This is a genomic window from Gilliamella sp. Gris3-2, from assembly GCF_001690345.1.
GTDB lineage: Bacteria > Pseudomonadota > Gammaproteobacteria > Enterobacterales > Orbaceae > Gilliamella > Gilliamella bombi.
This window is the reverse complement of sequence record NZ_LZHB01000028.1, coordinates 57,672-115,342: the sequence shown is the minus strand read 5'-3', so window position 1 is coordinate 115,342 and position 57,671 is coordinate 57,672. Positions and strand designations below refer to the sequence as shown.

The 57,671-nt window shown below is 34.3% G+C and carries 52 protein-coding genes and 1 pseudogene (2 of these 53 cut by a window edge); 28 read left to right on the top strand and 25 right to left on the bottom strand.

All coding sequences use genetic code 11. The annotated features are described in order from the left end of the window. Positions 1-522, top strand: the final stretch of a protein-coding gene (hemN, locus tag A9G32_RS05280; RefSeq protein ID WP_065589275.1) for an oxygen-independent coproporphyrinogen III oxidase. It extends 849 nt beyond the left edge of the window; the window shows 522 of its 1,371 coding nt (coding positions 850-1,371); the start codon falls outside the window, past its left edge; its stop codon occupies positions 520-522. A gap of 199 nt (positions 523-721) precedes the next feature. Then, complete coding sequence (locus A9G32_RS05275; RefSeq protein WP_065589276.1) at positions 722-1,531, top strand: hypothetical protein; 810 nt, start codon at positions 722-724, stop codon at positions 1,529-1,531. A 110-nt stretch (positions 1,532-1,641) separates the two neighbouring features. On the opposite strand, the gene rsmC is transcribed toward A9G32_RS05275, so the two are convergent. Then, positions 1,642-2,682 carry a 16S rRNA (guanine(1207)-N(2))-methyltransferase RsmC gene (gene rsmC / locus A9G32_RS05270; protein ID WP_065589277.1) on the bottom strand — a complete coding sequence of 347 codons (1,041 nt, stop codon included), beginning with the start codon at positions 2,680-2,682 and terminating at the stop codon, positions 1,642-1,644. 88 nt (positions 2,683-2,770) lie between these two features. Here rsmC and A9G32_RS05265 point away from each other — a divergent pair, with 88 nt between their 5' ends. The 6 genes from A9G32_RS05265 to cyaY all read left to right on the top strand — a co-directional run bounded on the left by A9G32_RS05265 (position 2,771) and on the right by cyaY (position 6,057). Next, on the top strand, positions 2,771-3,178 hold the full coding sequence (locus tag A9G32_RS05265) for a DNA polymerase III subunit psi (protein WP_081296758.1): 408 nt from the start codon (positions 2,771-2,773) through the stop codon (positions 3,176-3,178). After that, entirely contained in the window at positions 3,147-3,608 is a 462-nt protein-coding gene (rimI, locus tag A9G32_RS05260) for a ribosomal protein S18-alanine N-acetyltransferase (RefSeq protein ID WP_065589279.1), read from the top strand. The genes A9G32_RS05265 and rimI overlap by 32 nt, the downstream gene beginning before the upstream one ends. Before the next feature lie 35 nt (positions 3,609-3,643). Continuing rightward, positions 3,644-4,264, top strand: coding sequence for a thiamine diphosphokinase (locus tag A9G32_RS05255; RefSeq protein WP_065589280.1), 621 nt, complete (start codon positions 3,644-3,646; stop codon positions 4,262-4,264). Positions 4,265-4,353: 89 nt separating this feature from the next. Continuing rightward, entirely contained in the window at positions 4,354-5,133 is a 780-nt protein-coding gene (locus A9G32_RS05250; RefSeq protein ID WP_065589281.1) for a hypothetical protein, read from the top strand. After that, the gene (locus A9G32_RS05245) at positions 5,134-5,646 is read left to right on the top strand and encodes a surface-adhesin E family protein (protein WP_065589282.1); all 513 of its coding nucleotides are present in this window, start codon (positions 5,134-5,136) and stop codon (positions 5,644-5,646) included. A 99-nt stretch (positions 5,647-5,745) separates the two neighbouring features. Next, positions 5,746-6,057: an iron donor protein CyaY gene (gene cyaY / locus A9G32_RS05240; protein WP_034912502.1), complete on the top strand. Its 312-nt coding sequence runs from the start codon at positions 5,746-5,748 to the stop codon at positions 6,055-6,057. A 76-nt stretch (positions 6,058-6,133) separates the two neighbouring features. Here cyaY and uvrD read toward each other — a convergent pair whose 3' ends face one another. The 12 genes from uvrD to pmbA all read right to left on the bottom strand — a co-directional run bounded on the left by uvrD (position 6,134) and on the right by pmbA (position 21,465). Further along, entirely contained in the window at positions 6,134-8,314 is a 2,181-nt protein-coding gene (gene uvrD / locus A9G32_RS05235) for a DNA helicase II (RefSeq protein ID WP_141672654.1), read from the bottom strand. A 215-nt stretch (positions 8,315-8,529) separates the two neighbouring features. Further along, complete coding sequence (yigB, locus tag A9G32_RS05230; protein WP_034912504.1) at positions 8,530-9,243, bottom strand: 5-amino-6-(5-phospho-D-ribitylamino)uracil phosphatase YigB; 714 nt, start codon at positions 9,241-9,243, stop codon at positions 8,530-8,532. Between the two features lie 2 nt (positions 9,244-9,245). Then, on the bottom strand, positions 9,246-10,166 hold the full coding sequence (xerC, locus tag A9G32_RS05225) for a tyrosine recombinase XerC (RefSeq protein WP_335339988.1): 921 nt from the start codon (positions 10,164-10,166) through the stop codon (positions 9,246-9,248). A gap of 9 nt (positions 10,167-10,175) precedes the next feature. Then, positions 10,176-10,913: a DUF484 family protein gene (locus tag A9G32_RS05220; RefSeq protein ID WP_065589283.1), complete on the bottom strand. Its 738-nt coding sequence runs from the start codon at positions 10,911-10,913 to the stop codon at positions 10,176-10,178. Between the two features lie 159 nt (positions 10,914-11,072). Further along, positions 11,073-11,897 carry a diaminopimelate epimerase gene (dapF, locus tag A9G32_RS05215; RefSeq protein WP_065589284.1) on the bottom strand — a complete coding sequence of 275 codons (825 nt, stop codon included), beginning with the start codon at positions 11,895-11,897 and terminating at the stop codon, positions 11,073-11,075. A 121-nt stretch (positions 11,898-12,018) separates the two neighbouring features. Next, entirely contained in the window at positions 12,019-13,272 is a 1,254-nt protein-coding gene (lysA, locus tag A9G32_RS05210; RefSeq protein WP_065589285.1) for a diaminopimelate decarboxylase, read from the bottom strand. A gap of 21 nt (positions 13,273-13,293) precedes the next feature. Further along, positions 13,294-13,449, bottom strand: a complete 156-nt coding sequence (lptM, locus tag A9G32_RS12780) for an LPS translocon maturation chaperone LptM (protein ID WP_141672655.1) — start codon at positions 13,447-13,449, stop codon at positions 13,294-13,296. A 242-nt stretch (positions 13,450-13,691) separates the two neighbouring features. Beyond that, positions 13,692-15,785 carry an ATP-dependent DNA helicase RecG gene (gene recG / locus A9G32_RS05205; protein ID WP_065589286.1) on the bottom strand — a complete coding sequence of 698 codons (2,094 nt, stop codon included), beginning with the start codon at positions 15,783-15,785 and terminating at the stop codon, positions 13,692-13,694. A 5-nt stretch (positions 15,786-15,790) separates the two neighbouring features. Further along, on the bottom strand, positions 15,791-17,899 hold the full coding sequence (gene spoT, locus A9G32_RS05200) for a bifunctional GTP diphosphokinase/guanosine-3',5'-bis pyrophosphate 3'-pyrophosphohydrolase (protein ID WP_065589287.1): 2,109 nt from the start codon (positions 17,897-17,899) through the stop codon (positions 15,791-15,793). 18 nt (positions 17,900-17,917) lie between these two features. Next, positions 17,918-18,208, bottom strand: a complete 291-nt coding sequence (rpoZ, locus tag A9G32_RS05195; protein WP_034912518.1) for a DNA-directed RNA polymerase subunit omega — start codon at positions 18,206-18,208, stop codon at positions 17,918-17,920. Positions 18,209-18,361: 153 nt separating this feature from the next. Then, entirely contained in the window at positions 18,362-20,104 is a 1,743-nt protein-coding gene (locus tag A9G32_RS05190; protein ID WP_218055846.1) for a SulP family inorganic anion transporter, read from the bottom strand. Positions 20,105-20,112: 8 nt separating this feature from the next. Beyond that, complete coding sequence (gene pmbA / locus A9G32_RS05185) at positions 20,113-21,465, bottom strand: metalloprotease PmbA (RefSeq protein WP_065589288.1); 1,353 nt, start codon at positions 21,463-21,465, stop codon at positions 20,113-20,115. A 77-nt stretch (positions 21,466-21,542) separates the two neighbouring features. Here pmbA and yjgA point away from each other — a divergent pair, with 77 nt between their 5' ends. The 3 genes from yjgA (at position 21,543) to cspE (ending at position 23,267) form a co-directional block, all read left to right on the top strand. Then, on the top strand, positions 21,543-22,079 hold the full coding sequence (gene yjgA / locus A9G32_RS05180; RefSeq protein WP_065589289.1) for a ribosome biogenesis factor YjgA: 537 nt from the start codon (positions 21,543-21,545) through the stop codon (positions 22,077-22,079). Between the two features lie 64 nt (positions 22,080-22,143). Beyond that, positions 22,144-22,674: an inorganic diphosphatase gene (ppa, locus tag A9G32_RS05175; protein WP_065589290.1), complete on the top strand. Its 531-nt coding sequence runs from the start codon at positions 22,144-22,146 to the stop codon at positions 22,672-22,674. A gap of 383 nt (positions 22,675-23,057) precedes the next feature. After that, entirely contained in the window at positions 23,058-23,267 is a 210-nt protein-coding gene (cspE, locus tag A9G32_RS05170) for a transcription antiterminator/RNA stability regulator CspE (RefSeq protein WP_025315032.1), read from the top strand. A 145-nt stretch (positions 23,268-23,412) separates the two neighbouring features. Here cspE and gapA read toward each other — a convergent pair whose 3' ends face one another. After that, positions 23,413-24,411, bottom strand: coding sequence for a glyceraldehyde-3-phosphate dehydrogenase (gapA, locus tag A9G32_RS05165; protein ID WP_034912538.1), 999 nt, complete (start codon positions 24,409-24,411; stop codon positions 23,413-23,415). Positions 24,412-24,855: 444 nt separating this feature from the next. On the opposite strand from gapA, the pseudogene A9G32_RS12775 reads away from it, so the two are divergent. Further along, positions 24,856-25,927, top strand: a pseudogene (locus A9G32_RS12775) (IS3 family transposase). 191 nt (positions 25,928-26,118) lie between these two features. On the opposite strand, the gene A9G32_RS05150 reads toward A9G32_RS12775, so the two are convergent. After that, positions 26,119-27,069, bottom strand: a complete 951-nt coding sequence (locus tag A9G32_RS05150; RefSeq protein ID WP_065589292.1) for a hypothetical protein — start codon at positions 27,067-27,069, stop codon at positions 26,119-26,121. 1,024 nt (positions 27,070-28,093) lie between these two features. Here A9G32_RS05150 and A9G32_RS05145 point away from each other — a divergent pair. Continuing rightward, positions 28,094-30,415, top strand: a complete 2,322-nt coding sequence (locus tag A9G32_RS05145; protein WP_065589293.1) for a zinc/cadmium/mercury/lead-transporting ATPase — start codon at positions 28,094-28,096, stop codon at positions 30,413-30,415. A gap of 67 nt (positions 30,416-30,482) precedes the next feature. Here the strand turns inward: A9G32_RS05145 and birA are convergent, their stop codons facing one another. The 3 genes from birA to murB are packed head-to-tail and all read right to left on the bottom strand — an operon-like array spanning position 30,483 to position 33,622. Beyond that, the gene (birA, locus tag A9G32_RS05140; RefSeq protein ID WP_065589294.1) at positions 30,483-31,436 is read right to left on the bottom strand and encodes a bifunctional biotin--[acetyl-CoA-carboxylase] ligase/biotin operon repressor BirA; all 954 of its coding nucleotides are present in this window, start codon (positions 31,434-31,436) and stop codon (positions 30,483-30,485) included. Further along, positions 31,411-32,553: an MFS transporter gene (locus A9G32_RS05135; protein WP_065560337.1), complete on the bottom strand. Its 1,143-nt coding sequence runs from the start codon at positions 32,551-32,553 to the stop codon at positions 31,411-31,413. The genes birA and A9G32_RS05135 overlap by 26 nt, the downstream gene beginning before the upstream one ends. Positions 32,554-32,611: 58 nt before the next feature. Beyond that, the gene (murB, locus tag A9G32_RS05130; protein ID WP_065589295.1) at positions 32,612-33,622 is read right to left on the bottom strand and encodes a UDP-N-acetylmuramate dehydrogenase; all 1,011 of its coding nucleotides are present in this window, start codon (positions 33,620-33,622) and stop codon (positions 32,612-32,614) included. Positions 33,623-34,389: 767 nt separating this feature from the next. Here murB and A9G32_RS05125 point away from each other — a divergent pair. Together A9G32_RS05125 and ruvC are read left to right on the top strand one after the other, a co-directional pair. Beyond that, entirely contained in the window at positions 34,390-35,133 is a 744-nt protein-coding gene (locus tag A9G32_RS05125) for a YebC/PmpR family DNA-binding transcriptional regulator (RefSeq protein ID WP_034914149.1), read from the top strand. Continuing rightward, on the top strand, positions 35,133-35,621 hold the full coding sequence (ruvC, locus tag A9G32_RS05120; RefSeq protein ID WP_034914152.1) for a crossover junction endodeoxyribonuclease RuvC: 489 nt from the start codon (positions 35,133-35,135) through the stop codon (positions 35,619-35,621). The genes A9G32_RS05125 and ruvC overlap by 1 nt, the downstream gene beginning before the upstream one ends. 163 nt (positions 35,622-35,784) lie before the next feature. Here the strand turns inward: ruvC and A9G32_RS05115 are convergent, their stop codons facing one another. After that, positions 35,785-38,979 (bottom strand): efflux RND transporter permease subunit, encoded by a 3,195-nt coding sequence (locus tag A9G32_RS05115; RefSeq protein WP_065589296.1) that lies wholly within the window; start codon positions 38,977-38,979, stop codon positions 35,785-35,787. An 18-nt stretch (positions 38,980-38,997) separates the two neighbouring features. After that, a complete protein-coding gene (locus tag A9G32_RS05110; protein WP_065589297.1) occupies positions 38,998-40,206 on the bottom strand; it encodes an efflux RND transporter periplasmic adaptor subunit in 1,209 nt (402 codons plus the stop codon). Positions 40,207-40,615: 409 nt separating this feature from the next. Here A9G32_RS05110 and zipA point away from each other — a divergent pair, with 409 nt between their 5' ends. The 4 genes from zipA (at position 40,616) to A9G32_RS05090 (ending at position 44,515) form a co-directional block, all read left to right on the top strand. Further along, positions 40,616-41,530 carry a cell division protein ZipA gene (zipA, locus tag A9G32_RS05105; RefSeq protein ID WP_176701318.1) on the top strand — a complete coding sequence of 305 codons (915 nt, stop codon included), beginning with the start codon at positions 40,616-40,618 and terminating at the stop codon, positions 41,528-41,530. A gap of 119 nt (positions 41,531-41,649) precedes the next feature. Continuing rightward, on the top strand, positions 41,650-43,728 hold the full coding sequence (ligA, locus tag A9G32_RS05100) for an NAD-dependent DNA ligase LigA (protein ID WP_065589298.1): 2,079 nt from the start codon (positions 41,650-41,652) through the stop codon (positions 43,726-43,728). 70 nt (positions 43,729-43,798) lie between these two features. Then, positions 43,799-44,317, top strand: a complete 519-nt coding sequence (gene luxS, locus A9G32_RS05095) for an S-ribosylhomocysteine lyase (protein WP_065589299.1) — start codon at positions 43,799-43,801, stop codon at positions 44,315-44,317. A gap of 9 nt (positions 44,318-44,326) precedes the next feature. Further along, entirely contained in the window at positions 44,327-44,515 is a 189-nt protein-coding gene (locus A9G32_RS05090) for a 2-hydroxymuconate tautomerase (RefSeq protein WP_034914162.1), read from the top strand. A 181-nt stretch (positions 44,516-44,696) separates the two neighbouring features. Here the strand turns inward: A9G32_RS05090 and ribA are convergent, their stop codons facing one another. Next, on the bottom strand, positions 44,697-45,308 hold the full coding sequence (ribA, locus tag A9G32_RS05085) for a GTP cyclohydrolase II (protein ID WP_065589300.1): 612 nt from the start codon (positions 45,306-45,308) through the stop codon (positions 44,697-44,699). Between the two features lie 106 nt (positions 45,309-45,414). Between ribA and A9G32_RS05080 the strand changes: the two genes are divergently transcribed. The 6 genes from A9G32_RS05080 (at position 45,415) to A9G32_RS05055 (ending at position 51,119) form a co-directional block, all read left to right on the top strand. Further along, the gene (locus A9G32_RS05080) at positions 45,415-46,134 is read left to right on the top strand and encodes a phosphatase PAP2 family protein (RefSeq protein ID WP_065589301.1); all 720 of its coding nucleotides are present in this window, start codon (positions 45,415-45,417) and stop codon (positions 46,132-46,134) included. A gap of 162 nt (positions 46,135-46,296) precedes the next feature. Further along, positions 46,297-46,602 carry a LapA family protein gene (locus tag A9G32_RS05075; protein WP_034914045.1) on the top strand — a complete coding sequence of 102 codons (306 nt, stop codon included), beginning with the start codon at positions 46,297-46,299 and terminating at the stop codon, positions 46,600-46,602. Positions 46,603-46,614: 12 nt separating this feature from the next. After that, the gene (lapB, locus tag A9G32_RS05070; RefSeq protein ID WP_065589302.1) at positions 46,615-47,784 is read left to right on the top strand and encodes a lipopolysaccharide assembly protein LapB; all 1,170 of its coding nucleotides are present in this window, start codon (positions 46,615-46,617) and stop codon (positions 47,782-47,784) included. Positions 47,785-47,806: 22 nt separating this feature from the next. Beyond that, positions 47,807-48,592, top strand: a complete 786-nt coding sequence (locus tag A9G32_RS05065) for a YchF/TatD family DNA exonuclease (protein WP_065589303.1) — start codon at positions 47,807-47,809, stop codon at positions 48,590-48,592. Then, positions 48,582-49,694 (top strand): ribosomal protein uL16 3-hydroxylase, encoded by a 1,113-nt coding sequence (locus A9G32_RS05060; RefSeq protein WP_065589304.1) that lies wholly within the window; start codon positions 48,582-48,584, stop codon positions 49,692-49,694. The genes A9G32_RS05065 and A9G32_RS05060 overlap by 11 nt, the downstream gene beginning before the upstream one ends. A 183-nt stretch (positions 49,695-49,877) precedes the next feature. Then, positions 49,878-51,119, top strand: a complete 1,242-nt coding sequence (locus A9G32_RS05055; RefSeq protein ID WP_065589305.1) for an MFS transporter — start codon at positions 49,878-49,880, stop codon at positions 51,117-51,119. Positions 51,120-51,194: 75 nt separating this feature from the next. Here A9G32_RS05055 and A9G32_RS05050 read toward each other — a convergent pair whose 3' ends face one another. The 4 genes from A9G32_RS05050 to A9G32_RS05035 form a co-directional block, all read right to left on the bottom strand. Beyond that, a complete protein-coding gene (locus A9G32_RS05050) occupies positions 51,195-51,635 on the bottom strand; it encodes a hypothetical protein (protein ID WP_065589306.1) in 441 nt (146 codons plus the stop codon). 188 nt (positions 51,636-51,823) lie between these two features. After that, positions 51,824-52,357 (bottom strand): protein K, encoded by a 534-nt coding sequence (locus A9G32_RS05045; protein ID WP_141672656.1) that lies wholly within the window; start codon positions 52,355-52,357, stop codon positions 51,824-51,826. Positions 52,358-52,568: 211 nt separating this feature from the next. Then, positions 52,569-53,231, bottom strand: coding sequence for a hypothetical protein (locus tag A9G32_RS05040; protein ID WP_141672657.1), 663 nt, complete (start codon positions 53,229-53,231; stop codon positions 52,569-52,571). A 135-nt stretch (positions 53,232-53,366) separates the two neighbouring features. Then, positions 53,367-54,254 carry an SDR family oxidoreductase gene (locus tag A9G32_RS05035; RefSeq protein WP_065589309.1) on the bottom strand — a complete coding sequence of 296 codons (888 nt, stop codon included), beginning with the start codon at positions 54,252-54,254 and terminating at the stop codon, positions 53,367-53,369. 1,038 nt (positions 54,255-55,292) lie between these two features. Between A9G32_RS05035 and ilvG the strand changes: the two genes are divergently transcribed. The 3 genes from ilvG to A9G32_RS05020 all read left to right on the top strand — a co-directional run. After that, on the top strand, positions 55,293-56,969 hold the full coding sequence (gene ilvG / locus A9G32_RS05030) for an acetolactate synthase 2 catalytic subunit (RefSeq protein WP_065589310.1): 1,677 nt from the start codon (positions 55,293-55,295) through the stop codon (positions 56,967-56,969). Positions 56,970-56,972: 3 nt separating this feature from the next. Beyond that, positions 56,973-57,203: an acetolactate synthase 2 small subunit gene (gene ilvM / locus A9G32_RS05025; protein WP_065575606.1), complete on the top strand. Its 231-nt coding sequence runs from the start codon at positions 56,973-56,975 to the stop codon at positions 57,201-57,203. A gap of 167 nt (positions 57,204-57,370) precedes the next feature. Further along, positions 57,371-57,671: the 5' end (the start) of a branched-chain amino acid transaminase gene (locus A9G32_RS05020; protein WP_065589311.1), read on the top strand. 629 nt of this gene lie beyond the right edge of the window; 301 of the gene's 930 nt are visible here — the first part of the coding sequence; its start codon is at positions 57,371-57,373; its stop codon lies off the right edge, out of view.

Below are 57,671 nucleotides of genomic sequence, written 5' to 3'. Positions count from 1 at the left end.
ATCGGTATGGATCATTTTGCTAAGCCCTCTGATGAATTAGCTATTGCTCAACAAGAAAATAAATTGCATCGTAATTTTCAGGGGTATACAACTCAAGGCGATGCTGATTTACTTGGACTTGGTGTGTCGGCCATTAGTATGTTAGGTGATAGTTATGCGCAAAATCAGAAAGATCTAAAAATCTATCAAACTCAGGTTGAGCAAAAAGGACATGGATTATGGAAAGGATTCACCTTAAATCGTGACGATAAGATTCGTCGTGATGTGATAAAACAGCTTATCTGCCATTTTCATTTAGATAAAAATGTTATTGAACAACAATACCAAATTCAATTTGATGATTATTTTGCTGAAGATTTAAAATTACTGGCGCCATTGCAAAAAGATGGATTAGTGACAATCAATAACAATATAATCGAAGTCCAACCTAAAGGACATTTATTGATACGCAATATTTGTATGTGCTTTGATATTTATATGCGAAAAATGGCAAGGCAGCAGCAGTTTTCTAGGGTTATTTAATTTGAAGTCGTTTGTCAAATTGCTGTAAACAATATGAGTAATTCCTACAAAGTAAATATTATGTTAATATTTAGTCTAATTTAATAAAAAATAACAAATAAATTATTTGTTTTATTGTGATTAAAGGTTAGCTTTTAAATTCACAATTTTAGCCTTTAGACATGAAATTTTTATTTTTAATAAGGAGTATATTGATAAAATGGCATTGATGAATAAATTAGTAGAAGTATTTCCAACTCGCTCTTTAAAAGTCATGAAGTTAAAGCAAGAAAGCTCATTACATCAAATAAGAAGATTACTTGCAGCAATACTTCTCTTTGCGTTAGCTTTATTTATGGCCATAAGAAATTATCCTGGATTAATTGATGATTATAAAATATCACAGAATCCAGTTGTGGTTGACTATGATGTAGAAGGAACATGTCGTGCAAGACGTATTGTTGATAACTGTTCAGTAAAAATTACCACTGATACAGGACAAGTTATTAAGCGTGATTATACTTTCATTGGGGGGAAAAAAGGAAATTATCAAGTTGTAACTGTCGCTTCGGCCGATGATCCATCACTAGTAACAATCAATTTAGCTATTGATAATATGCGGACTGTATTTGTGGCTACTACTGGTCTTATTCTTTTGTTGTTGTTGGTTACATGGATGAGTTTAGGATGTTTCTTAAGAACACATAAAATGATAAAAGTTATCAAGGAAATTAACGGGCAAAAATTAACACCTGTTATTGTACCAGTTAAACTAGTCTCTTATGGTAAAATAATAACTGCCTTATATCGTGCAAGCAATGCACAAGGAATAAATGCTAAATATGCAGCCAATTTTAATAAAGACTCAAACGGTGGACCAATCATTATAGGTGATAAGATTAGAAATAAATGTAATGTGTTGGCCGTAGTTGGAGAAAGCAACTCTGTTCCTATTCTTCTTGACCAAGAATTTATGCGCTGTGATTTTACCTATAATGAAATGCAGGCATTAAAAGAAGCTCTCTCTTAATCCAGATATGATATCAAGAATAGTGAAATCAGTTTGTTTTTAAATATTTAAATTTTATACCTAGGGCGATAACATCGCCCTATTTTTTTAAACAAAATAAACAGCACTTATTAATGGCTTGCTAGATAAACCTTAAATTTCGTCGTTTGGGCAATCACTTCAACGCTTTTGAATGTTTCATCTAAAATGGTTTGATACGGTAAAAATGAATTTGCCACAATGCACAAATAACCATTTAATTTTAGGTGTTTTTTTGCTTCTTTGATTAACGTATTAACGGCCGTGTAATTAGTCTGTTTACCATCATGAAAAGGTGGATTCGAAACAATAAGATGATATTTATCATTTAGATTTGAAAAAACGTCACTTGCTACAACTGTGGCATTAACATGATTACGGTTTAACGTGGCTTTACTTGATTCAATTGCTGCACAGCTTACATCAGATAACGTTAGTGCTATATCAGGATTTAATTTACCTAGCACCGTGGACAAAATGCCCGAACCACATCCCACATCTAATACATTACCTTTAATAATATCAGTACGATCCATCAATGCATTTAACAATAATTCACTACCAGCATCTAACCCTTTTTGGCTAAAAACACCAGGTAAGCTTTTTATTTCAATATTCTGATTTTCAATAGTTAAATGATAATTTAACCACCATTCATCAAGATTAAATACTAAACGGCTATCTGCCTGAAAATGATATAAACCACAACGTCTTGCGCTATCGATTTTTTGAATTGTACCAAAATCATTCAATAAAGCTTCCACGCTTTTTACACCTGTTCTATTTTCACCTATGATAAAAATATCACTGTCTTTTGGCATATTATGTAATAAATAAGAAAGCTGAAATTGTGCTTCGTTTTTAGTTTTTGGCCAATAGTAAATCAACGTATTCATTCCAACGTAAAAATCCGCTTCGGGCAATAATGAAAAATAGGTGTGATTGCCTCGTGCACTAGCTTTTAGACGTAAATAAGTATGAAATTGTGTGCAATGAATCTTAACTTGATTTGCCGACATAATAGATGGATAATTATCCTGAATATCACCAGCTATCAGCACATTTTTATCGTTAAAAAATGTTTGGTGACGCTCAAGTACTTGACTTGCTGGGGTAAAAGCAGATGTTGCCATATTTCCTCAATGAAAAACCTTTATAAATTGATGCATTGATTATACAATTAACTATCTTTAATCTCTAATAAAAAACAGTAAGTCAATAATGACACAGCAAGATTGGTACCTAAAACAGTGCAATATAACTCAATACGTTTTGAGGAATGCTAATGTTTTCAAAGGTGAAATAGCGACACAAATAAGTGAAGAAATTAGAATGATTGTAGTTGCAGAACAAAAACCAACACAAAAAATCTATTATGATATTTTAAATGCTATCCATCTAACTGAAGAACAAGTATTGTTTTTAACTCCACAACAATTAATTATTCCTGCTGATGAAATTAAAACAGTAATTTGGTTTATTGATATTACCTTGGATGAGTCATGGGTTAACCCATTAACTATTCAAACAACCAGTTTAAATCAGCTTGCAAAAGCACCACAACAAAAACGCCTACTATGGCAACAATTATGTCAATATGAAAACTATTTCCATCCTCACAGAACATGATTTAAAAAAAGCTTTTGAATTAGAAAAGATTTGCCATGCAATTCCTTGGTCAAAACAAACATTCCTTTCAAACCAAGGTGAGCATTATCTCAATTTTAAAATAACGATTAATAACCAAATAGTTGGGTTTTGTATTTGCCAACATGTAGTAGATGAAGCAAATTTATTTAACATTGCAATACATCCCGATTTTAGAAAGCAAGGACTAGCAAGGAAGCTGCTTAACCATTTAATAGATGCGTTAATTACGATAAAATCGCCCTGCCCAATCTCAACACTTTGGCTTGAAGTCAGACAATCAAATACGGCAGCAATTAAGCTATATCACACGCTGGGATTTAACCAAATAACGATTAGAAAAAATTATTACCCAACAACTAATGGTAAACAAGAAGACGCTATTATCATGGCATATACGTTAGCTTTATGATTCACCAATAAGATTAGCAAAAGGAAAAAAGTGTAATGTCACAAAATAGAGCTTTACTCTTTATCAATGGCGAGCCACCACAACATGACTTTCACCATTTGGATAATTATGCTTATATTGCTTGCACAGATGGGGCTTACCATAATTATCTGTCGACTTTGTCAATCGAACCAAACTTTATTATTGGCGATTTAGATAGCTATAATCCTAACAAAGCAATTCCACCTAAAACTAAAATTATTCATACACCTGACCAAAATAAAACTGATTTTGAAAAAGCAATTTTGTTTTTAGCAGGTAAAGGGGTGAAAGCATTTGATGTTTATGGTGCTAGTGGTCATGCTAGTGATCACTTTTTGGGGAATATTTCTGTTGCAATAAGATATTATCATCAGTATCAAATTACCTTTTATGATAATTATTGCCATTTCTTTTTTGCCAAACATCATCAAGAAATAACCAATGTAAAAGATCATATTATTTCACTAATGCCATTTTCGAAAGTAACTGGTGTAACCATTACAGGCTTTCAATACCCCTTAATTGATGCCACATTATCGCTAGGAGGAGTTGTGAGTTTAAGAAACAAAGCGATTAGTGATTTGATTAAAATATCCTTTAAAAACGGTGATTTAATGGTCTTTGTTGAGAATTGAAATAATGTCAATTGACATTTATATTTACATTACTTTACAATCTTCCTTTACAAAAGAAGAAATATAATTGTGGTTCAAGGAAATTCGCCATGCTTCTCAAAAAAATTTCTGTGCTAGTTTGCGCATCATTCGTTTCTTGTGTATCTTTTGCCCAAACAAATAATATACAGGATGAAACAGATAAGGTAATTGATACATTTTTGCAATGTGATAATCAGTTTTTTGAACAATTATCTAAACATCAAGAGTCAATAAATCAATACGTTGATTTAGCAACCACTCCCGATAATGTAACTTATATTCCTGTTGAATCTATTCAAAAACCCGACAAAAATAAAGTCATGTTTAAAAAACCACTTAAGTATCATGGTTTAGAAATTGTTGGCTATCAAAATATTTATATTTCAACTACTTTATCTGGTCAGTTTCTTTATTGGGGATTTATCTTTGATAACAAGCAAGATGAAATTAAAAGTGCTTTAAGCAATATTAATTGGTTACACTATAGCCAAAATACTTACATAGCAAACGCCAAAATTTATGATAGAAAATCAAAATCTAAAACATGGGAAGATGATATTTATGCCATCGATGGTGTTATTCCAAGGTTTGGTACAATTAATAAAGCGCTTTATTTAGAATCTTCTGCTAATAATCAAAGTAGTATTTTTTGTTCTATTCAAGGCGATTTAGAAAAAGAAACAATTCTTACGACTCGCCCAGATCTAAAACCAATCATCGAAAAACAAGAAGCTGAACTGCAAGAGCGAATTAAAGCAAATCAAGAAAAAATGCAAAAAGAAAAACAACAAACTCAATCACAAGCTAATCCTACAGATACTAACTCAAAAGATGGAGAAAAAATTTAAATGAAAAAGGTCAATTTATTTTTAATTCTCTTTTCTTTTGCAGCATTCAGCCATGCCTCAGGGGAAAAAGCTAATATCGATACAAAAGCAAATGAAAATACTTCTGTTGAAAGTTTAAAAGATCCAAGAGTAGGAGAACAATTCATTCCAACATCAAAAACTAACGACAATAATACTATTGGCTATTCATTTTTAGATAGAAAATCGATCAACCTTCACCCTTTCAACTCCAAAATTCGTGTATTTAGTGAAGTGACTAATTATAGCCCAGCATTGGTACAAAAAAATGATGATGGTACAGAGACACCTTATCATTCCATAAGGATCGAATATTATGCCAATTGCGACAAAATGGAGTTAGCAAAAGGAAAGCTTAGAACAATCGAAAATAATTTTGGTGATGGAAAATTAGTCAACACAATTGAGATAGCAAACCGTTGGATAGCTATCACTCATGATAACGAGCAATATAAGCTACTTACTATTGCCTGTTCCTTACCACTCGCTAATTAGTAAATCAGTACCTACTTTTACTCTTGCCACCTTGCTGTGGCGGAGTATATTCATTTATGTTAATATCGCTCTATTATTTATTTGAATGAATATCTCTTTATGAATATCACACAATTTCATACCATTACCGAACAGTTATTCAACAAAATCGAACTATTCTTGGATAATTATGTAAATGAGCATGACATCGATTTAGATTATGAAACAAACGGCAATGTTATCACCATTAGTTTTCCCAATGGCAGTAAAATCATCATTAATACCCAAGAACCACTCTTTCAGGTATGGTTAGCCACTCAAAAACAAGGTTATCATTTTGATTACATCGATAATAATTGGATTTGTAATCGTACCGACAAGTCGTTTAATCAGATTTTTTCTGAATCTGTAAAAGAACAAGCTGAGCTATAATATATAAAAAATGGGAATTAGTTTAACAATTAATTCCCGTTCAAGAAAGTAGTCACAAATTTTACTTAAAAGAAATCTACAATAAAGTAAGATTTGCTAATTTAACTACTAGCCATTTTATACCTTCATTAACAAAAGCTATTTGTACTCGCTTATGATCACCTTCGCCATCAAGATTAACAATAGTTCCTTCACCAAAACGTTTATGTAACACTTTACGACCTAATTTGTAACCATCACATTGAGGCTTCTTTTTAGGAGGAGACTTTATTTTTTCAGGCGACATTGTTCCTTGATAACTAATTTCATTTAATTTATCAATGGGTAATTCAGATAAAAAGCGTGAAGGTAAATTACGTTCTTCATGACCATATAGACGCCTTATTTGAGCTAATGATAATGTTAGATACTTACGTGCTCGAGTAATGCCAACATAGGCAAGACGACGCTCTTCTTCAAGTTTATCGAAGTCTTGAGAAGATCTTAAGTCTGGGAATATGCCCTCTTCTAGTCCTACAATAAAAACATTATCAAATTCAAGACCTTTGGCAGAATGTAGAGTCATTAGTTGAACTGTATCTTGTTCACTAATTACATCTCGGCTTTCTAATGACGTATATGCTAAAAATGATTCTAACACAGTTAATGCCTTACCCGTTTCTTTATCTTGAATAAGGTTATTTTCATTAAAGCGATAAAACTGCTCAGCGGCCGATACCAATTCTTCAAGATTTTCCAGCTTTGATTGTCCTTTAATACCAGGCTCTTGCTCATACATTTGCAATATGCCAGATAATTTGATAATAATATCAAGTTGTTTATAAAATGGTTTAAGCTCTACTTTATCGAAAATTGATTCTATTAATTCCAAAAAACGACCAATCCCAGAGCTTTGCCGTTCAGTAAAAGCATTGGTTTGGATTAGCATTATACATGCATCCCATAATGAAATATTATACTGCTTTGCAGTCAATCTAATTTTATCTAGCGTGACATTACCAATACCTCGAGTTGGGGTATTGATTGTAGCTTCAAACGCCATGTCATTATTGTGGTCATGTAATAGCCGTAAATAAGCAAGCGCTAATTTGACTTCTTGTCGTTCATAAAAACGAATAGATCCATAAATTTGATAAGGTAAACCCGCTTGCAACAATGTATCTTCAAATATACGTGATTGTGCATTATTACGGTACAATATCGCACAATCTGCGTACTTTCCACCTTCGTCATGGAACTTTTTTATTTGACTGACAACAAATCTTGCCTCATCAATATCATTAAAACCAATATAAAGCGTAATCAGTTCACCGCCGCCTATATCTGTCCATAAATTTTTACCCAATCGGTTCTGATTTTTAGATATTAAATTATTAGCTACATCTAAAATGTTACCAGTTGAACGATAATTTTGTTCCAACCTAATAATTTCAGTTTCAGGGTAATCGTTCATAAATAATTGGAGATTATCCGCATTAGCACCACGCCAACTGTAAATAGATTGATCGTCATCGCCTACAATCATTACATTGGCTGTATTACCTGCCAGTTTTTGTACCAAACGATATTGGATCTTATTAGTGTCTTGAAATTCATCAATTAAGATATTACAAAAACGATGATGACAATAATTTAAAACGTCTTGATTATGGCAAAGCAGTTCATACGTTCTTAAGATTAATTCTGAAAAATCAACGTATCCAACTCTATCGCAAATAGTCTGGTAGTCTCGATAAATCGCCTGCCACATCACTTGTTTAGGATCTTCAGGAACAATATCTTCCGCTCGGAATCCTTTTTCCTTTTGAGTAGAAATAAAAGCAGCACACTGTTTTGGCGACCATTGTTTTTCGTCGATTTTTAGCTCGTGAAAAATTCGCTTAATAAGCCGAATTTGATCTTCAGTATCAATAAGTTGAAAATTAGGAGGTAACTTAGCTTGCTCAGGAAACATGCGTAACAAACGATGAGTAAGCCCATGAAATGTACCCACCCACATACCGTTAAAATAACCCTCGCCTACTAATGCTTGAATACGTTCTTGCATTTGAATAGCCGCTTTATTGGTAAAAGTAACCGCAAAAATTGAGCCAGGTGAATAACTCTTTTCAATACAAAGCCAAGCAATACGATGAACTAAAACACGCGTTTTGCCACTCCCTGCACCTGCAAGAACAATTGAATATTGACTATCGGTAGTAACTGCTTTTTGTTGCTCTGTGTTTAGGCCATCTAATAATAATTTATTAATTTCCATTACATGCAAACCTATTTTGATAATAGAAACCGTCAAGTAGCATTATTGTTGAAAGAGTTATTAATATTTTCATCATATTCCGAATACGTTTGTCCACTGTGATCTAACAGAATATAAATAAAGACAAAGCTTCTTAGGTAAAAATTTCCATTACTACTAAAGAAACGTATCTTTGCATTTATTTTACTGTTTATTTGTACAGATAAGGAGGTTAATTATAGCAGATTCTCTAATTCTGGCAATTGTGTTATTTCGATGTGAGGTAAACATCTAGTATCATTAAGCTGAAAAATATCCTGATTATAAATATTAATAAAGCAAGCTAAAAAGCCGTTATCAATAGCTCCATTAACATCCGTTAATAAATTGTCACCCACATGTAAAATAGAGTGTGATGGAATATTAAGTTTGTGAGATGCTAAATCAAAAATTTCAGGAAAAGGTTTAGAACGGCCATGTTCACCACCACGTAGTGAAAATTGAAAATAATCACCTATGCCAATTTTGTTAATATCAACGTTACCATTAGTAATAACAGCCAAAGGATATTTAGTGGCTAATTTAGTTAATAGTGTATGCGTTGATTCAGGAACGTTCATCTTGTGCCGCCAAACATTAAAACAACTCATTGCTTCATCGATGACATCAGCAAATTTTGATGCTGGTATATTAGTTTTATTTAATAGCGATGTAATGGTTTGAATTCGCCAAACAATAACATCGTGATAAATTTCAGGGTCAGATGCAAGTACAGCACGCTTTTCAGCAAAATATTCGGGTAAAGTAAGTGTGCGTAATTGTTCATAACCTTGAAGAGTTTTGATCATTTCGTCTTCCGCTTTTTCAACGATCATGCTGTTGTTGTATAACGTATCATCTAGATCAAAAGTAAACGCTTTAATCTTATTAATAGATCGATAAAAGTGCATCGTTATTTTCCCCTTTTAGCGCGTGGATGGGCTGAATCATAAACTTCAGATAAATGCGAAAAATCTAAATGCGTATAGACTTGGGTCGTTGATAAATCAGCATGCCCTAACAATTCTTGTACTGCACGCAAATCACCACTTGATTCTAGCATATGAGTTGCAAATGAATGACGTAATTTGTGAGGGTGAACATGACTGCTTAACCCTTGTTTGATTCCCCACTGAGCAAACCGTTTTTCAACATTTCGCGGTGAAATACGCTTACCCAATTTGGAAATAAATAAAGCATCATCTTGTGGTGTTAAAAAATTCCGCATTGACAACCAGTGTTTAATCCATTTGATAGATTCTCGACCTAATGGCAATTTTCGCTCTTTATTCCCCTTACCCATTACGCGAATTTCACCATCAACAAGATTCAATTCTTGACAGTTAAGACCGACTAATTCAGAAAGGCGTAAACCTGAACCATACATAACTTCAAGCATAGTTCTATCACGAACAGAAAGCGGATCATTATGATCAATATCAAGCAGTTGATTAATTTCGTCAATATCAATATTTTTGGGTAAGTGTTGACCTAATTTTGGATTTAGCACGCCTCGAGCTGGATTAGCGGTAAGCTGCTCGTTTTTTACCATCCAATCACAAAAACTACGCAAAGCAGAAAGTCTTAATGATAAGCTTCTTGCTTGTAAGCCCGTCTGTTTGCTACGACTGATTAACAATCTAACTGCGGATGAATCCAAATTTTGCCAGTTCGAGATTTCAACTTCACTTGCCAACGAAATAAGCGCATAAAGTTGACGTCGATAATTAATCTGAGTATTTAAGCTTAGTTGCTTTTCTGACTTTAGATAATTTAAAAATTGATCAACAGGCAGCTTTAATGCCGTATTATCATTTTTATTAGGCTGCATCATGCTATGTCCTTATTTTGTTCGCATAATCCATCTGCTAATTAAAATTGGTAAAATTTCACTCATTTTTTCAAGTAATAATGTACCTTGTCCTGCTTGATAATGTTCGGGATTAGCACTAGTAAACATTAAAAGCCCCAAATCACCAAATCGACCTAACAAAGATAATGCCACTGAGCCAACATAACCGTGTTCATCAGGTAATAAAAAATCAAGCTCAGTTGAATTTAATGTACCTAAATATTGTTGACTGTACTGGAAATGTCTAACACGAATAAAATCAAATTGTGATGAATCTAAAGCTATATGATGGTAATTTGATGGCGCATTAAGCAACCATTTGTCACCAAAAAGATATAAATAAGCACCACTAAGTCCTAATGATTTAGCCCATGTGTTTAATAAAACAATAAGTTGATTTAGATCCTGTGCTTTAATTAATTCAATTTGCAGATCCATTAGCTGATTAAACAACAATTCGTTGGCACTGGCATGTTCCAATAATAATGAAATTTCGCACTCTAATTGGTTAATTTTATTGCGCTGACGCGCCATGTTCCATTCTGGTAAAGAAACCATTCCCCTGACAGGATGAGGCACTTGCATACACTCAACATACCGGGCATTTCTCATAAAAAAATCTGGATTATCAATAATATATTGACAAACGATTTCATCATTCAATTTTAATGATGAAGACGATTGCCGAGCTTTTTTTACTCTTAAATTTTGTGTATTTTTACCAACCATAATTAGCGTTTATTGTATTACCGTGTTATCTCATGTTTCTACCGTTTTCTTTTCGGTTAAAGATAAAAACTTAAATAAAATCAATACCCCACCTGAAGGTTTTTTGCCTTGTTATTTTCTGTCAACAAGTTTTAGAGTCTATTGGGGGGGATGTTAAAGTTAAGTAGCAATAAAACCATCATATACATGTGTAGCAGGTCCAGTCATATAAAGTGGTTGATTTCCACCTTTCCATTCAATTAATAATTTGCCACCAGGTAAATTGACATTAACTTGTTGGTTTAATAATCCTTGATTGATGCCTACTGCTACTGCGGCACAGGCACCAGTACCACAAGCTTGTGTTTCGCCAACCCCACGTTCAAATACACGTAAATTAATGTTATTGCGATCAATAATATGCATAAATCCAATATTGGCACGTTCAGGAAAACGTTCATGCTGCTCTAATAATGGACCTAGTGTTGCCACTTCTGCGGTTATAATATTATCGACTTGAACAACACAATGAGGATTGCCCATAGATGCAACACCACATAATATAGTCTGTTCTTGTGCTCGGATTATATAAGTTTTTTCTTCTTTTATAGCTTTGAAAGGAATTTTGTTAGGTTCAAAAATAGGTTGTCCCATATTAACACGCACAGTATTATCATCATTTACGGTTAAAACAATATTGCCTTTCATGGTACTAACTTTTAACACTCGTTTTCGGCTAAGGCCTTTTAAACGAACAAAACGTGCAAAACAGCGAGCCCCATTACCACATTGCTCAACTTCAGAACCATCTGAATTAAAAATACGATAATGAAAATCACTATCTGGTACATAAGGTGGCTCAACAATAAGAAGTTGATCAAACCCGACACCAGTATATCGATCTGCCATACGTTTAATCATTTCTGTCGAAAGATGAACATTTTGCGTCACAGCATCAATAACCATAAAATCATTTCCGAGTCCATGCATTTTTGAAAAGTTCATCGCTAGTTTACCTTCTGTTGTCAAACATGTTTTTATTTTTAACTTTTAGTCTAAACTGGTTACCAACATCAACTAAAAGAGGAATGCTATTATAATTAAGCATTCAATAACCTGTTAAATATTATAAAACTACTTCACCTCGCCATAAATCATCGAAGGATTCACGCTGGCGAATTAATTTATGTTGTTTATCATCAATAAGCATCACTTCTGCTGGTCGTAAATGGCTATTATAATTTGATGCCATACTAAAGCCATAAGCACCAGCACTACAAATTACCAACAAATCATCTTGTTTAACCGAAAGCTCACGCTGATAAGCCAACACATCGCTAGATTCGCAAATAGGTCCCACAACATTATAGACCGAAAATTCATCACCAGTTTGTGGTTGCTTTTCAGGTAACACTCTCATCCAAGCATCGTAAAGAGCGGGACGAATTAAGTCATTCATACCTGCATCGACAATTGCAAAATGGTTATTATCTTGGTGTTTGGTATATTCCACCTTAGTAATTAGCAACCCTGAATTAGCAACAATCGAACGCCCTGGTTCGAACAAAATTTCAATATCAGGATAATCAACTAATTTGTTCTTAAGTTCGGTTACAAGTTGCGATGCTGTTGGTGGTTGTTCGTTATCATAACAGACCCCTAAACCTCCACCTAAATCAATATGTTCAATTACAATATTATTAGATTGCAATTTATCAACTAAAGCGAGTATACGATCGGCAGCATCAAGAAATGGTGACAATTGAGTTAATTGAGAGCCAATATGGCAATCAATACCAACGATTTTAATGTTAGCTAATGAGCTTGCTTTTCGATAAACATTCAAAGCTAACTCATAGCTAATACCAAATTTATTTTCGCGAAGACCTGTTGAAATATAAGGATGTGTTTTAGCATCCACATCAGGATTGATTCTCAATGAAATCGGTGCAATTTTACCTAATCTTTTAGCAACTTCATCAACTCGGTATAATTCAGCCTCAGATTCAACATTAAAGCACTTAATACCAACTTCAAGCGCACGTTCAATTTCAACTATTGATTTAGCAACACCTGAAAAGACAATTTTTTTAGGATCTGCTCCTGCTTTTAATACTCGTTCTAACTCACCTTGTGAAACAATATCAAAACCAGCACCCAGTTTTGCAAGTAAACTCAAAACAGCCAAATTACTATTAGCTTTAACCGCATAACAAACCAAATGTTTATTATTAACCAAAGCATGTTCATACTCTAAAAACTGTTTACTTATGTATTCGGCCGAATAAACATATAATGGTGTACCATACTGCTTAGCAAGATCCGCTATCGCTATCTGATTGGCAAATAAACGATTTTGTTGATAATTTAAAAAATCCATCATGTTATTCCATTATGCAATTTAAATAAATAAACCAGATTGAATTGAAGCAGTTGTTAGTTTTGTTTGTTGCATTGCTGTTTTTTCAACTGGATGATAAAGCGGACCTTTTAATCCACATCCTACTAATGCCAATGTAACAAAACAGATAGGGAGTAATTTTATAGTTGATTTCATACAATATTCGCAATTCTTTCCATTTTTTATAATACTATCTATATTACACGATAGGCACAATGCTGCAAAGCGCAAATCATCATGCGAACATAAACAGATATATAAAATAAGTAAATATATTAAATTAAAGGTACAAGACTACATTCTACACATCAAATTACTATGCAATAAACCGTTACACAATTTGTAGATATGATTCAGATTGATAATTTCAAAACTTATCAGAAAAAATCAGCTAAGTTTTATGCATTAATATACTTTTCACGATTTGGAAGCCAACAATCAACTAATTGTTCAGCACTGTGTGGATGGTTTTTTTGGATGTCATAAGATATATTTTGAATTTCACTAATCAAATGCTGGTCGCGAATCAAATCAACAACTTTAAAATTAGCTGTACCCATTTGCCGAGTCCCTAAAATTTCACCACCACCACGAAGTTCAAGATCTTTTTGGGCAATAACAAATCCATCAGTACTTTCACGCATTACCTTCATGCGTGCTTGAGCAACTTTACTTAGAGGAGCTTGATACATTAATACACAATGAGATACTGCCGTGCCACGTCCAACTCGCCCACGCAACTGATGTAACTGAGCTAAACCTAAACGTTCTGCATTTTCGATAATCATTAAACTAGCATTAGGAACATCAACACCAACTTCAATAACTGTTGTAGCAACCAGCAGTTGAATTTTTCCTGCTTTAAACTCTTGCATAACTGATTGTTTTAAATCAGACTTCATTTTACCATGCACTAACGCAATATTTAAATGCGGCAAACGCATTTGCAATTCTGCAACCAGCATTTCAGCCGCTTGTGCGTCAAGTATTTCGGACTCTTCGACCAAAGTACACACCCAATAAACTTGGCGGTTTGCTAAGCAAGCTTGATTTACACGTTCAATAATTTCATCTCGGCGATTATTAGGTATTACAACTGTGTTAATTGGTGTTCTTCCGGGTGGTAATTCATCAATAACAGAAACATCTAAATCAGCATAAATGGTCATGGCTAATGTTCTTGGAATAGGCGTTGCCGTCATAATTAATTGATGCGGATAAAGATGATCTTTAATTCCTTTTTCCCAAAGACTTAGGCGTTGATTAACACCAAATCGATGCTGTTCATCAATGATGACAAGACCTAAAGAGGTAAATTCTACTTTATCAACAAATACTGCATGAGTACCAATTAACATAGTAATTTCACCCTTTTGAAGGCGCTCATAACGCTGTCGCTTATTTTTGGCGGTTAATCTTCCTGACAACCAATCAACACTAATTCCCAACGGCCCAAACCAAGTACTAAAATTATTATAATGTTGCTCGGCTAATATTTCTGTTGGTGCCATCAAAACCACTTGGCAACCATTTTCAATTGCATTCAACGCTGCTAAAGCTGCTACTAATGTTTTACCAGAACCAACATCACCTTGAATTAATCGCATCATAGGTACTGGTTTTGCCATATCGAGATAAATCTCTTGCACAACTCGCTGTTGAGCATGGGTTGGCGTGAAAGGTAATGATGATAAAAACGGGTTAATCAAGTGTTGAGTCGGGGAAAACAAGTGTGCCTGCTGTCTTTGATTATGTTTTTTTATCATTAACATACTCAAATGATAAGCAATCAATTCCTCAAAAATAAACCGCTTAATAGCTGGGTGATCACCCGACTCCAACTGTTCAATCTCAGTATCAATGGGTGGATTGTGAATAATATTTAAAGAATCAAAAGCCGACAAAAACTGACAAGCTAGCTGTGGAGGTAAAACTTCTTCTGAAGGATTATTTTTCAGCAAAATTAGCGCAGCCATAATTGACCGTCGAATCACAGCCTGAGTTAATCCATAAGTAGTTGAATAAATAGGTGTGTATCTTTCTTGATCATCTTCTAACGTAGTAGATTTTTCGTCTCGACTTGTTTTTAATTTAAATTGTGGATGAATTATTTCAAGATAATTTTTACCACGTTTTATTTCACCATAAGCACTGATCCACTTACCTTTAATTAGCGAAGCCTTCATGCTGGCAGTAAAATGCATAAATCGTAATATTGCAATACCAGAATCATCTTGAACGTAACAAACTAGCATTTGTTTACGACTAAAAGCAATTTCGCTTTTAATAATAACACCTTCAATTGTCGTAAATTCACCAATATTGGCGTCAGCAATAGCGCAAGATGAAGTACGATCTTCATAACGTAAAGGAAAATGCAATAACAGATCTTTAGCGGTATAGATACCTAATGTATTGAACTTTTTTTCTAGACTTTCACCTATTCCCGTTAGTTTTATCAACGGTAAATGGTCAAAAAAACGATTTATCATAATGACTAATTTATATTTCGTTTAACACTTACTACATCAGGTTGTAGTAACATTTTACGAATTAATTCATTAAGTTGCTGGGTATTTTTTACTTCTATCTGTAGAATAACAGTATAAATCTGCCTATCTTTTTCTTCGGTATTTAACCATTGCAAGCGAGTATTTTCATCATTAATAATTGACAGTATATGCGCCAAAGAACCTTGAGTATTTAAAATATCGAGCCAAATTTCAGCAACAAAACGTTGAGAAATATCCGGAGCCCATTTAAGTGAAATATATTTTTCTGGATTATTTTGATAACCAGTAACATTTCGACAAGATTCATGATGCACAATTAACCCCTTCTCTGGACTAACATGCCCAACAATAGGATCATTAGGAATCGGATGACAACACTTAGAAAATGTAACAGAAACGCCTTCACTGCCAGTAATAACAAGAGTTTTATTTGACTCTGATTTATTTTGCAGCAGCGCTTTATGTTCTAAACCTTTGGCAATAAAATGGCTCATAATATTACCTAATCCGATTTCGACTAAGACATCATCAAAATTGGACAATTTGGCTAACTCAACCACTCTAGCCTTTTGGCTTTCTGACAGTCCATTAATACCGCCAGATTTAACTAACGAAAGATTCAATAAACGTCGACCCAATTCAATTGCATCTTCACGCTTAAGAGTTTTAAGCGCCTGACGAATACGCGACTTCGCTCTAGCACTAACCACAAAATTTAACCAACTAGCATTAGGATGGCCTTCAGGAGAAGTAATAATTTCAACTGTTTGCCCACTGCTTAATGGTTGTGATAAAGGATAAGGTTTACGATCAACAATTGCGCCAATGCATTGATAACCAATATCAGAATGGACTGCATAAGCAAGATCAACTGCTGTTGCTCCTTCTGGTAATTGCACAATACGTCCTTTGGGAGTAAAAACGTAAATCTCTTTAGGAAACAAATCAGATTTAACGTTTTCGATAAATTCGAAAGAATTCCCTACGCTTTGTTGCAATTCTAACAGGCTTTGCATCCAGCGCTGAGCTTTAATTTGCGCAGTAGTATTGTTTAATTCATCAACTGCATTATACGCCCAATGAGCAGCAACACCCATTTCAGCCATTTGATCCATATCTTCGGTACGAATTTGGACTTCAACTGGTGTACCGTGAGGGCCTATTAACGATGAATGCAATGATTGGTAGCCATTTGCTTTGGGAATAGCGATATAATCTTTAAAACGATTAAGACGTGGTTTATACAAATTATGTACCAGTCCAAGAGCACGATAACAACCATCAACATCTTTTACCACAATTCTAAAAGTGTAAATATCCATGATAGAATGAAAATGTTGTTCACGTAGTTTCATCTTTTGATAAATAACATAGATATTTTTCTCGATACCAGTAACTTCTGCATCAATATGAGCGTCATGTAATCGCCCACGGATTTCAGACAAAATTTGTTGAATTAGCTCTTTTCGCGTATTTCGCGCTGTTTTAACGACTTTTTCAATCACTTTAGCTCGATTTGGATGCATTGCTGTAAAGCCCAAAATCTCAAGTTCTGTTTTGATGTGATTGATACCTAAACGATGAGCCAAAGGTGCGTAAATTTCAAGGGTTTCTTTAGCAATGCGACGACGTTTATCAGGTCTTAAAGCACTAAGTGTACGCATGTTATGCGTACGATCAGCAAGTTTAATTAAAATTACACGCACATCCTCAGTCATAGCAAGCACCATTTTCCGAAAATTTTCAGCTTGTGCTTCTTGCCTGTTACGGAATTTTAATTTATCAAGTTTAGAGACACCTTCGACTAAAATGGCAACATGTTTACCAAATTTGTCGGTAATATCTTGAAAAGTGACAGGAGTGTCTTCAATAGTATCGTGTAAAAGTGCGGCAATAACTGTTTCATAATCAAGCCGCATCTCAGCTAGATATGTTGCAACTGCAACTGGGTGAGTAATATAAGGTTCACCACTACATCGGAATTGCCCTTCATGTGCATTTTTAGCAAAAAGATAAGCATCTTGTATCAATTCGACTTGTTTAGACGGAAGATAAGATGCTACAACCTCTTTTAAGCCATCAAAATATTGCATAAGCAATTCCTGTAAAGCTTATTCGTATGATGGTGTGTTTTCGAGAAGAATCGACTCATGAAGTGTTGCTCGTGTTTCTTCCTCTTTGTTTTGACGAGCTTGAAAATCAGCAATATCAAGAATCTGTTTATTAACAAGACCATCTTCAATTTCACGTAAAGCAATAACAGTTTCTTTGTCGTTCTCTTCAGGAACATGTGGTGATTTATTTTCCACTTGTAATTGACGAGCGCGTCTCGCTGCTACAAGAACGAGATCAAAGCGATTACCAATTTTTTCTACTGCATCTTGAACAGTTACACGTGCCATTTTTACCTCTAATTTTTTACTAAAATACTTTATTTGAAAGATCTAATATTGTACTTAAATTTGTAGGCGATTGTCTATATTAATATTACTTTATCTGTCAATAATTGAGAAATGTCAGATAATTAAAACAGATCCTACATATTTGATGAATAGTCATGATAAATGTTCAGATTCATCATCAGTTTTATTATCCATATGGCCCTTACTTTGAGCTAACTTAACTGCAAAATAAAGATCATAAGCAAACTCGATATACTCATCATCAAGCTTAATATTCATCTGTTTAAACCAATTTTTAAGTGTTTTACGTCGACCAGATAAAATTAGGGTAACATTTCTTACTTTTAAAGACTTCACTAATTCATCAATTCCCGACAGCACACTCACATCTTTATAAGTAAAACAAGGGATTGCATCGACAATAACATAGCTTATTGGATCACTAGACTCATCAATATAACTGATAATTCTTCGCTTAAAATAAGCGATATTGAAATAAGTTAGCGGAGAATTAAATCGATAAATCATTGTATTACTGATCGGTTGCACATTTTGGCTTATAGAATGAATCCGACCACTTTCATCAACACCTAATAACTGATCTTTAGGTCTAAATACTCGACGTAAAAATAAAAATAACCCCAATAGTACCGCTAACGCCATACCAGGAATAATCCCTATAACAAGTACTGAAATAAGTGTTATCAAACTCAAATAAAAAGCGTCTCGATCAAATTTAAAAAAGCGAACGATGGTTTGAAAATTAATGAGTGAAATTGAAGAATATATTAAAATAACCCCTAACACACAAATTGGAATATATTGTAAAGGCGAAAGGAAAAACAATACCACAATACCAATTAATATTGCTGCAATAATCGAAACTAGTTGCGTTTTACCTCCATTTGCATCATTTACAGCTGTTCTTGATGATGTACCACTAACAACAAACCCTTGTGATAACCCTGCTACAATATTAGCTATACCTAACGCTTTAAATTCAACATCGGCATTGGTTTCATAGTTATTTTTTGATGCAAAACTGCGTACAGTTATCATCATACTAACAAAACAGATGATAGCAATATTAAGTGAAGGAACAACTAAATCACGCATTAATCCTTTATCAAAATCAAGCCATGACTCGGTAGGAATAAAATCACTGCTAACATTACCAATAATACGAATATTAAAATATTCAAAATTAAACACCCACGAAAAAAACGTCATCACAATAACAGCTAATAAAGGTGCAGGATATAGAGGTTTTAATCGCTTTAAGGCAATTAAAATAGACAAAGTAAAAAACGAAACGAGTGCAGTGCCTATATGAATTTCTGACAATTTAAAAGGGAAATAGACTATTCGCTCAATCAAATAAGAATAATCGTAGCTAAAGCCTAAGGTCTTGGCTAACTGATCGACCATAATGGTAATTGATATGCCATTAAGCAAACCAATTAAAATAGGCTGACTAAGCAAGTCGGCTAAAGCACCAAGATGTAACTTTCCAGCAATGATACACCAAATGCCTATCATTATTGTTAATATAATAACTAATTGCCAGCGCAATATTGGATCATTAGCCGCTAAAGGTAACACAACAGCGGCAACTACAGCACAAGTTGCTGTATCAGGTCCTACAATCAATTGTTTAGAAGAACCAAAAAACGCATATACAATTAAAGGCAAAATGGTCGAATACAGTCCAGCTATAGCGCCAACACCAGTCAATTCAGCATAAGCAATTGACACAGGTAACGAAACAGCAGCAACTGATAAACCAGCCTTAATATCAAAATTAAGATATTCTCGTTTATACTGTAATAAACTGCCTAATCCAGGCATCCATGCAATTAGTTTTTGAAAAAAAGTACTTTTTAACAAATCAGCCATGCTAATCCTTATTTCCCCGCTATACTCATATTATCAATCAAAATTGAGCCACATTGAATACTTGTTCTGGTTTCGATATCATTTCCAATTTCCACAATATTTTTATACATATCTTTAAGATTACCAGCAATGGTGATTTCACTAACTGGATATTGAATTTTTCCATTCTCAACCCAAAATCCTGTAGCTCCACGCGAATAATCACCAGTCACACTATTAACACCTTGCCCCATTAACGAAGTCACCAAAACACCTTTATCCAATTTTTTTAGCATCTCATCAAAACTAGCATTTGCATGGCTTGGCGATACAAACCAATTATGAATCCCACCTGCATGCCCAGTCGATTTTAAGCCTAATTTACGAGCTGAATAATTGCCTAACAAATAAGTTTGCAACACACCTTGCTCAACAATATTGCGCTTAACTGTTTTTGTCCCTTCACTATCAAAAGGCGATGATCCAACGCCTTTTAAAATAAAAGGATCCTCATAAATAGTTAACCAATTAGGAAAAATCACCTTCCCTACACTATTTAAAAGAAAAGAAGATTTACGATAAATGGCACCGCCACTTATAGCACCTACTAAATGCCTAATGAGTCCAACGGCAACTTCTGCACTAAATAACACAGGAGTTTGCATTGTTGCGATCTGTTTAGCGCCTAAATGTGAGATCGCCCTATCAGCCGCCTGCACACCAATCCAATCAGCGGACTTGAGCTGACTATAATCACGTGATGAAGTATAAGCATAATTACTTTCCATCTGCCCTGCTTGTTGAGCAATAACTGAGCATGAAAGTGAATGTGAACTTGCGCAATAACCTTGCAACATCCCCAAACTATTACCATAAACATAAACGCCATAGCGACTACTAAAATAACCGCCATCAGAATTAATCAATTTGGAATGATTTAACGCAGTTAATTCGGCTTGTTTAGCCTGCTCAATGGCATTATCAACGTTCAAATCACTAGGATGAAATAAATCTAAATCAGGTGGATTAAATGCCATTTGACTCACATCACCCAAACCTGAACAAGGATCTGGCGAAGTATATTGCATAATATCAATCGCCATATTCACCGTTTGCAAAATAGCCTGAGAAGACAAATCATTGGTAGAAGCACTCCCTTTACGTTCATTTTGATAAACAGTAATAGATAACGCACCATCACTATTAAATTCAACATTCTCGGTTTCACCCATGCGAGTGCTAACATTAATACCTGTTGACTTATTAATCGATACCTCAACTTCATCAACACGTGACTTTGCTTGCTCAATAGCATTAGCAACAATTGCCGATAAAGTTTCTTTTTGATTTAAAGCTTCTTTTTTAATCTGTTCAATACTCATTTTATTATTTTCTACAATTCTGCTAGCGATACGCTATAATAAGCTAGAATTACACAATAGTTAACAAAAGAAATAACATGAATTACAATCAAGAGACAAATCTAGAACCCAACTTCGCTATTGACACTGAAGATGACGAAATCATCTACGTTAGTAAAAGTGAAATTAAACGTGATGCTGAAGCTTTAAAAAAATTAGGGATTGAACTTGTCAAGCTAAGCAAAAACGAACTTGAAAAAATTCCTCTCGATGAAGATCTCACTTATGCAATTGGACTTGCGCAGAAAATAAAAAAAGAAGGGTATCGCCGCCAAATTCAATACATTGGTAAACTGCTGCGTAACCGAGATATTGACCCAATTAGTCAAGCACTTGATAAACTTAAAAATCGCCATAATCAGCAAATCGCCCTATTTCACAAACTTGAAAAACTTCGTGATGAATTGATTGCAACTGGCGATGCCGAAACTATTATCGGTTTGTACCCAACTGCCGATCGTCAGCAATTACGAACCTTAGCCCGTTTAGCAAAAAAAGAGCAAGAAACAAACAAGCCAACCAAAACGGCAAGACAAATTTTTCAATATTTAAAAGAATTGAGCGACACTGAATAATCTTTATAAGGTGCGCTTATTATTATTCACAAACACTATATAAACTTAGATAGAGGATACAAAAATGGGACTTTTAAATGTACCAGCAGGTAAAGAATTACCAGATGATATTTACGTTGTGATTGAAATTCCAGCCAATGCAGATCCAATTAAATATGAAGTTGATAAAGACACTGGCGCTGTATTTGTTGACCGTTTTATGGCTACAGCAATGTTTTATCCATGTAACTATGGTTATATTAATCACACATTATCATTAGATGGCGATCCAGTTGATGTATTAGTCCCAACGCCATACCCATTACAACCAGGCTCAGTTATTCGTTGCCGCCCAGTTGGTGTATTAAAAATGACAGACGAAGCAGGTCAAGATGCAAAACTAGTTGCAGTACCTCACAGCAAACTATCAAAAGAATATGATCACATTAAAGATGTTGATGATTTACCTGAATTACTCAAATCACAAATCAAACACTTTTTTGAACAATACAAAGCATTAGAGAAAGGTAAATGGGTGAAAGTTGACGGATGGGATAACGCAGATGCCGCCCGTAAAGAAATTATTGAGTCATTTGAACGAGCAAAAAACAAATAAAGTTCAATAAAAAATATTTTTATCAAGGCCATAAATATTATTTTATGGCTTTTTTATTTTTCATAATTTTTAGTGACTTTAAAAATCAATTAAAATTTCAACGTCCAAAATTTGACTTTTATCAATTAAAAAATAATTTCCTGAAAATTCAATAAAACTTTTTTTTTATAAAAAAAAATTATTATTCACATCTTGCTTTTGATTATAATTTATGCGGTAATATCACTGGGTAAACAACAAAGTACAAAATAGTGAATAACAATGAACCACAATAATGTATTTTTAAGCACATTATCTTGGCTTTTAGTTACATTATTAACACGATGTTAAAACCCATACGGCCGTAATGGCTAATTATTAATTATTGTTAGGATGTCTAGTAAATGAATAAAAAAACAGGCCAAGTAAAATGGTTTAATGAAAGTAAAGGTTTTGGTTTTATTACCCCTGCGGATGGAAGTAAAGATGTATTTGTTCACTTTTCAGCTATTTCAGGTGATGGTTTTAAAACATTAGCTGAAGGACAACAAGTTGAATTTGCTATCCAAGATAGCCCTCGTGGACCTGCAGCTGCTGAAGTCGTTGTAATCTAATTGAAACTTTAGAATTTCATATTAGAAAAACGCTCACTCACAAAGTGAGCGTTTTTTTGTCTCTAAAAAAACTAAAAATCTCTCTAAAATGAGAGCATAAAAAAAGCGACCCTAAGGTCGCCTTATAAACAAAGTTAAATATCAATTATTTTTTAGAAATAACTGCGATTAAATCTAATACTTTGTTTGAATAACCTACTTCATTGTCATACCAAGAAACAAGTTTAACAAAGTTATCACTTAATTGGATACCAGCTTTAGCATCAAATACTGAAGTACAAACTTCACCTAAGAAATCAGTAGAAACAACATCATCTTCGGTATAGCCAAGAACGCCTTTCATTGGGCCTTCAGCAGCGGCTTTGATTGCTTTACAGATATCTTCATATTTAGCTGGTTTTTCTAAACGAGCAGTTAAGTCAACAACAGAAACGTCTGGAGTAGGAACTCGGAAAGCCATACCAGTTAATTTACCGTTTAATTCAGGGATAACTTTACCAACCGCCTTAGCAGCACCAGTTGATGAAGGGATGATGTTTTGAGCAGCACCACGACCACCACGCCAATCTTTATGAGATGGACCATCTACAGTTTTTTGAGTTGCAGTTGTTGCATGAACAGTTGTCATTAATGCTTCAACAATACCAAAGTTATCGTTGATAACTTTAGCTAAAGGCGCTAAACAGTTAGTTGTACAAGAAGCATTAGAAACGATATCTTGACCAGCATAATCTTTATCATTAACACCGATAACAAACATTGGAGTGCTGTCTTTAGAAGGGCCAGTTAAAACAACTTTCTTAGCACCAGCTTGGATGTGTTTACGAGCAGTTTCATCAGTTAAGAATAAACCAGTTGCTTCAGCGACAACATCAACACCAACTTCATTCCATTTTAAGTTTGCAGGATCACGTTCAGCAGTAACACGAATTGCTTTACCATTAACGACTAATTTACCATCTTTAACTTCAACTGTACCGTCAAAACGACCATGTGTTGAATCATATTTAAGCATATAAGCCATATACTCAACATCTAATAAATCGTTGATAGCAACGATTTCAATGTCTGAACGTTTTTGAGCAGCACGGAAAACAATACGGCCAATACGGCCAAAGCCATTAATACCTACTTTGATTGTCATAACAATTACCTTCTTTTTAGTGTTTTTAATGTTAAAAATCTTTCCTGTAAACTATCAAATTTTAAAGATTTATTCAAGAAGATTCCTAATAATTAAACACGAATTGATTAAATAGATTAAACTGAATGTAATTTATATTAATTATTATAAATAAAATCATGATATTGTAAAAAATAACCTGACGTAGTAAGCCGTACTATAATCAAAAACCGTCCCAAAACTAAATAACAAACCAATAACTTAGTTTTCAGTTTTCGATATATTCTAACGTCGTGAAAAGACAGGCATATTAATTTTACAATATGTAGGATTTTCACCTTAAAACATTTCAGACAGAAATCTGATTTTATTGGAATTTTTTCAAATTGGATCGGCTACACTAATTAGTACCAGTTTTATAAGGTCATTGTTATGATAAACTAAAAATAAAAGAAGGTAACAACAATGGTAATCGATTCATCACGAAGAGCAAAACGTAGCTTTACTAACGAGTTCAAAAAACAAATGGTCATGCTATATCAAAATGGTAAAAAACGTGCGGATATCGTCGCAGAGTATGACCTTACCAAATCAGCATTAGATAATTGGATAATGCAGTACCAAACTACCGGCTCATTCATCGCAAAAGATAATCGTCGAACTGAAGAAAACGAACTTATCGCGCTACGCAAAGAGAATAAACGCTTGTTAATGGAGAATGATATCCTAAAGCAAGCGGCGTTGATAATGGGAAGAAAATCGAGTTAATTATTACATAATAAGCATCGATACAGCTTACGTGCATTATGTCGATGTTTAAATGTAACCCGAAATCGTTTCTATTATCAACGGCAATTAACGCAGTAACCACAAGATATATCGCTAAGTAAAATTTTTAATAATAATTATCGTACTTATGGTACAAAGCGTCTGCAAGCAGAGCTGAGAAAGCAAGGCATAACCGTATCTCGACGCCGAATAGGTCGAATCATGGCGAAAAATGGCTGGGTTTCGAAATACACCTGTAAACAATATTGTATCCATACAGAAAAAAGCAATGAATCGCCGGTGGGGAATGAACTGAATCGAGAATTTGATATAGGTCAACCACGAAAGATATTGGTGACCGATTTAACCTATGTAAGGGTTAAACAACGTTGGCACTACCTTTGTGTAATTGTTGATATCAGTAATCGAGAAATAGTGGGACGAAGTGCTGGCAAGCATAAAACAGCGGCACTGGTCATGCAAGCTATGAGTCAAATTCCAATGAACTTACAGACGATTGAGTTGTTTCATTCTGATAGAGGAAAAGAGTTTGATAATCATTTGATTGATGAAAGTTTAACAGCATTTGGAATTAAACGGTCGTTAAGTCGCAAAGGCTTCCCCTATGATAACGCAATTACAGAAAACACATTTAAAGCAGTGAAAACAGAATTTGTGTCAAGATTCACTGGCGCAACTTAAATTGGAATTTAATCACTATGTGGATTGGTTTAATTATAATCGACTTCATTCAACATTAAATTACTAGTCGCCGATTGAATACAAAAGAAATCGATGGCCTTATCTTTTTGGTACTAAAAAGTGTGGGCATACCAAATAAACGTATTTACTATCTAATAGTAAATACGCAAACTAGGGGGCTTTACCTTACATGGAAACTTTTTTAATGCTTGTTCCTTATTAGCACCATAAACTTAACCACATTCCAAAGATTAAAAGCTAAGGAGTAACGCAAAGACCCCGCGGGCTATTACTCGATTGGTTGAAGTACACATCACCAACATCTGAGTCCACATCAAACTGAGTATTTCCAGCCGTGTCGCTTGTCCAGTATTGGTAGTCATAGACGAAACCTGCTCCAGCATAAAGGTACGTACCGCCCCACTCAGTGAAAAATCCTGCTCCTATTCGACGCTGATAATGATTACCACTTGATGATGGCGTAGCGCCGACAGAGCCTTTACACCAATCACCTTCCCATGTACCCAAACAGATTGCGTTCGTTAGATCCTTTACTTGCGGCACTCGATAGCCTAAATATCTACACCACGCTTCTGTATTAGAATAGTTATCTTGTTTATCTTTACGGTTCACGAACCACTTCTGTAATACAAATCCATATTTTACCAGCTCATTACCAGTACTAATATCTCTACCCACTAACTCAAAAATCTGCGGTAACCTTGGCACAGCAATTCGATTAGGATAATGATTATTTATTTGAGCGCTTGCCTCAGGACCTTTTAGCGTAACGCGCGCTATAATTTCTCCTCCAGATGTAAGCCAATCATCTTCAGCCCATATCCATGTCACTGTGGCTGTTATTCCCCCATGTGTAACTGGCTCCCATACCAATTGGCGTGCATCAATTTCCTCTATAACTAAATCAAAATATAATCCATCAGCGCCTGTAGTCGGAAAATTAAGGCCGTATGATGCAGGATTGGTTGATTGAACTAAAAAGCCCTCATCAGGATTCCATATATCAGCTGGACCTGCGAAGTTGACTCCACTAATATCCACACCATTTTTACCAAATAGCAGATTCGGCCTTGCATAATTGATAACTACCGACTGTGGTAGCATTATTGCATCACTACGATGATTATTTACACGACCACTTTTACTAGTTAATGCCTGTAAACTCCATGAAGATGACAGTAATAACACCCCCAACACCAATAGGCTTTTTGGAAACAATTTCGATAATACGTTGAGAGATAATTTGGAAGATATAAATAAGTTTCGTGTAAAAATTCGTCGAATAAGATTATTTAATAAATTTAAGACATAGGTTAGCCAGTGCTGGTGTCTGGTGTCTGGTGTCTAAAATGATAATGCATTATGGTTTACCTGTCAAGTAATGATTTGTTTTATTTAGATTTTTTATAATTATTTGCTTATTTAATAAGCTTGTTTTCCTATAGCGATAAAAGTATAACCATAAAAAAAATAGTTGGCTAGTTTTTTAGCAGATTTTTTGTAAAGAAATGTAAAGATAAAACAATTCGACTTTATAGATAGGTTAATTTTATAATTAAAATATGCTGTTAGCTTTATAGCTTTTGAGTTTTGTCGAAATAACTGATATTGGTGATAACGTTTAATTTAAGAATTTTGAGCGTAACATCTTACAACTCACATGAGATACAAAATATGAACTACGGTACCCAACGCTCTCGCTCTTAACCATCGGTATGATTTACTCGAATCATTATGATATTCGCCTTTTTTAAGCCTATTTGCTTTGCTCAGAAGTGCCAAATTGTTCCTGATAAATTGGCATCCCTAACAAAGCACAAACTCGCCAAGCAGTCCAATTTTTCGTGCTGCCTCACTCTGTTAGCAAAGCACTACAACACAGTTAAAAGATAGGTGGATTGACCTTGCCGTGTTGTGTGTTTTCTCTAAAATAGCTCAGGTAGACCATTGATTTTATTAAAGTTTTTATTTCACTTAATTTAAGTAATTATTAGCTAATTTCTGTTTTTATTACAATGTTTTTGCTGTGTTTTTTGTGCCTTGCACATGCTAATAATTAAAGCGAATTAATTAGTTAGTTCTTTATTTTTTGAAAAGTGTTACAGGTCAGTTTTGAAGTGATTTTTACTTTTTTTGCTACTAAAAGTAAAAATGATTTTCTTTTTTATTTTTTGGCGTACAATCAAAATCACCCATAAATATAGGTAACGTTATGTTATATAATAACAAATATATACATCATGAACTTCATCACCATGAGTGTTGTCATGGCAATTGTTTAAATATGGCACATAATCATGTTCATTTATCTCACGATATAACTTGTCATCAAGAATCAACACATAGCTGTGGGGGCGATACTCATACTACGTCTAAAAATGAGTTTGACGATCCCCCTGATGATCCCAACAGGCTAAACGAGCAAATTAAATTAACTTGGAAAATAAAAGGCATGGATTGTGCGCACTGTGCTCAACAAATTGAAAATAGCCTAAAAGCGTTACCCAATATTAACCAAATTAAGATTGTTTTTTCTACCGAAAAGTTGGTGGTATTTGTTCCCCAACATAATGAAAAAACCATTAAATTAATAGAAAATAAAGTTATCGAGCTAGGCTATAAACCTTTTTTTGAATCATCTCCAGAACATTCTCATCATCATGATCATTCCCACAGTTTTGATAAAAAAGAACTAATTCCTTTAGTGGTATTAGGCACTTTAATTGTGATGAGTTATATCCTTTTGTTATGGAATCAAACCGTTGGCGAATATGCCTTTATAATGACAGCAATTGTTGGGTTAATACCTATTTTGAAAGAAGCGGTAGTTTTAACGCGTAGTGGTACACCATTTGCAATTGAGTCGTTAATGAGTGTGTCAGCTATTGGAGCTTTGTTTATTGGTGCCTCCGAAGAAGCAACCATGGTCTTATTTTTATTTATGATAGGCGAAATGCTAGAAAGTATTGCTACAAGTAAAGCTAAAAAAGGTATTTCGTCGCTCGCTGAGCTGATGCCCCAAGAAACAGTGATAATCATTAATGGGGAGCGAAAAACGGTTGCCAGTCATAGCTTAAAACCCAATGATATTATTGAAATTTCGTCTGGTGGTCGTTTGCCTGCTGATGTGATTTTGATAAGTGAGCAAGCCAATATTGATGAAAGTGCACTAACTGGTGAGTCGATCCCTGTTAATTATCTTTCTGGCGATAAGATTTTGGCTGGTTCACTCGTGGTTGATAATACAATCCAATTAAAAGTGGTATCAGAAGTTGGGCAAAATGCGGTAGATCGTATTTTACAATTGATTGAAGATGCCGAGGAGCGTAAAGCACCTATTGAACGATTTATTGATAAATTTAGTCGTTATTATACGCCAGCAATTGCTTTATTTGCTCTGTTAGTGATTATTGCGCCACCTTTGTTGTTCAATGCTGATTGGTATACTTGGTTTTATCGAGGTTTAACTCTATTGTTAATTGGTTGCCCTTGTGCATTGGTTATTTCAACGCCTGCGGTAATAACGTCGGCCTTGTCTAATGCGGCAAAACAAGGCGTGCTAATTAAAGGCGGTGCGGCGCTAGAGCATATTGGTTCAGTTAAAGTGGTTGCATTTGATAAGACTGGTACGTTAACCGAAGGTAAACCGCAAGTCACCGATGTGATTAGTCAAGATATTTCAAAAGAGCAATTATTGACATTAGTTGCCGCTATTGAAAGCGGTTCGCATCACCCCATTGCTAAGGCTATTGTTGATTATGCATTGCAGAATCAATTAAATATTAATGAGGCCGATAATCGTAAAGCGATTGCGGGGGTTGGCGTTCAAGGCGAGGTAGATAATCAGACTTTTTATATTGTGTCACCAAGTAAGGTTGTGACAGTTTCATCACCATTGAAAGATGAACATACCAAAATTATTGAGGAGCTTGAAAACGCTGGTAAAACTGTAGTAGTTGCAGTAACAAGTCAACAATTGATGGGCATTATTGCATTGCAAGATGTGTTGCGGGCTGATGCAATTACTACAATGAATGAGCTTAATAAGCTTGGCGTTAAGACTTTGATGCTGACAGGCGATAATGCGCGAGCGGCCAAAGCCATTGCCTCGCAATTAGGTATGGATTACCGTGCGGAGTTGTTACCTGCCGATAAATTAGCAGAAATTGAAAAGATGCGTATCTCAACGACGATTGCTATGGTGGGCGATGGAATTAACGATTCTCCAGCCATGAAAGCGGCAACCGTAAGTATTGCTATGGGTAGTGGTACTGATGTTGCGCTAGAAGCCGCTGATGCCGCATTAACTAAAAATAGCTTGTTAAGTTTGCCTAAGCTAATTGGTTTAACTCGTTTTGCCTCTCGTAATATTAAACAAAATGTTACAATTGCGTTGGGAATTAAGTTAGTATTTTTAATTACCAGCTTATTTGGCTTTACTGGACTGTGGCTGGCTGTGCTAGCTGATTCAGGTACGACTGCGATTGTGACAGCTAATGCGCTTCGAGTTTTGAAATTTAAGAATAAAAGTTAAAATTGGTTTAATTAACCTATTTCACTTGTAGCAAGTGGAATAGGTTCTTTAAATGATTGTTAGGTTATTATTCATCACTTCTTAATGAGATTTCGCCACCAATATGAGCTTCAATTTTACCATTTTGTTCTAACAATAAGGCTCCTTGGTCATTTATACCTTTTGCTATTCCTCGAATAATGTTATCGCCAATTAATAGTTTTACAGGACGGTTAACAAAGTTATCTAGTCTATTCCAATCATTAATAAATGGCACTAAACCATGTTTTTCAAATTCTATTAATTGACTTTTTAAAGTTTTGGCAACCTGCGCAACTAATAAATTACGATCAACATTGCCTAAATTAGCCCATTTTTGGTTAACTATGTTGGTATCAGGGTTTGTCATGGTTAAATTGACGCCAACACCAATCACAACATGAGCACAGTCGCCAGTTTTACCTGCAAGCTCAACTAAAATACCAGCTAGTTTTTGATCGTTAAGATATAGATCGTTTGGCCATTTAACTTTGATGTCTTGACCAGATAATGCACGTAAGGTGTCAGCAATAACAATACCAACAACTAAACTCAATCCCATTGCCGCCGCTACGCCTTGTTCTAGTCGCCAATACATTGAAAAGTATAGATTAGTGCCAAAAGGTGAAAACCATTTTCGCCCTCGCCTTCCCCGTGCTTTGGATTGAAATTCGGCCACACAGCAATCGCCCGATGTTAGTTGATCAATTCGATCCAGTAGATATTGGTTAGTTGAATCAATAATAGGTAATATTTCACATCGACTATTCGATTGATAATGCTGGTTAATTTTGGTTTTATTAAGCAAATTAAGAGGCGCTGCCAAGCAATAGCCTTTACCCTGTATTGAGGTTAACTCAATCCCCCACTCACGCAGTTGTTTGATGTATTTATTAATACCAGCACGAGTTATGCCAAAAATTGTTGCCAATTCTTCCCCTGAATGGAATTGACCATCGGCTAGTATTTCAATTAATTTAAGCGGATTTTTGTAGCTGCGCATCCGTTCCTCTTTTTTGGGCTAATAATATAATGAAGTATAACGAAATTATAGCAAAACTAACAAATAAATAGGTATTACTTGTTTTATCCATAATAAATGCTATCACCGCAGGAGCAACTAAACTCCCTAATGTGTTGGTTAATAGCATTGCTTGATTCATCGCCACAATATCTTGCTTTCTAACACACGAGCAAGCCCAAGCCATGGATATGGGATAAATGGTGTAAATAGTGGCGCCTAATAAAATAATCGCCAACGCATTAAACCAATTGAATATCAGCATAATACATGCAATTAACATTAGTAACGATTCAATTAATAATATAAGTTGCCGTCCAAATTTGTCTGCACACCAGTTAGCAGGCATTTGTGCAATCACTCCTGATAAAATCAGTAAAATCATCCAATTAGCCACCTGAATATCACTATATCCTAAATGTGAGTAATAGGCTGGTAAAAGTGAATATAACGATCCAATTAACATACCTGCAATAACACAACCAGTTAACCCAAGTCGAGAGGGTTTATTTAATATCATTGGCATGATGTTAAAGCTGCTTTTTTTCCTTTTTGGTAATTTATAATGGGTCAGCAAAATAAATAAAATTGCTAATCCCATCAGTAACATAATAACTAATCCAAAATATAATATGTTTTGCGGAAAATACTGCAACAAAGCTTGCCCTAAAACCGTACCTAGGTAATAAGTGGTTAAATAAACTGCCAGCATTTTTCCTCGCGTGCGTACAGGACCAGTGAGTAATATACAACTTTCTATAACCACCCAAGTGACCGCACAAGCTATACCTATAAAAAATCGCCACATTATCCAGCTATAAAAATTCATTGAAAAACTTAATCCAATGGTTGCGATGGCAAAAATAATGCAACTATAGGTGTATGTGTGCCGAGCATTGAATTTATTAATAAACCAATTGGCGAAAATGGTACCTAGCAAGTTACCAGTAAAATAACTTGATCCGACAAGACCAATTTGCCCAAGCGAAAACTCATTACGCACTAACCACAATGGTACCTGTGTATTTAATGCTGACAACGAGATTGTTACAAAGAGCAAACTCGTTAATAAAATAGGGAATGAATACGAATGTTTCATAATGTTATCGCGTATAATTATGGGTTAAAATTTGCGGGCAATTATAATTTGGTGCTAATTATAAATAATTGTCTGCATCTATTTCGCCTGAGTTGCCGATAAATCGGATTTCGGGTGATAAATTCACCGAGAATTTTTGTAATACACATTTTTTTATATATCGAGCTAATTCAACCACATCCTGTGCTGTTGCTTGGTCTTTATTAACTAAAACCAATGCTTGTTGTTGATGCACAGCCGCTCCACCTATTTGGTAGCCTTTAAGACCACACTGATCAATAAGCCAACCTGCGGCTAATTTTGTTTGATGATTAACTTGTGGATATATTGGCATGTTTGGATAAATTTCAAGTAGTTTGTCCGCCACAATTTTATCGATGACAGGGTTTTTAAAAAAACTTCCACCATTGCCTAAAACCTTTGGATCTGGCAATTTACTACGACGAATTTCACACACTTTTTCAAATATCATTTTTGCAGTAACAATTTTGGGATCAAAGTTTCGCAATTCCCCATAAGTTAAAACTGGCTGCCACTGTTTTGGTAATTTTATACCAACATTGATAACAGCATAACCTTGCAAATACGCTTTTTTGAAGATGCTTTCACGATATCCATATTGGCCATCAGTTACAGTGATGATTTTGCCTGTAGCTAGTTCAAGTAGCTCCACATAATCGGCAACTTTTTGAAACTCAACACCATAAGCACCAATGTTTTGAATCGGTGCCGAACCTACACATCCAGGAATTAATGCTAGGTTTTCAAGCCCTGGTATGTTCTGCTTGATGGTTGTTGATACTAGATCATGCCAAGTTTCACCAGCACCAACTTTTAAATGCCATGCTTGTTCTGTTTCGTTAATGGTAATACCTTTGATACGATTAACAATAACAATACCATCAAAATCACAGGTAAAAAGTGTGTTACTGCCTTCGCCAATAATCATAATTGGTAAATTTTGGGAGTTATCTTGCCAAACTTGTTGTAATTGTTCGGGACTGGTTACAGTAACAACTTTTTGCGCAAAAACAGTTAAACCAAATGTATTAGGAATTTTTTGTTTCATTGATAACTACCTTTAATTTTTTGTGAAAATAGATGCCCGAAAATCAATCAATTTCTTAGGTTATTTTTATAGTTTGGGATCTATCGTATTTAATGTTTATATTACCACATTGGTTAGGAGCTGTTGATCTTTTGTATTAATCATAAGCATCCTTTACATTCTTAGTCACATCATGCAATGTACTAATGCAATCATACTGATATAATTTCTTGCCAACTTATTGTAACGTGTTACTACATTCAATAATGTTTCATTTTTCAGTGATTATCTGTTAACAATCTCACGAGCATAACAAATTGTTATTATTAGCATTTTGACAAAATTATATTATAACATCATCTTTAATAGCGTCTTTCTATTTTCTTTTATTGAAAGAGCAATTTCTTTTAGCTGTATTTGATATTTTAATTCATTGTTAGACGTGGCAAAGTGCTTAAAATGCAAGTGTTCAGTATACCTAATATGTAGAAAGACGCCTTATCCGTTTTTAAATGTTTGCTAAATAGGTAACAATTATTTTTTCTTGATGATATAGGAGTCATATCGGATATTTGTGATACGAGGTTAGTGCTTTTTTATGTATATTTATTATAGTAGCTTTTCTAACAACTGTGAACAACATGATTTCTACATATAAATAAAAATTAAATCATTCCTAATAAAGAATAATTTACAGAACATAAAAACTTATCGGTATATTAGTAATGAATTTTAAGTAAATGTTTGCTAAAATATAGCGATTTTTTAATTATTATCTGGAGAATTTTATGGCAGGTCATAGTAAATGGGCCAATACGAAACACCGTAAAGCTGCACAAGATGCAAAACGGGGTAAAATCTTTACCAAAATTATTCGTGAGTTAGTAACTGCGGCAAAATTGGGTGGTGGCGATCCAGCGTCAAATCCTCGATTACGAGCTGCAATGGATAAAGCGTTATCTAATAATATGACCCGTGATACCATGAACCGAGCTGTTGCGCGGGGTGTTGGTGGGGAAGATGATAGCAACATGGAAACAATTATCTATGAAGGTTATGGACCTGCTGGCACAGCTGTAATGGTTGAATGCTTGAGTGATAATCGTAATCGAACTGTGTCCGAAGTACGCCATGCATTTACAAAAACAGGTGGTAACTTAGGTACTGATGGTTCAGTTTCATATTTGTTCACTAAAAAAGGCGTTATTTCATACCCAGCTGGTACTGATGAAGACCAAGTTATGGATGCAGCGCTTGAAGCAGGGGCAGACGACGTTGTGACTTATGATGACGGCGCGATTGACGTATTTACTACACCAGAATCATTTGGTGAAGTAAAAGATGCGCTTGATGCTGCAGGGCTAGTTGCCGAAGCCGCTGAAGTATCAATGATTCCAGCAACAAAAGTCGATCTTGATATTGAATCTGCACCAAAATTATTACGTTTAATTGATATGCTTGAAGATTGTGATGATGTTCAAGAAGTTTATCATAATGGTGAGGTTTCTGACGAGGTTGCTGCAACGCTCTAATGGCCATTATTCTTGGCATCGATCCAGGATCTCGTTTGACGGGTTACGGCGTAATCCATCAAACGGGACGACAACTTACCTACCTTGGTAGTGGATGTATCCGTACTGCTGTTGATGATTTACCTACTCGTTTAAAACGAGTATACGCTGGTGTTAGTGAAATTATTTTACAATTCCAACCTGATATGTTTGCTATTGAACAAGTTTTTATGGCTCATAATGCCGATTCCGCATTAAAGTTAGGTCAAGCAAGGGGAGCTGCAATTGTTGCTGCTGTAAATAATAATTTACCTGTTTTTGAATACGCAGCTCGTTTAGTTAAGCAGAGTGTAGTAGGAACAGGCGCAGCCGATAAAAAGCAAGTACAACATATGGTCAAATTATTATTAAAGTTACCAGCTAGCCCTCAGGCTGATGCCGCTGATGCTTTAGCTATAGCAATTACCCACGCCCATACCAGTCAGCAGTTACTAAAGCATCGCAAGTAAATATAACAAAATTCAATTTACGTATACGCAACTATATAAATAAAAAATGCGCCAAAAAACGGCGCATTTCGTTATTTTAATAGCTCGCTTAAGTTATATATGACCTATAGAACTATACATCAAGGCCATATATGTACCAAAACTAGCTATTTAGTTATTGCTTTTAAGAACGGTTAACAGGTAACACTGCTTTATTTTTATGTTTTGTAAATAGTTTTGTTACAAATAAAAAGAACAAGGGAACATAAAATATTGCTAAAAATGTTGCTGTCAACATACCACCAATTACACCAGTACCTACCGCATTTTGGCTAGCGGAACCAGCACCGCTATTTAATGCTAGCGGTAACACCCCTAAAATAAAGGCAAACGAAGTCATTAAAATCGGGCGTAGGCGAAGGCGACAAGCTTCAAGTGTAGCATCAATCAATGATTTACCCTCTTTTTCCAAGGCATCTTTGGCAAATTCTACAATCAATATAGCATTTTTAGCAGATAACCCCATTGTCGTTAATAGTCCTACAATAAAGTAAATATCGTTATCAAGCCCTCTAAACATAGTTGCAAATACTGTACCTAAAATCCCAAGAGGAATAACAAATAAGATCGAAATTGGCACTGTCCAACTTTCATACAATGCAGCTAATGATAAAAACACAACAATAATCGAAATAATATAAAGTGTTGTTGTTTGTGATCCTGTCTGACGTTCTTGATAAGATATACCTGTCCAGTCAAAAGTAAATCCTTTTGGCAAATTTTGGGACAACTCTTCCATCACAGCCATTGCTTGTCCAGAGCTTAGACCTGGAGCGGCTGAACCGCTTATCTCCATTGCTGCCACACCATCATAACGAACCAGTGAAGGAGAACCATAAGTTTTTGTCGTAGTAGCAAATGCATCATATGGAACCATCTCACCATTTTTATTTTTAACATGCCAATAGCTAAAATCATCTGGTAGCATACGATATGGTGCATCAGATTGTAAGTATACTTTTTTAACTCGGTTATTATAAACAAAATCGTCAATATAAGCAGAACCTAAAGCTGTGGACAATACAGTATTTACTGAATTTACCGAAACGCCCAGTGCTTGTGCTGCTTCAAAATCAACATTAATTTTGTACTGTGGAACATCTAGCATACTTCCCGGTCTAACTTGTTGCAGTTTAGGATGAAGAGAAGCTTGACCCAACATTTGGAAAAATGCACCTACCAAAGCATCATGACCATAACTAGCCGTATCTTTCAGCACATAAGAAAAACCATTAGCCATACCTAATGCTGGAACAGCTGGTAAGTTGGTAACAATTACCCTCCCCTCGGTTATAGTAGAAGCAAATCCCCAACCGCTAGCGACTAAAGCATTAACTTTTTGATCAGCGCGTTTACGTTGTTCCCAATTTTTTAATCGAACAAAGCCTAGCCCCATATTTTGCCCACGACCAACCATACTAAATCCAGCTACAGTAAATATTTCCTCAACTGAATCAGCTTTTTGCTCAGTATAAAATTTTGCCGTTTTATTTAAAACTGACATAGTTTGCTCTAAAGTTGATCCTGGCGGTAGCTCAACCATAACTAAAAGCACACCCTGATCTTCATTAGGTAAAAAACCAGTAGGTAACCGATTAAAACCAAAGATTAATCCAACTAGAATTAAAGCATAACAAACAAAAGCTATTAATGGATAACGAACAACTTTTATTACACCTTTTTCATAATGGCGTAAACTTTTTTCATAGAACTCGTTAAACCATTTAAAGAATTTTTTGGTGCCAACAGAACACCAACTAAATAGTGATATAGATTCTAACTTTTCAACTAATGAATTTCTTTTTAATTTACTTTTGGATGGTGCTTTTAAAATTTGAACACAAAGTGCTGGAGTTAATACGATTGCCATCAATACTGATAATGCCATTGCTGTTACAATGGTAATTGAAAATTGGCGGTAAATTCCACCCGCTGCACCTCCATAAAACGCCATAGGAACGAATACTGCAGATAACACGACTGCAATACCAACCAACGCTGAAGTAATTTGTTCCATCGATTTAACGGTTGCATCATAAGGTGATAAACCTTCATCATGCATAATACGTTCAACGTTCTCAATAACAACTATTGCATCATCTACCAACAAGCCTATGGCAAGCACCATTGCAAACATAGATAATGTATTAATCGTAAACCCACAGATATACAAAACAGCAAAAGTTCCTAGCAATACCACAGGTACGGTAATCGTAGGTATAAGTGTCGAACGAAGATTTTGTAAAAAGACATACATTACAATAACAACTAAAATAATAGCTTCAATCAATGTATGTACTACGTTATTAATTGATAATTTTACAAATGGTGTTGTGTCATATGGATAAGCATAGTGAATATCTTCAGGAAAGATTTTTGATAATTCAGCTAATTTTTTATCTACCTGATCAGAAGTTTCTAATTGGTTAGCTCCTGTTGCCAAATAAATACCAAGGCCTGCAGATGCTTTACCATCATAATAAGAAATAAAGTTATAATCAGACGCACCAATTTCAACCGTTGCTATATCTTTTAATAAAAGATTAGAACCATCTGTATTTACACGCACTAAAATATTTTGGAATTGTTCGGGTGTTTTTAAACGTGATTGAGCAGTAATTGTCGCATTGAGTTCTTGTCCATCTGTTGATGGTAAGGCACCTAATTGCCCTGCTGTTACTTGCGCATTTTGTGCTTGAATAGCCGCAATGATTTCTTCAATTGATAAATTAAAATAGGTCAATTTATTTGGATCAAGCCAAATACGCATTGCATATTCAGAACCAAACAATTGAGTATCACCTACACCCTGTACACGTCTAATCTGATCTTGCACTGTTGAATAAACAAAATCAGCAATATCAGCTTGTGTTTTTTTAGGATTTGTTGAATAAAAACCCACAACCTTTAAAAAGTTGGTGTTATTTTTTGCAACAGAAACACCATTTTTTTGCACACTTTCTGGTAGCCTTGATTTAATACTCTCTACTTTATTTAACACTTGTACTTGAGCAAAATCGGGATTAGTTCCAGGAGCAAAGGTTAACGTCGTTTGAACAACACCTTGTGCACTACTGGTTGATTTCATATAAATTAGATTATCCAATCCAGTTAAATTCTGCTCAATCAACTGAGTAACAGTATTTTCGATGGTCTGTGCATCGGCACCTGGGTAAACAGCACTAACAGTTACAGCAGGAGGGGCAATGTCAGGGTACTGCTCAACAGCTAGTAGCTTGATACATAAAGCACCTCCTAGCATCATCATGATAGCAATTACCCATGCAAAAACAGGTCTATCAATAAAAAACTTAGCCATAATTCACCTACTCCTGTTTTATTTCACACTGTTTTTTATGATACTGTCTAATTGTTCTTGTGAAAGTGTATTAGGATCTCCGACTTTTTCTACTTTCATAGGTGGAGCATCTTTTTGAGGTTTTTCAACAGAAGTTAAATTAAGTAATCCAGTAATAATAACCTCTTCACCAATGTTAATTCCCTTTGTTACAACCCAATAACCACCAACTCCTGTGTATACTTGAATATCTTGTCGATACTCTACTGTATTATCAGGTTTCAAAATTTTTGCAGTATATTGCCCTAACTTATTGCTGGTAATTCCTTGCTGTGGAACAAGCACTGCATTTTTGATATAGCCTAATGTCAACTGAGGCTTAACAAACATGCCGGGTAAAATTTTCCCTTCACTATTTGTAAATTGTGACCGCAAAGTTACTGTACCCGTTGTTTCATTTACAGTCATATCAGAAAATTTTACACTACCTGGATAAGCGTATTTAGAACCATCATTAAAGTATAATTCGACATTATTACCTTTTACTGGTTCATAAATTACGTTTTCATCCTGAATATATTTATTATAACGAGTAGCCGCTTCTGTCATATCGACATAAATTGGGTCTAGTTGTTGAACTAGTGCAAGTGGTGTCGATTGACCTGCCGACACTAATGCCCCTTCAGTCACACTTGATTTACCTATATACCCATCAATTGGTGAATACACTTTTGTATATTCTAAATTGACTTTAGCTGTATGCTCAGCTGCTTGTGCAACTAATACTGCAGCTTCAGCCTGTTTAGCATCTGCAGCTGCTTTATCGTAATCTTGTTGGCTGATTGATTTAGTATTTAATAATCCAGCGTAACGCTTAAGAGTAAGTTGAGCAATATTTGCATTCGCTTTAGCGCTAGCAACACTTGCTACCGCACTATCATAATTAGCTTGATAAATAGCTGGATCTATTTGATAAAGAGATTGTCCGGCCTTAACATTCGAACTTTCATCAAACTCGCGTTTTAAGACGATACCACCTACTTGAGGCCTAATTTCAGCAATTTGAGATGCAACAACCCTACCTGGTAAACCAATTTTTAATGTGTAATTCAATGGTTCCACTTTAAATACAGTTACCTTCGGTAATTTATTATTACCATTTTTTGAATTGCCATTATCACAACTTGTTAATAAAAGTAGGCTAGCACACGCCACAGGCAAGGCTAATAATAGCTTGTTAAATCTCATATAAAAATGACCTCAGTAAACTTAATAATTATTTTAATTTTTAATAATTGATCTTAGTTAAAAGTAATCGGCGATTTTACAAAAAATATGCATAGATTGTAAGTATCTTTACAAGTTAATAGCACAGAGTTCTAAAAAATAGCTAGTTAGATTATGATACTAAAAAAAGTATTGCTAATTAGGATTATTGCTAGAAATAAAGTAATATAGAGTAATTGATTTTTTGTGCTATAAAGTATCTTAAATAAAATGTTATACTACAAATATCAAATATGGTTGCTTTAATGAATATTAATTCATATTGCTAATAAAGAATAAAAAATTTACATTACTGTACTCCGCAATCACTTTTTCAAAAGATGATTGAATAATTTGAGTCTATATTTAATTTAATACAGAGATGGTTATTATGGATAATTTACGTATTGTTCTAGTTGTTGTTGCATCCTTGGTCATTATTGCATTGCTCATCCATGGGTTTTGGATCAATAAAAAAGAACGTTCTTCGCTTTTTAGTTCAAATAAAAAAGGAAAATTTGAACAAAATACTCAACAATATCAAAACTATTCTATGAATGACATAGAAGAAGATGATGATGTTATCTTACTCAAACCTAAAACAACAAAAAGCAGTGAAACCGTTGAAAACGATGTAATTATTAATGAACTCACAAAAGAGCAAGAGAAAATACCTCAACAAGAAGATTTATTTGTTGATAATAACGACAAACAAGAGATTAATACTGAAACAACGAAAGAACCAGCTGTCAATGTTGAACTTGATCTTTTTGAGGATGAACAACAACCTGATTTAATTCTTACAACGAAAGAAAAACCATCAGATACTAATAATGAAATTAAACATAACGAAGAACCCAAAAAACTAAATATTGACACTGAACAATCCACAACCGAAATTATTGTATTAAATATCACAGGCATTAACGGAAAATTATTACAAGGTGATGTGTTACTCGCTAGCATTATGCAATCTGGTTTTCAGTTCGGTGATATGAGAATTTATCACCGCCATGTAGATCCTGCGGGTAATGGAGCAATATTATTTAGTTTAGCCAATATGGTGACACCTGGATATTTGGATCCCGATACAATGCATGAATTTACCACACCTGGTGTGTCTATTTTTATGGTTGCGCCTACAGAGGGTAACAATCAGCAAAACTTCAAATTAATGTTGCAAACAGCACAACGCATAGCTGACGATGTCAACGGTGTAGTATTAGATGATGAACATCATATGCTAACCCCTCAAAAAATAGACAGTTATAAAGAACGTATTAAAAAGGTCAGTAACGAAATTTAACCGTAGTCTTTTCAGCAAATCTTTTAAAAAATTCCACCAACTTGGATTGGTGGATAAAAATGAATATAACCTATTTATAATATTTTCCCAAACCTTCGTTTTAATAAGAGCATATAACCATGTCGCTACATAATGAAACAAAAAATTCAGTAAATACACCTGAATTGAATAAAGACATAGCGAAGCAATTGACTTCACTACGCAACCTAATTAGACATCATGAATACTGTTATTATGTCCTTGATACACCAGAAATTCCCGATGTTGAATATGATAAATTAATAAAGCAACTACAAACATTAGAACAGCAAAACCCAGATCTTATTACTCCCGACTCACCAACTCAACGAGTTGGTGGTTCCCCATTAGCCCAATTTGCATCCATTAAACATGAAATACCTATGCTATCACTAGATAATGTCTTTGATGATGCTAGCTTTATTGCATTTAACAAACGAGTTAAAGATCGTCTTCATTTAAACGATGCTGAACAGGTTGAATATTGTTGTGAGCTCAAACTTGACGGACTTGCTGTCAGTCTTCTTTATGAAAATGGTCGTTTTATACAAGCAGCAACACGAGGAGATGGTACAACAGGAGAAGACATAACAGCCAATGTAAAGACTATCAAAACAATTCCACTAGTTCTAAGAGGCGATAACATCCCTTCTAGATTAGAAGTTCGAGGAGAAGTCTTTATGACACATAAAGGCTTCGAAAAACTCAACGCAGATGCAGAAAAGCATAACGAAAGAGTATTTGCCAATCCACGTAATGCAGCCGCTGGTTCATTAAGACAATTAGATCCTAAAATTACAGCAAAAAGACCATTAGCATTTTTTTGTTATGGTGTTGGTATTGTCGAAGGTACCACATTACCTGACACTCATTACGATCGTTTAATGCAATTTAAAGCTTGGGGGTTACCAGTTAGTAATAAAGTACAAAAACGCCAAGGGGTGCAAGCCGCTCTAGATTATTTTAAACTAATTGGTGAACAGCGTATGTCATTAGATTTTGATATCGATGGTGTAGTAATTAAAGTTAATAGTATTGAACTACAAAATCAGCTTGGATTTGTTGCTCGAGCACCAAGATGGGCCACAGCATTTAAATATCCGGCTCAAGAAGAAATTACAAAATTAAATAAAGTAGACTTTCAAGTTGGGCGAACAGGTGCAATTACTCCTGTAGCAAGGCTTGAACCTGTATCAGTTGCTGGCGTTATTGTGAGCAATGCGACATTACATAATAGCGATGAAATAATCCGATTAGGTATCCGTGAGGGTGACTATGTAACAATACGCCGAGCTGGTGACGTTATTCCTAAAATAGTAGCCGTCATAGTAGATAGAAGACCCGCCGACACAAAAGAAATCATCTTCCCGACACACTGCCCTATTTGTGGCTCGCAAATAGTTCGAGACGAAGGTGCAGCGATATCACGCTGTGCTGGAGGTTTGATTTGCCCTGCACAACGAAAAGAAGCCTTAAAGCATTTTGTTTCACGGCGAGCAATGAATGTTGATGGTATGGGAGAAAAAATTATTGAACAATTAGTTGATAAAGAATATGTCAAAACACCAGCAGATTTATATAAACTAAATCTACCAACGCTATGTAGTTTAGATAAAATTGGGGAAAAATCTGCCAATAACTTATTAAATGCACTAGAGGTATCTAAAAATACTACATTAAGCCGTTTTATATTTGCGCTTGGAATTCCGAATGTTGGTGAAGTTACTGCCGAAAATCTTGTTAACCAACTTGGTAGTTTATCAGCAATTGAGAATGCCTCACTAGAAAAACTACAATCAGTAAACGAAATTGGTGCCGTCATTGCAGAAAGCATTATTGACTTTTTTCAAGAACCACATAATCGCAATGTAATTGAACAACTAACCAGTAATGAAGTAGGCATTCACTGGCAAGATGTCATTCCACAGGTACAAGAGATCGCCATTAACTCACCTTTTTCAGGAAAAACTGTAGTATTAACTGGTACATTGTCGGTTTTAACACGAGATGAAGCCAAAGATAAATTAAAGCAACTAGGCGCCAAAGTAACAGGCAGTGTTTCGAAAAACACTGATCTAGTCATTGCAGGAGAAGCAGCAGGCTCTAAACTTAATAAGGCTCAAGAACTAGGAATAAAAGTTATTGATGAGCAAGAATTAATAAATTTACTTGATCAGTAAATATCAAATCTACTGGTACTTATTAGTAAATTGATTAGAATAACAATTATCAAATAACAAGGAGGAAATTATGCCTTTACTAGACAGTTTTAAAGTTGATCACACAAAAATGAAAGCACCCTTTGTGCGAATTGCAAAAACAATGGTGACCCCAAAAGGTGACAGCATTACTGTGTTTGATCTACGCTTTACCATTCCAAATAAAGACAACCTTCCAGAAAAAGGAATTCATACATTAGAACATTTATTTGCTGGTTTTATGCGCGATCATCTTAACAGTGATAAAGTTGAAATAATCGATATTTCACCAATGGGATGTCGTACAGGCTTTTATATGAGCTTAATTGGCAAGCCCAATGAAGCACTAGTTGTAGATGCATGGCTAAAATCAATGCATAACGTATTAAATGTAAAATCACAAAATCAGATTCCTGAATTGAATGAGTATCAATGTGGTACCTATGAAATGCACTCATTAGATGAAGCTAAAGCCATTGCTGAACAAATTATAAAATCTAGCATTAGCATATGCCATAACGATGAAATCGCATTAACTGATGAACAACTTGCCCAAATTAATAATCACTAGGAGATATCTATGCCTAATGTCGTTATAGATTTTTTAGAAGGCCGCACTATAGAGCAAAAAAGAGAAATGGCAAAACGCGTAACTAATGCCATCGTTGAAACCCTTAACTGTAAACCAGAAGCAGTACAAATCATAATGCACGAATTATCTAAAGATCAGATTGCTAATGGTGGTGTGCTACGCAGCGATAAAAATTGATTTTAAAGGTGCCAAATAATTGGCAATTATCACATAAACCTAAATTAAAATTTTTCTCTTATTATCAAGTAACAAAAAACTCAAAATAATATTTTCTATTTTGAGTTTTTATTTCAACATTTTTACTATTTTGGATAAATTCAATTACAAACCAATAAGTTCTCTTAGTTAACTTAAATTTTTAGTGATTGCAATTATAGTGATGCAAATGAAGTAAGTGTCCCATTTTATTTGCTTTTGTTTCTAGATAATGCTCATTGTTTGGATTTCCACCAACTTCCAATGGCACCCGTTGTATAATTTTAATTCCTGATTGTTCAAGCACTCGTATTTTCTCGGGATTGTTGGTTAATAAGCGAATTTGTGATACGCCTAATAAAGTCAGCATATCTGCGCATAGAGTAAAATCTCGTTCATCTGCTGCAAACCCCAATTGCTCATTAGCTTCAACCGTATCCAAGCCTTGATCTTGTAGCGCATAAGCTCTGATTTTATTCAATAAACCAATATTGCGTCCTTCTTGCCGGTGATAAATTAAAATCCCTTTATCCTCCTTTGCAATTTGTTTTAAGGCTGCTTCTAACTGAAAACCACAATCACAGCGTAAGCTAAAAAGCGCATCGCCTGTTAAGCATTCAGAATGAATTCTTGTGAGAACTGGTGTATCGCCAGATATATCACCAAATACTAATGCGGCATGATCCTTTTTTGTTGCAATTTCTTCAAATCCAACAATAATGAAACACCCCCAAGGCGTCGGCAATTTCGCTTGTGCAACACGTTTTAATTGCATTATTATCTCCGTTTTCAATAACGATAAATAAGATTTTATAAAAATAAATTTATCTTCTATGCTAAAATATTAAGCAAAAGCAATTTATACTTAATTGAGTTTATAAATGAGGTTAGTAATAAAAAAAACAATAGTCTTATTGGCTATTTTCTTAGCTGTTCCTTTTACTATTATAGCCATAAATTGGCATTGGCAACCAGCAACCTTAAATAATACATCTAAATGTTTATTTTTAATAACTGAAACAGCAAGTTTTCCTTGGGGAATTATCACCTCAACAATTCTATTCATTGTATTTTGTCTGCTATTACCCCAAAAAACAAAAAAAAGAATCATATTATTATGGTTACTTCTTGTTAGCGCAATATTAAGTGGGCAAATAATTAAAAGCCTTTTAAAATCACAAACCGCTGAATCACGGCCTTATGTACTTTGGATGGCTCAGGAATATAATATTAGTGATCAACAATTTTATTCGAAATCAGGTTCAGAAAGAAAAAAAATTATTCATCAATTATTTAACAATTCATCAACAATCCCTAGTTGGTTATCAGGCCACTGGCAAAATGAAACGGGATATGCTTTTCCTTCTGGGCATACCTTGTTAGCTGTAACTTGGGCACTATTGGCCTTAATATTACTAAAATTTAGACAGCATTATGTGATAGTATCTTCTATCATTATTTGGTCAATATTAATTGAATTAAGCCGGTTATTATTAGGCATGCATAGTCCTATTGATCTAATAACAAGTATATTAATCGCATGGATAATCTCATTAATTTGCTATTTTTATGCTAGAAAATGGCATATAGTAGACAAATGATTATTAAATATTTTGAGAAAGTGACATTTACAACAAACAATATTATTTTTAGGCAATACAGTTAATAATCTAACTAGCCAAATGCAAAAAGAAATTATAAGAATAGAAGAGTATAATAAACGAAAGAGTTTAACTAAAACAAAAAAAAGAAAGGTCAACATTATGAAATTTGTTATATCAATTTTATTGATAATTATCATCTTTGCCATCTCAATAGCAATAGGATCGGCTAATGATCAAATAGTAACATTCAATTATTTGGTGGCTAAAACTGAAACCCGCTTATCAGTCTTATTAGCTATTTTATTTGGTTCGGGGTTTATTGTTGGTTGGATATTAACCGGTATTTTCTTTCTAAAATCTAAATTACAGCACTCATCAACAAAACGTAAACTAAATAAATTACAAAAAAAATATGATGAAGGCATGGCTAATAATCAGCAAATAAACACAACTAAAACTAATTAAGAATAGGTTACTATGTTTGAACTGTTATTTTTGTTACTTCCTATTGCCGCCGCATACGGTTGGTATATGGGTGACAGAAATGCAAAACAGAAACATCTAAATCAATCTAATCGGCTATCTCGTGAATATGTTGATGGTTTGAATTTTCTTTTATCAAATCAAAAAGACAAAGCTGTCGATCTTTTCTTAGACATGTTAAAAGAAGATGATGGCACACTTGAGGCCCATTTAACATTGGGCAATTTATTTCGCTCTCGAGGCGAAGTTGATCGTGCTATCCGTATTCATCAAGCACTATTAGAAAGTTCATCTTTAACATTCGAACAGAGACTATTAGCTATTCAACAACTAGGTCGAGATTACATGGTTGCAGGATTTTACGATCGTGCTGAAGAGACATTTTTACAATTAATTGATGAAGAAGACTTTCAACAACATGCATTACAACAACTTATCATCATATATCAATCAACCAGTGAATGGATAAATGCCATCAACATGGCAACTAAATTGGTCAAACTTGGTAATGTAAAATACAAAACCGATATTGCACAATTTTATTGTGAATTGGCGTCAATAGCGATTGATAATGATGATCTCGATAAAGCCAATAGCCTATTACAAAAATCAGCAATGGCAGACACTAAATGTGCTCGTACTTCACTCATGTTGGGGCAAGTTCTTATGCTACAAAACAAAACTGAGCAAGCTATCAAATCTTTTAAGCAAATATTACTGCAGGACAAAGCTTTTATTGGCGAAGCATTACCTGCATTAAAAGAGTGTTACCTAAAGCTAAATAATCAATATGAATTTCAAGAATTTTTACAAATATGTGTCGATCAAGATACAGGTAATGTTGCTGAATTAATGCTTGCTGATGTTATCGAAAAAGAAAAAGGTCTAGACACCGCACAATACTATATGTATCGAGAATTACTGAAACACCCTAACTTAAAAGGTTTTTATCGATTAATGAACTATCATGTTGCTGATGCAGAACAAGGTAAAGCTAAAGAAAGCCTTTTACTTTTACGCAACATGGTTGGCGAACAAATAAAAGCGGTACCCAATTATCGATGCCAAAAATGTGGATTCACAGTTAACTCACTCTACTGGTTATGCCCTGCTTGCCGTTCATGGTCAACAATAAAACCTGTTCGTGATTTTGAACAACATTAAGATAAATAAAGAAGAGATTTTTATGTTTTTAATTGATTCTCACTGTCATTTAGATAGTTTAGACTTTAGTACTAAATCCATCAAAGATGTTTTACAAGAAGCTATCAACAATAGCGTTAAACATTGCCTAAGCGTGGCAACAACACTATCTGGCTATGAATCGATGAAACATAAGCTTACACCTTATCAAAATCAATGCTCTTTCTCATGTGGGATTCATCCACTTAATCTTGATGACGAAACCTACGATGCTGAACGCTTTCAAACCTTAGCACAAGAAGATAATGTCATTGCCCTTGGTGAAACAGGACTTGATTATTACTACCAACAAGACAACTTAGAACTACAACAAACTATATTTAAAGAACATATCCGATTAGGGCGAAAGCTAAGCAAACCCATTATTGTCCATACACGTAATGCTAAAGAAGACACTTTAAGAATTTTAAAAGAAGAGCATGTCCACTCTGGTGTTTTGCACTGTTTTACAGAAGATATCGAAACAGCAAAACAACTATTGGATCTTGGTTTTTATATTTCCTTTTCAGGGATTATCACCTTTAAAAATGCCGAGGCCTTACGCGAAGTTGCTAAATATGTTCCACTTGATCGTATTTTGGTCGAAACTGACTCACCTTATCTTGCCCCCGTGCCATATCGAGGTAAAGAAAACCAACCAGCGTATGTTCGTGTAGTTGCACAATATTTATCTGCTTTAAAAGGTGTTTCTTTAGAGGATATAGCCCAAAAAACCACCCATAATTTTTGCCAGTTATTCAATCTTCAAGGAAAATTAAATGAATTATAAATTAACTATTGATTGGGATGATTTTTTAACAAACTATTGGCAAAAAAAAACGGTAATCTTACGCAAAGCATTTGTTAATTTTATTGATCCCATAACACCAGACGAACTAGCTGGTTTAGCGATGGAAGAAGAAATTGATAGCCGAATTGTTTCTAATAAAGATGGTGTTTGGGATGCTAAATTCGGACCATTTACTCAATACGATAACTTAGGTGAAGATCATTGGAGTTTGCTAGTACAAGCCGTTGACCATTGGCATGAACAAGCAGCGACCTTACTTAAACCTTTTAAATGCCTTCCACAATGGCAATTTGATGATCTAATGATTTCTTACGCAACCCAAGGCGCTGGAGTTGGACCTCATATTGATAATTATGATGTATTTATTATTCAAGGCATGGGTAGCAGGCGTTGGCAAGTAGGCAATGGCGATCCAAATTATAAACAATTTAATGCACACAAAGCATTATTACATGTCGAAGAATATCAACCAATCATTGACGAAGAGCTCACCACAGGCGACATTCTATACATTCCAACAGGTTGTCCGCATAATGGTATATCCATTGGAGAATCATTAAGTTATTCCGTTGGCTTTATGACACAAACATCACAACAACTATTAAGTAGCTTTGCTGATTATGTCATTGATAACCTACCAATTAGTGTTTATTATCAAGATCCAGATTTAAAGCTACCTAATGATCCTCATCGCGTTCAACCTTATGAACTAACAAAAGTACAAAATCAAATTATCGACCTAATCAAAACACCTACATTATTTAACGATTGGTTTGGCAAATACATTACTCTACCAATGCACGATCTAAATATTGTACCAGTTGAACCACCATACAATTATGAAGAATTTGAATTATTACTAAAAGCTGGTGCAGAACTAAACCGTGTACTAAGCATTCGAATTTTTAAAGTAGGCAATTTTGGCTATATTCATGGTGAAAAAATTGACTTACCAATGCCTATCATTGATCTACTTTGTGAAACTGAAACACTTAATTACGAACAGTTGCAGGATAAAAACACACTTAAAGTCATGCTTGATCTTGTCAACAAAGGTTATTGGCACTTTGCTGAAGATTAAATAAATCAACTGCCGATAACAAAATCGGCAGATAAAACGACTGTTTAGGGCATTAAGCTTGGCTTTTTACTAGTTTTAAGTATATACTTGCCCCGCTTTAATTTACCCTCCGTTTAATCACAAATTAAACATCATAAAACGCAAATTTTAAGTAACATCTATTTTTAAAAACTAGAGGTATACATGAACACTGAAGCAAACACAGCCTTGCAAGCAGAAAGTGAAAACGAACACACAACCCCGTATCAAAAAAGAACCCTTTTTGCATCCACTGTCGGTTACGCACTTGATGGCATGGATATGATGATTTTAGGTGTATGTTTTAGTCTAATCTCGACCAGCTTTAATCTAACTAAAGCTGATTTAGGAACCTTAACATCAGTAACCTTACTTGGTGCCGTATTAGGCGGTATTTTATTTGGTATCCTTGCCGATAAATATGGTCGAGTAAGAGTCTTTTCATGGACTATTTTAATATTTTCTCTTTTCACAGGGTTATGTGCAATTTCACCTAACTATGAATGCTTTTTAATTTTTCGCTTTTTAAGTGGACTTGGTCTTGGTGGTGAATTTGGAATTGGTATGACTCTAGTTTCAGAAAGCTGGCCTAAAAATAAACGTTCAAGAGCAACATCCATTGTTGCATTAGGCTTTCAAGCTGGTATCATTTTAGCCGCATTAACCGTTAATTTTATTGGTGAAATTTATGGTTGGCGCTGGGCTTTTGCCATGGGAGTACTACCAGCGCTATTTGTTGCTTGGACACGTAAAGGCCTAAAAGAGCCAGAAATCTGGCAAAATTTAAAAGCCCAAAATAAAAATAAAATAGCCATTGGCAAATTATTTAAAAATCCTCGAACCGTAGCAACTACAATAGGGTTAACTATTGCCTGTGCAGTACAAAATTTTGGTTTTTATGGGCTCATGGTTTGGATGCCAAATATGATTGCAACTGAACTCAAATTGCCATTCAAAAATACAATGTTCTGGACCATTTCAACAACAATTGGTATGTCATTAGGGATCTTAATTTTTGGTTGGTTATGTGATAAATTTGGTCGCCGTCCTTCTTATATCCTATTTTTATTCGTTTCGGCAGTTTCAATTTGGTTTTATTTTCATCAAACTGATATGTTTATATTAATCATATTTGGTTCAGCAATTGGCTTTTTTGTAAATGGTATGATGGGCGGATATGGTGCATTGCTTGCTGAACATTACCCAACAGATGCCCGTTCAAGTGCTGAAAATATTATTTTTAATGTAGGTCGAGGAATTGCAGGAATATCGCAAGTTTTAATTGCATATTTAGCTACTGTTTATTCAATTAGCTACGCATTAGCTTTACTGTCTGCTGCTTATTTATTATCAGCGGCTGCATTTGTATTTTTAATACCAGAAACAAAAGGTAAAGAACTAGAATAACTCAAAAAAAACAGGGTAAATCACCCTGTTTTATATCACATTAATAAATTATATCAAAAATTAAAACAAACTACTTTAGTTAGCAGTACAAGAAGCTGGCGTCAATTTAACACTAAACAATTTTTCATCATGAATATAGTAATTATGACTAACGCCATTTGGGAATGCATCCCTAAGTTGTTTAACTTGTGAGCTATTACTACAATAAAGTGTTTTTAGACTTTCTGTCGTCATTTTTTGAGTATCAGGAATTGATACCTCATCTTTTGAACTATCAATTACATATTTATAATTAATTAAATCATTATCTTTAGTTATATCAATCAAATTAGTTTTTGCATCAACTTTAACTGGAAGCATTTTTTTTGCTTCGTTAATAATAGTTTCTTGCAAACGACTTAATTCAGTATTTTTTGAAGAATCACCAACTACTTTATTAGCATCAGATTTTGAATTATCACAACTACAAAGAACCAAGCCTATCAAAATTGCTGACACTGTTTTTAAACTTTTCATTATTATTCCTTTGAGTAAATTTTATAAATTACATATCGACCACTTATTTAAAAAATGGTCGATAAATTGTAAAATATCAGTGAAAAAAGTACATAAAAAATTTACAATTTAAAACAAAAAGTAAGCTTTAATAAGCCCCCACTCATTTAGTGCTGATGGTTTCTAGTATTTTTTAAGTTGATTAATGGTTATTTAGAATCACAATCACTCGGTTTCAAATCAAACGACATAATTTTCTCATTTTCAAGATAATAATTATGACTTACTCCATTTGGGAATATGAGTTTCAACGCTTCAACATTTGGGTCATTACCACAATATAAAGTAACTATCGTTTTTAATACAGATTGCTGATTTTGCTTTAGCAATATCACATCTTTAGGCAAACCTTTCATAATATATTTATAAATAAGTTTATTGTTATCTTTTGATATGTCATTGAACATCGTAAATTTATCAATCACAATGGGTAACTTTTCTTTTATACCTGCAACAACCGAATCTTGAGCAAAACTATAATCACCATCTTTTTGCTCATTAAATTCTTTAATTTTTTCAGGTGTTGATTGAGCAATAATATTTTGTCCTCTTTCAACAATATCCATATTCTCTTGAATACCAGTTCGCTGAGTACCTATAACTTTTGCTTCTGAATTGTTAAAACCAAATAATATTATCCCCATTAACATCACAAATGTTACTTTCATGCCTTTCATATTCATTCATTCCTACCTAAGCTAATTCATCACTACCTGATATCTTTTAAAAGATAAAACTATAAAAATACAAAAACAGTAATAATAATATTAATTAACCTTTAAAAGAGCTGTAAATGAACACTCTTAAGAAAGAGCGTCCAAAATAAAAAGGGCTTCAATCAGCCCTTTTATATTAATAAAATTTAACTAGTTATTCAAATTAATAAAAATATATTTAATCATCATCATCACAATCACTTGGTTTTACATCTACTGAAAATACCTTATCGTCATTGATATAATAATTATGGTTAGCTCCTCTAGGGAATACTAATCTTAAAGTCTTCATGCTAGAATCATCACCACAATAAAACGCAACCAATTTATCCTGTAAATTTTTTTGATTAGTTTTAGCCTGTAATGCATCTTTAGTGATATTATTCACAATATATTTATAATTAATTGCATTGCTATCTGACGATACATCAACTAAAGTTACACTCGAATCAATTGTTGCAGGTAATTTTGTTTTAATCGCCTTGATCATCAAACCTTGAGCAACATTATAATTACCTTCTTCAATCTTATTAAGCATCTCATCTTTTTCTGATTTTGTTTGTTCATACAAATCTTTAGCTTTATCACTAATTGCTGAGCTTACTTGCTTAACTTGGTCTTCAATTTTTGCATTTAATTGGCTAGCCTTATCACCAATTTCTGAGCTTAATTGATTGGCTTTATCGCTAATTTCTGCACCTGTTTGATTAGCCTTGTCACTTACTTCTGAACTTGTTTGTTTGGCTTGTTGTTCAATATCATCAGTTTTTGATTTTGAATTATCACAATTGACTAAAAAAAGCCCTAACACTACTAAAGTGATCACTTTAAAAAGTTTCATTTTTATTCCTTTTTTATTTAATTTTTTAACTACCATGAATTAACTCATAATAACCATTTTATTATAAAAGTTAATTTTATCTAATGTTAATAGTAAAAGAGTTTAAATAAACTCTTTTACTATAACAAATATCAATTAGTTAATATGCATACCACCTGTAACACCATAAGTTTCGCCAGTTGTATAACTTGATTCTTCAGATGCTAAGTGCACATAAACACCAGCAAGTTCAACAGGTTGGCCAGCTCGTTGTAAAGGAGTTTGTTTACCAAATTCAGGAATAGCGTCACTTGGTTGACCACCACAAATTTGTAATGGAGTCCAAACTGGACCTGGGGCAACAGAATTTACACGAATACCTTTATGACCTAATTGTTTAGCTAATCCACGTGTAAATGCAATAATAGCTGTTTTAGTTGAAGCATAATCTAATAAATTACTGCTAGGCTGATAAGCCTGAACAGATGAAGTTGTAATAATGGTTGATCCTGGTTTTAAGTAACCTAAAGCCGCTTTAGTTAACCAAAAAAGCGAAAACACATTAACTTCAAAGGTTTTCTTAATTTGCTCGGTAGTAAGTTCCATAATATCTTCAACAGCAACCTGCTTACCAGCAACCAATGTCAAATTATCCAATCCACCTAATTGATGGTGCGCCTCTTCAACTAATTTTTTACAAAAAGTCTCGTCACTCAAATCACCAGGGATCAATACAGCTTTGCGCCCAGCCGCTTGAATAACCTTAGCAACATCTTCCGCGTCTTTTTGCTCGAAAGGAAGGTAATTTATTGCTACATCAGCACCTTCTTTAGCATAAGCAATCGCTGCCGCCCGACCAATACCAGAATCGCCACCAGTAACAAGCATTTTACGTCCTTCTAAGCGGCCATGGCCTTGATAGCTTTTTTCACCACAATCAGGAGTTGGGGTCATTTCACACTGTAAAGCTGGTGCAACTTGTGTTTGTTTTGGGAACTTATCATGATGATATTTGGTAAGTGGATTATAGATTTGTTTGCTCATAATTTTCTCCTAAGTTAAACATGTATTTGAAAACAAATTCGATATAACTTAAATGAAATCAATTAATAATCACAAAATCCTATTGATAAACCTATTTTAATCTTTAAAATAACTAATTAATTCAATAAATTATATTTACTGACAACAAAAATTAGAATATTCTTTTTTAAACTTAATAGCATTGCTCAATATTATCCCCAAAGATTTTTAAACAAACAAAGTGAGGCTAATAATAAACAAAGGCGGCTTTCTATGATTGGCTTGGTGAGGTCATTGAAATTAGTAAAGCCGAAACCTTAAATATTGCATAATCTTGCACTGAACTAAGTGTATCAAATTAACATATACGAAGCTAGTAAAAGAAAATTTAAAAAACAGATTGCTTTTATTTACAACATATTGATTTTAGATAAATTATTATGATTTTTTTATTATTTATATCGTAGTGATAGTTAACACCATTTAGAAAATTTTTTAAGCTCATTTATCTCATTACTATTTTCCCAATCCGAGGTAGATGTATCTTGTGAAGTTTTTTAGCGTTATCAAAGTTTATTAAAACCAATTTAAAAATAACAAAAATAATTAGTTGCAATATTTTCATACTGATATCATTTTTTAAATATTCGATATTTCTTTATATTACTTATATTTATTTTTTATACACTGACATTGCAAAAACATCAAACCAAATTATTAAAACCGATATTTTTATACTAAAACACAGTGTTTCCTGAAACTTTTTCACAAACTATTTATGCTAAATAGCAAAAGCAATAAAAAACTGTTGCACTTTTTTTAAAAAAGGGTATTTTGTTAAAAATATTTTAAAAAATGATAAAAAGTTAATCATCCAACATTATGAAATTTTCACTCAAAATCGTCCTCATCAATATTATTGTCAGCGTGGTCATTATTCCTGCGCGGGGGCGTTTTTGAATAAAAAATATGTTTATACATAAATCAGAAAACCCCCGCTCCCAAAAAGCGGGGGTTTTTTTATGGTTAATGGATAGGTAAAGTACAAGCGAGGAATAAATGTTAGGAACACAGTGGATAGTAAAAACCTTAAAAGAAAAAGGCGTAACCATCGTTTTTGGATATCCTGGTGGACAAATTATGCCTCTATACGATGCACTTTATGACGGGGGTATTGAACATGTACTATGTCGTCATGAACAAGGTGCTGCCATGGCGGCTATTGGTTACGCTCGTGCAACAGGAAAAACTGGTGTTTGCATTGCCACCTCGGGTCCTGGTGCAACTAACATCATTACAGGTCTTGCTGATGCTTTGATTGATTCTGTTCCGATTGTTGCTATAACTGGTCAAGTACCAACCAAACTTATTGGCACTGATGCCTTTCAAGAAGTTGATGTTTTAGGATTATCTCTTGCTTGCACCAAACACAGTTATTTAATCGATGATGCACACGATTTACCCAATATATTAGAAGAGGCGTTTAACTTAGCCAATTCGGGAAGACCGGGACCAATATTAATTGATGTTCCCAAAGATATACAGCTTGCAAACCTAGATTATCATAACTATTTAACACCATCCTCATTAAAAATTGCACAGAATAAAACTCAACTATACCCAATCTTGCCTGATGATATAAAACAAGCCAAACAAATGATCACCCAAGCCCAAAAACCAATGCTTTACATTGGTGGAGGTGTTGGACTTTCAGGCGCAATATCCGAACTTAGAAACTTTATGGAATTAACACAAATTCCAAGTGTATCAACATTAAAAGGGCTTGGTGTTGCCGATATTAATAATCCCTATTATTTAGGATTAGTCGGCATGCATGGAACAAAAGCAGCCAATTTAGCAGTGCAAGAGTGTGACCTACTAATTGCCCTAGGAGTACGATTTGATGACAGGGTTACCGGCAATCTTAATGAATTTGCACGACATGCTAAAGTACTTCATATTGATATTGATCAAGCTGAAATCAACAAATTACGCCAAAGCCATTTAGGATTACAAGGCGATATAAGGCAAGTTTTACCACGAATAAATCAAACAGTTTCAATTGATAAATGGCATAAAAAAATTAATCAATTAAAAGCACAACATCCAACTCGCTATGATCACCCCGGTGAAGCTATTTATGCACCAACTTTATTAAAAACTATCTCTGAGCGAAAATCAGCTAATACTATTGTCACTACCGATGTGGGACAACACCAAATGTGGACAGCACAACATATGTGCTTTAATCACCCTCAAAACTTTATTACATCAAGTGGGCTTGGCACAATGGGATTTGGTTTACCATCGGCCGTTGGCGCACAAATGGCAAGACCCAATGACTGTGTAATTTGTGTATCAGGTGATGGATCTTTCATGATGAATGTCCAAGAATTAGCCACTATAAAACGTAAAAAATTGCCAATAAAAATCGTATTAATTGATAACCAACGCCTAGGTATGGTTCGCCAATGGCAAGAATTATTTTTTAACGAAAGATACAGCGAAACAAATTTATCAGATAATCCCGACTTTTTAATGCTAGCTAAAGCATTTGATATACCTGGGCAAACTATCAACAAAAAGTCACAAATCGATACTGCGCTCGATAACCTATTTAATTCAAAAGGTGCTTATCTTTTACATGTATGCATAGATGAATTAGAAAACGTATGGCCACTGGTACCACCTGGAGCAGCAAACGAAAACATGCTAGATAGAAGTTGTGAGGAGTAAGCAATGAACGAACAAACACAATACCAATTAGTCATAAAAGCTTATGACAAATTGGGGGCACTTGAACGTATATTACGGGTTATCCGTCATCGGGGTGGTCATATTAAATCAATGCAAATGCAAACGGTTGAAAACAACATACTAATTATGACATTAATATTAACCACCGAAAGAGCGTTTTCGACACTACAAAATCAAGTATCAAAATTAGAAGATGTAATAGTAATTGAGTAATAATAATCTCAAACAACTTATTATTAAATAATAAGTTAAATCAAAGATGGTAAATAATTTAACAGTTAAATAAACAAATAAGTGTAGTATAATGCTTGACCGTTAAAGCAAAAATACCGAAAGCAAAGTACATACTTAACAAATTAAAAAATAAAGAGGGAAACAAAATGAGTTCTACAGCAAAATCTGATTATATTTGGTTGAATGGTGACATGATTCCATGGGCAGATGCAAAAGTTCATGTAATGTCACATGCTTTACATTATGGAACTTCAGTATTTGAAGGTGTACGTTGTTATGACACCCATAAAGGTCCTGCCATTTTTCGCCACAAAGAACATGCACAACGGCTGTTAAATTCAGCAAAAATTTATCGTTTCCCTGTACCTTATTCTCTTGATGAAATCATGGAAGCTACACGTCAAACCATTAAAAAAAATAATTTAAAAAGCGCTTATATTCGCCCAT

Coding starts and splice junctions, on each gene's coding strand:
- A9G32_RS05275 (WP_065589276.1), top strand. CDS start 722: ATGGCATTGATGAATAAATTAGTAGAAGTATTTCCAACTCGCTCTTTA.
- rsmC (WP_065589277.1), bottom strand. CDS start 2,682: ATGGCAACATCTGCTTTTACCCCAGCAAGTCAAGTACTTGAGCGTCAC.
- A9G32_RS05265 (WP_081296758.1), top strand. CDS start 2,771: ATGACACAGCAAGATTGGTACCTAAAACAGTGCAATATAACTCAATAC.
- rimI (WP_065589279.1), top strand. CDS start 3,147: ATGAAAACTATTTCCATCCTCACAGAACATGATTTAAAAAAAGCTTTT.
- A9G32_RS05255 (WP_065589280.1), top strand. CDS start 3,644: ATGTCACAAAATAGAGCTTTACTCTTTATCAATGGCGAGCCACCACAA.
- A9G32_RS05250 (WP_065589281.1), top strand. CDS start 4,354: ATGCTTCTCAAAAAAATTTCTGTGCTAGTTTGCGCATCATTCGTTTCT.
- A9G32_RS05245 (WP_065589282.1), top strand. CDS start 5,134: ATGAAAAAGGTCAATTTATTTTTAATTCTCTTTTCTTTTGCAGCATTC.
- cyaY (WP_034912502.1), top strand. CDS start 5,746: ATGAATATCACACAATTTCATACCATTACCGAACAGTTATTCAACAAA.
- uvrD (WP_141672654.1), bottom strand. CDS start 8,314: ATGGAAATTAATAAATTATTATTAGATGGCCTAAACACAGAGCAACAA.
- yigB (WP_034912504.1), bottom strand. CDS start 9,243: ATGCACTTTTATCGATCTATTAATAAGATTAAAGCGTTTACTTTTGAT.
- xerC (WP_335339988.1), bottom strand. CDS start 10,166: ATGATGCAGCCTAATAAAAATGATAATACGGCATTAAAGCTGCCTGTT.
- A9G32_RS05220 (WP_065589283.1), bottom strand. CDS start 10,913: ATGGTTGGTAAAAATACACAAAATTTAAGAGTAAAAAAAGCTCGGCAA.
- dapF (WP_065589284.1), bottom strand. CDS start 11,897: ATGAACTTTTCAAAAATGCATGGACTCGGAAATGATTTTATGGTTATT.
- lysA (WP_065589285.1), bottom strand. CDS start 13,272: ATGGATTTTTTAAATTATCAACAAAATCGTTTATTTGCCAATCAGATA.
- lptM (WP_141672655.1), bottom strand. CDS start 13,449: ATGAAATCAACTATAAAATTACTCCCTATCTGTTTTGTTACATTGGCA.
- recG (WP_065589286.1), bottom strand. CDS start 15,785: ATGATAAATCGTTTTTTTGACCATTTACCGTTGATAAAACTAACGGGA.
- spoT (WP_065589287.1), bottom strand. CDS start 17,899: ATGCAATATTTTGATGGCTTAAAAGAGGTTGTAGCATCTTATCTTCCG.
- rpoZ (WP_034912518.1), bottom strand. CDS start 18,208: ATGGCACGTGTAACTGTTCAAGATGCAGTAGAAAAAATTGGTAATCGC.
- A9G32_RS05190 (WP_218055846.1), bottom strand. CDS start 20,104: ATGGCTGATTTGTTAAAAAGTACTTTTTTTCAAAAACTAATTGCATGG.
- pmbA (WP_065589288.1), bottom strand. CDS start 21,465: ATGAGTATTGAACAGATTAAAAAAGAAGCTTTAAATCAAAAAGAAACT.
- yjgA (WP_065589289.1), top strand. CDS start 21,543: ATGAATTACAATCAAGAGACAAATCTAGAACCCAACTTCGCTATTGAC.
- ppa (WP_065589290.1), top strand. CDS start 22,144: ATGGGACTTTTAAATGTACCAGCAGGTAAAGAATTACCAGATGATATT.
- cspE (WP_025315032.1), top strand. CDS start 23,058: ATGAATAAAAAAACAGGCCAAGTAAAATGGTTTAATGAAAGTAAAGGT.
- gapA (WP_034912538.1), bottom strand. CDS start 24,411: ATGACAATCAAAGTAGGTATTAATGGCTTTGGCCGTATTGGCCGTATT.
- A9G32_RS05145 (WP_065589293.1), top strand. CDS start 28,094: ATGTTATATAATAACAAATATATACATCATGAACTTCATCACCATGAG.
- birA (WP_065589294.1), bottom strand. CDS start 31,436: ATGCGCAGCTACAAAAATCCGCTTAAATTAATTGAAATACTAGCCGAT.
- A9G32_RS05135 (WP_065560337.1), bottom strand. CDS start 32,553: ATGAAACATTCGTATTCATTCCCTATTTTATTAACGAGTTTGCTCTTT.
- murB (WP_065589295.1), bottom strand. CDS start 33,622: ATGAAACAAAAAATTCCTAATACATTTGGTTTAACTGTTTTTGCGCAA.
- A9G32_RS05125 (WP_034914149.1), top strand. CDS start 34,390: ATGGCAGGTCATAGTAAATGGGCCAATACGAAACACCGTAAAGCTGCA.
- ruvC (WP_034914152.1), top strand. CDS start 35,133: ATGGCCATTATTCTTGGCATCGATCCAGGATCTCGTTTGACGGGTTAC.
- A9G32_RS05115 (WP_065589296.1), bottom strand. CDS start 38,979: ATGGCTAAGTTTTTTATTGATAGACCTGTTTTTGCATGGGTAATTGCT.
- A9G32_RS05110 (WP_065589297.1), bottom strand. CDS start 40,206: ATGAGATTTAACAAGCTATTATTAGCCTTGCCTGTGGCGTGTGCTAGC.
- zipA (WP_176701318.1), top strand. CDS start 40,616: ATGGATAATTTACGTATTGTTCTAGTTGTTGTTGCATCCTTGGTCATT.
- ligA (WP_065589298.1), top strand. CDS start 41,650: ATGTCGCTACATAATGAAACAAAAAATTCAGTAAATACACCTGAATTG.
- luxS (WP_065589299.1), top strand. CDS start 43,799: ATGCCTTTACTAGACAGTTTTAAAGTTGATCACACAAAAATGAAAGCA.
- A9G32_RS05090 (WP_034914162.1), top strand. CDS start 44,327: ATGCCTAATGTCGTTATAGATTTTTTAGAAGGCCGCACTATAGAGCAA.
- ribA (WP_065589300.1), bottom strand. CDS start 45,308: ATGCAATTAAAACGTGTTGCACAAGCGAAATTGCCGACGCCTTGGGGG.
- A9G32_RS05080 (WP_065589301.1), top strand. CDS start 45,415: ATGAGGTTAGTAATAAAAAAAACAATAGTCTTATTGGCTATTTTCTTA.
- A9G32_RS05075 (WP_034914045.1), top strand. CDS start 46,297: ATGAAATTTGTTATATCAATTTTATTGATAATTATCATCTTTGCCATC.
- lapB (WP_065589302.1), top strand. CDS start 46,615: ATGTTTGAACTGTTATTTTTGTTACTTCCTATTGCCGCCGCATACGGT.
- A9G32_RS05065 (WP_065589303.1), top strand. CDS start 47,807: ATGTTTTTAATTGATTCTCACTGTCATTTAGATAGTTTAGACTTTAGT.
- A9G32_RS05060 (WP_065589304.1), top strand. CDS start 48,582: ATGAATTATAAATTAACTATTGATTGGGATGATTTTTTAACAAACTAT.
- A9G32_RS05055 (WP_065589305.1), top strand. CDS start 49,878: ATGAACACTGAAGCAAACACAGCCTTGCAAGCAGAAAGTGAAAACGAA.
- A9G32_RS05050 (WP_065589306.1), bottom strand. CDS start 51,635: ATGAAAAGTTTAAAAACAGTGTCAGCAATTTTGATAGGCTTGGTTCTT.
- A9G32_RS05045 (WP_141672656.1), bottom strand. CDS start 52,357: ATGAATATGAAAGGCATGAAAGTAACATTTGTGATGTTAATGGGGATA.
- A9G32_RS05040 (WP_141672657.1), bottom strand. CDS start 53,231: ATGAAACTTTTTAAAGTGATCACTTTAGTAGTGTTAGGGCTTTTTTTA.
- A9G32_RS05035 (WP_065589309.1), bottom strand. CDS start 54,254: ATGAGCAAACAAATCTATAATCCACTTACCAAATATCATCATGATAAG.
- ilvG (WP_065589310.1), top strand. CDS start 55,293: ATGTTAGGAACACAGTGGATAGTAAAAACCTTAAAAGAAAAAGGCGTA.
- ilvM (WP_065575606.1), top strand. CDS start 56,973: ATGAACGAACAAACACAATACCAATTAGTCATAAAAGCTTATGACAAA.